The 57,671-nt window shown below is 41.3% G+C and carries 39 protein-coding genes (2 of these 39 running past the window's edge); 13 read left to right on the forward strand and 26 right to left on the reverse strand.

All coding sequences use genetic code 11. From position 1 onward, the window contains the following. Nucleotides 1–736: the 3' portion of a glycosyl hydrolase family 28-related protein gene (locus tag G0Q07_RS13375; protein WP_163346829.1), read on the forward strand. 2,219 nt of this gene lie to the left of the window's left edge; only the last 736 of its 2,955 coding nucleotides appear in the window; the start codon falls outside the window, past its left edge; it ends in the stop codon at nucleotides 734–736. 34 nt (nucleotides 737–770) lie between these two features. Further along, nucleotides 771–1,346, forward strand: coding sequence for a YdeI/OmpD-associated family protein (locus tag G0Q07_RS13380; RefSeq protein WP_163346831.1), 576 nt, complete (start codon nucleotides 771–773; stop codon nucleotides 1,344–1,346). A 412-nt stretch (nucleotides 1,347–1,758) separates the two neighbouring features. Here the strand turns inward: G0Q07_RS13380 and G0Q07_RS13385 are convergent, their stop codons facing one another. From G0Q07_RS13385 to G0Q07_RS13395, 3 genes are all read right to left on the reverse strand, one after another. Beyond that, nucleotides 1,759–3,015 carry a hypothetical protein gene (locus G0Q07_RS13385; protein WP_163346833.1) on the reverse strand — a complete coding sequence of 419 codons (1,257 nt, stop codon included), beginning with the start codon at nucleotides 3,013–3,015 and terminating at the stop codon, nucleotides 1,759–1,761. Between the two features lie 81 nt (nucleotides 3,016–3,096). Further along, entirely contained in the window at nucleotides 3,097–3,417 is a 321-nt protein-coding gene (locus tag G0Q07_RS13390) for a hypothetical protein (RefSeq protein WP_163346836.1), read from the reverse strand. 437 nt (nucleotides 3,418–3,854) lie between these two features. Continuing rightward, nucleotides 3,855–6,581 carry a glycoside hydrolase family 78 protein gene (locus tag G0Q07_RS13395; protein ID WP_163346846.1) on the reverse strand — a complete coding sequence of 909 codons (2,727 nt, stop codon included), beginning with the start codon at nucleotides 6,579–6,581 and terminating at the stop codon, nucleotides 3,855–3,857. Nucleotides 6,582–6,888: 307 nt separating this feature from the next. On the opposite strand from G0Q07_RS13395, the gene G0Q07_RS13400 reads away from it, so the two are divergent. Then, on the forward strand, nucleotides 6,889–8,736 hold the full coding sequence (locus tag G0Q07_RS13400) for a M14 family metallopeptidase (RefSeq protein ID WP_163346848.1): 1,848 nt from the start codon (nucleotides 6,889–6,891) through the stop codon (nucleotides 8,734–8,736). Nucleotides 8,737–8,738: 2 nt separating this feature from the next. Beyond that, complete coding sequence (locus G0Q07_RS13405) at nucleotides 8,739–10,463, forward strand: M14 family metallopeptidase (RefSeq protein WP_163346850.1); 1,725 nt, start codon at nucleotides 8,739–8,741, stop codon at nucleotides 10,461–10,463. Nucleotides 10,464–11,162: 699 nt separating this feature from the next. Here the strand turns inward: G0Q07_RS13405 and G0Q07_RS13410 are convergent. From G0Q07_RS13410 to G0Q07_RS13445, 8 genes are all read right to left on the reverse strand, one after another. Then, nucleotides 11,163–11,621 carry a magnesium-dependent phosphatase-1 gene (locus G0Q07_RS13410; RefSeq protein WP_163346852.1) on the reverse strand — a complete coding sequence of 153 codons (459 nt, stop codon included), beginning with the start codon at nucleotides 11,619–11,621 and terminating at the stop codon, nucleotides 11,163–11,165. Between the two features lie 81 nt (nucleotides 11,622–11,702). After that, nucleotides 11,703–13,166, reverse strand: coding sequence for a TRAP transporter large permease (locus tag G0Q07_RS13415; RefSeq protein ID WP_163346854.1), 1,464 nt, complete (start codon nucleotides 13,164–13,166; stop codon nucleotides 11,703–11,705). Next, entirely contained in the window at nucleotides 13,166–13,636 is a 471-nt protein-coding gene (locus G0Q07_RS13420) for a TRAP transporter small permease (protein WP_203532539.1), read from the reverse strand. Before G0Q07_RS13420 ends, G0Q07_RS13415 begins: the two co-directional genes overlap by 1 nt. Before the next feature lie 20 nt (nucleotides 13,637–13,656). Continuing rightward, complete coding sequence (locus G0Q07_RS13425) at nucleotides 13,657–14,640, reverse strand: TRAP transporter substrate-binding protein (protein WP_163346856.1); 984 nt, start codon at nucleotides 14,638–14,640, stop codon at nucleotides 13,657–13,659. Between the two features lie 44 nt (nucleotides 14,641–14,684). Next, complete coding sequence (locus G0Q07_RS13430; RefSeq protein WP_163346859.1) at nucleotides 14,685–15,356, reverse strand: bifunctional 4-hydroxy-2-oxoglutarate aldolase/2-dehydro-3-deoxy-phosphogluconate aldolase; 672 nt, start codon at nucleotides 15,354–15,356, stop codon at nucleotides 14,685–14,687. Nucleotides 15,357–15,737: 381 nt separating this feature from the next. Next, nucleotides 15,738–16,838, reverse strand: coding sequence for a sugar kinase (locus G0Q07_RS13435; protein ID WP_163346861.1), 1,101 nt, complete (start codon nucleotides 16,836–16,838; stop codon nucleotides 15,738–15,740). 90 nt (nucleotides 16,839–16,928) lie between these two features. Beyond that, entirely contained in the window at nucleotides 16,929–18,317 is a 1,389-nt protein-coding gene (gene uxaC, locus G0Q07_RS13440; RefSeq protein WP_246222902.1) for a glucuronate isomerase, read from the reverse strand. A gap of 59 nt (nucleotides 18,318–18,376) precedes the next feature. Next, a complete protein-coding gene (locus G0Q07_RS13445) occupies nucleotides 18,377–19,624 on the reverse strand; it encodes a tagaturonate epimerase family protein (RefSeq protein ID WP_163346874.1) in 1,248 nt (415 codons plus the stop codon). A 322-nt stretch (nucleotides 19,625–19,946) separates the two neighbouring features. On the opposite strand from G0Q07_RS13445, the gene G0Q07_RS13450 reads away from it, so the two are divergent. From G0Q07_RS13450 to G0Q07_RS13470, 5 genes are all read left to right on the forward strand, one after another. Then, nucleotides 19,947–23,126 (forward strand): glycoside hydrolase family 2 TIM barrel-domain containing protein, encoded by a 3,180-nt coding sequence (locus G0Q07_RS13450; protein WP_163346877.1) that lies wholly within the window; start codon nucleotides 19,947–19,949, stop codon nucleotides 23,124–23,126. Nucleotides 23,127–23,498: 372 nt separating this feature from the next. Continuing rightward, entirely contained in the window at nucleotides 23,499–25,910 is a 2,412-nt protein-coding gene (locus tag G0Q07_RS13455; protein ID WP_163346879.1) for an alpha-ketoacid dehydrogenase subunit alpha/beta, read from the forward strand. 126 nt (nucleotides 25,911–26,036) lie between these two features. Further along, nucleotides 26,037–28,253 carry a GH92 family glycosyl hydrolase gene (locus tag G0Q07_RS13460; protein ID WP_163346882.1) on the forward strand — a complete coding sequence of 739 codons (2,217 nt, stop codon included), beginning with the start codon at nucleotides 26,037–26,039 and terminating at the stop codon, nucleotides 28,251–28,253. A gap of 75 nt (nucleotides 28,254–28,328) precedes the next feature. Continuing rightward, on the forward strand, nucleotides 28,329–30,626 hold the full coding sequence (locus G0Q07_RS13465; RefSeq protein ID WP_163346884.1) for a GH92 family glycosyl hydrolase: 2,298 nt from the start codon (nucleotides 28,329–28,331) through the stop codon (nucleotides 30,624–30,626). A 205-nt stretch (nucleotides 30,627–30,831) separates the two neighbouring features. Further along, entirely contained in the window at nucleotides 30,832–31,215 is a 384-nt protein-coding gene (locus G0Q07_RS13470) for a VOC family protein (RefSeq protein ID WP_163346886.1), read from the forward strand. Nucleotides 31,216–31,370: 155 nt separating this feature from the next. On the opposite strand, the gene tilS is transcribed toward G0Q07_RS13470, so the two are convergent. The 4 genes from tilS to proS all read right to left on the reverse strand — a co-directional run bounded on the left by tilS (nucleotide 31,371) and on the right by proS (nucleotide 36,520). Beyond that, nucleotides 31,371–32,690, reverse strand: a complete 1,320-nt coding sequence (gene tilS / locus G0Q07_RS13475; protein WP_163346895.1) for a tRNA lysidine(34) synthetase TilS — start codon at nucleotides 32,688–32,690, stop codon at nucleotides 31,371–31,373. A gap of 186 nt (nucleotides 32,691–32,876) precedes the next feature. Then, a complete protein-coding gene (pepT, locus tag G0Q07_RS13480) occupies nucleotides 32,877–34,103 on the reverse strand; it encodes a peptidase T (protein WP_163346905.1) in 1,227 nt (408 codons plus the stop codon). Between the two features lie 84 nt (nucleotides 34,104–34,187). Then, complete coding sequence (locus G0Q07_RS13485; RefSeq protein ID WP_163346907.1) at nucleotides 34,188–34,874, reverse strand: hypothetical protein; 687 nt, start codon at nucleotides 34,872–34,874, stop codon at nucleotides 34,188–34,190. Nucleotides 34,875–35,044: 170 nt separating this feature from the next. Next, nucleotides 35,045–36,520, reverse strand: coding sequence for a proline--tRNA ligase (gene proS / locus G0Q07_RS13490; protein ID WP_163346909.1), 1,476 nt, complete (start codon nucleotides 36,518–36,520; stop codon nucleotides 35,045–35,047). A 98-nt stretch (nucleotides 36,521–36,618) separates the two neighbouring features. Between proS and G0Q07_RS13495 the strand changes: the two genes are divergently transcribed. Both G0Q07_RS13495 and G0Q07_RS13500 read left to right on the forward strand, forming a co-directional pair. Further along, nucleotides 36,619–38,025: a hypothetical protein gene (locus G0Q07_RS13495; protein ID WP_163346911.1), complete on the forward strand. Its 1,407-nt coding sequence runs from the start codon at nucleotides 36,619–36,621 to the stop codon at nucleotides 38,023–38,025. A 34-nt stretch (nucleotides 38,026–38,059) separates the two neighbouring features. Next, entirely contained in the window at nucleotides 38,060–39,592 is a 1,533-nt protein-coding gene (locus tag G0Q07_RS13500; protein WP_163346914.1) for an OmpP1/FadL family transporter, read from the forward strand. A 138-nt stretch (nucleotides 39,593–39,730) separates the two neighbouring features. Here G0Q07_RS13500 and G0Q07_RS13505 read toward each other — a convergent pair whose 3' ends face one another. The 5 genes from G0Q07_RS13505 to omp85 form a co-directional block, all read right to left on the reverse strand. After that, nucleotides 39,731–39,973 (reverse strand): LytR/AlgR family response regulator transcription factor, encoded by a 243-nt coding sequence (locus G0Q07_RS13505; protein WP_163346916.1) that lies wholly within the window; start codon nucleotides 39,971–39,973, stop codon nucleotides 39,731–39,733. A 5-nt stretch (nucleotides 39,974–39,978) separates the two neighbouring features. Further along, on the reverse strand, nucleotides 39,979–40,425 hold the full coding sequence (locus tag G0Q07_RS13510) for a LytR/AlgR family response regulator transcription factor (RefSeq protein ID WP_163346919.1): 447 nt from the start codon (nucleotides 40,423–40,425) through the stop codon (nucleotides 39,979–39,981). A 6-nt stretch (nucleotides 40,426–40,431) separates the two neighbouring features. Beyond that, nucleotides 40,432–41,463, reverse strand: coding sequence for a sensor histidine kinase (locus tag G0Q07_RS13515; RefSeq protein WP_163346921.1), 1,032 nt, complete (start codon nucleotides 41,461–41,463; stop codon nucleotides 40,432–40,434). Continuing rightward, a complete protein-coding gene (locus tag G0Q07_RS13520) occupies nucleotides 41,460–42,095 on the reverse strand; it encodes a hypothetical protein (protein WP_163346923.1) in 636 nt (211 codons plus the stop codon). The genes G0Q07_RS13515 and G0Q07_RS13520 overlap by 4 nt, the downstream gene beginning before the upstream one ends. A 135-nt stretch (nucleotides 42,096–42,230) precedes the next feature. Further along, nucleotides 42,231–43,577 carry an Omp85 family outer membrane protein gene (omp85, locus tag G0Q07_RS13525; RefSeq protein WP_163346931.1) on the reverse strand — a complete coding sequence of 449 codons (1,347 nt, stop codon included), beginning with the start codon at nucleotides 43,575–43,577 and terminating at the stop codon, nucleotides 42,231–42,233. 198 nt (nucleotides 43,578–43,775) lie between these two features. Here omp85 and G0Q07_RS20805 point away from each other — a divergent pair, with 198 nt between their 5' ends. Further along, on the forward strand, nucleotides 43,776–45,260 hold the full coding sequence (locus tag G0Q07_RS20805; RefSeq protein WP_246222903.1) for a Gfo/Idh/MocA family protein: 1,485 nt from the start codon (nucleotides 43,776–43,778) through the stop codon (nucleotides 45,258–45,260). Nucleotides 45,261–45,580: 320 nt separating this feature from the next. On the opposite strand, the gene G0Q07_RS13535 is transcribed toward G0Q07_RS20805, so the two are convergent. From G0Q07_RS13535 to G0Q07_RS13545, 3 genes are read right to left on the reverse strand one after another with little or no spacing between them, the layout of a single operon-like run. Beyond that, complete coding sequence (locus G0Q07_RS13535) at nucleotides 45,581–47,245, reverse strand: SusD/RagB family nutrient-binding outer membrane lipoprotein (protein ID WP_246222904.1); 1,665 nt, start codon at nucleotides 47,243–47,245, stop codon at nucleotides 45,581–45,583. A 41-nt stretch (nucleotides 47,246–47,286) separates the two neighbouring features. Next, entirely contained in the window at nucleotides 47,287–50,355 is a 3,069-nt protein-coding gene (locus G0Q07_RS13540; protein WP_163346944.1) for a SusC/RagA family TonB-linked outer membrane protein, read from the reverse strand. Nucleotides 50,356–50,398: 43 nt separating this feature from the next. Beyond that, a complete protein-coding gene (locus G0Q07_RS13545; RefSeq protein ID WP_163346946.1) occupies nucleotides 50,399–51,625 on the reverse strand; it encodes an ROK family transcriptional regulator in 1,227 nt (408 codons plus the stop codon). A 286-nt stretch (nucleotides 51,626–51,911) separates the two neighbouring features. On the opposite strand from G0Q07_RS13545, the gene G0Q07_RS13550 reads away from it, so the two are divergent. Beyond that, nucleotides 51,912–53,759, forward strand: coding sequence for a BamA/TamA family outer membrane protein (locus G0Q07_RS13550; protein WP_163346948.1), 1,848 nt, complete (start codon nucleotides 51,912–51,914; stop codon nucleotides 53,757–53,759). A gap of 33 nt (nucleotides 53,760–53,792) precedes the next feature. Here the strand turns inward: G0Q07_RS13550 and G0Q07_RS13555 are convergent, their stop codons facing one another. From G0Q07_RS13555 to G0Q07_RS13565, 3 genes are all read right to left on the reverse strand, one after another. Then, nucleotides 53,793–55,481 carry an MBOAT family O-acyltransferase gene (locus tag G0Q07_RS13555; RefSeq protein ID WP_203532540.1) on the reverse strand — a complete coding sequence of 563 codons (1,689 nt, stop codon included), beginning with the start codon at nucleotides 55,479–55,481 and terminating at the stop codon, nucleotides 53,793–53,795. 18 nt (nucleotides 55,482–55,499) lie between these two features. Continuing rightward, a complete protein-coding gene (locus G0Q07_RS13560; RefSeq protein WP_163346950.1) occupies nucleotides 55,500–56,807 on the reverse strand; it encodes a GDSL-type esterase/lipase family protein in 1,308 nt (435 codons plus the stop codon). 209 nt (nucleotides 56,808–57,016) lie between these two features. Continuing rightward, nucleotides 57,017–57,671, reverse strand: the final stretch of a protein-coding gene (locus tag G0Q07_RS13565; protein WP_163346952.1) for a GDSL-type esterase/lipase family protein. The gene runs 812 nt beyond the window's last position; only the last 655 of its 1,467 coding nucleotides appear in the window; its start codon lies off the right edge, out of view; the stop codon is at nucleotides 57,017–57,019.

Below are 57,671 nucleotides of genomic sequence, written 5' to 3' on the forward strand. Positions count from 1 at the left end.
CACAATATCAATCTATGCTGATTACCCTTACAAGCCTTTTTCGCTGGCCGTTGACACCGAGGATAATTTGATTGTAATCTGCCGTTACAATCCTCAACCAGGATTTGTTGATGATAATCAGCCAAAAACAATAGAGACGCTGCCCGACAATAATCCCTATTACAGTGGTTGGGGCAATGGAGGCTGGGCAAGTCTGGCCTATGCCATAAATCCTGACCATGTGGATGACATGCAGCCACTACAACTTGTAAAAACAAATCAGGTGAAAAATGTAGAACGTGTAATCCACCCTACCCACCGGTGGAGAGAAAATTTTAAGGAGGTAGCCACAGGCATGGCCGAAACAAGCTTTGTTGCACCCGATGGTGTTACTATTATTCCCAACACTTTTGATCTTGGTCGCTCGGTGCAGCTTATGGCAGTTTCGCCAAAGCAAATCGAAGCTGTTTATGTAACTCATGAAGATCCTAAAATCACTTACCGTTTTCAGGTAGATGACAAGGGTATGCTCACAAATAGGAGCGAATTTGTAAAAAGAGGTGAGTACAGCAATGTGGTCGACAGCCGAGGTAATTTGTATTTAGCCGAAGGGGAAATATTAGTTTTTAATAATGACGGAAATGAAATTAAACGAATCAGTCTGGATGAACGTGTACATTCAATGACCTGGGGAGGTAAGAATAAAGATGAGCTATTCGTAACCACAAGCACCGCATTTTACAGGATCAAATTGTAAAAATTTAAACCATTAAACTAGCCAACTATCAAGAATGAAAAATGCAGAAGACTATTGTCCTGAAGACAAAAAAGACTGGAGAAATTGGCTTGAATTGAACCACAACAAAAAAGAGGGAGTCTGGCTCATTTTTTATCGGAAAAATTCTCCTAACTATAATCTAAGCTGGAGTGAGTCAGTAGATGAAGCGCTATGTTTTGGTTGGATCGATAGCACAAAAAGGACAATAGACAATAGGAAATACAAACAGTACTTCTGTAAACGAAAAGCAAAAAGCAATTGGTCTAAGATCAACAAGGAAAAAGTAACGATCTTAATTGACCAGGGATTGATGGAAGAAGAAGGATACAAAAGCATTGAAATTGCGAAAGAGAATGGTTCCTGGACAATTTTAGATGAAGTTGAGGCACTTGTAATTCCTGAGGATTTAAAAGCAGAATTTACGAATTACAAAGGCTCAATGGAATATTTTGAAAGCCGAAGCAAGTCGGTTAAAAAGATTTTATTGCACTGGATTGTTTCTGCCAAAAGAAAGGAAACAAGACGAAAGAGGATTTTAGAAATCGTAGAAAATGCGAGTAAAAATATGAAACCAAAACAATTTAGATAGAATAAAAACGGGGCACTACAAAACCTATACAATGCCCATCGGGATACTTCGCATAGCCAAACCATACCAACCCCTTACTCCAACTATCCAATCCCAAACCCCTATAACCCCAAAACCCCAATAGAATCAGTAGCTACAGTCGAAATAGCTTAAGATGTGATGACGATATCCAAAAATAGAATGTCGCCAGCCCACTTTTTAAGACAATATCCCGGGATATAGTGTCGATAGCCCTGGATATGGTGTTGCCAGCTTGGGATATTGTGTTCATATCCTTGTTTTTTGAGGCTATATCTTAAGATATGTATTACATATCCCTGGTTTTCGGGGCAAAAAACAGGGCTACGGGTTTGCCCGCCTTGGATATAGTGTTGCTATCCCTGATTATTGTGTTTAAAATCAGGGCTGGCGTTTAAGCGTTTTGCAACAGGGCTTCAAATTCCTGCTTTTGCACTTTGGCTGCATTCTTTCCGCGCTCGAGATAGTGTATCAGTCCATCGAGATTGGCTTCCTGCATAAGCTCCACATCAAAATCCTTATCTTTTAACTGAAAGATATCGGATAGGCCAGAATGCTTAAACAATTTAGTAAGGGCAAGGTATTTAGTAGTGTCGAGGCTTACAAAAGTACTCAGGCGGTCGATCTTCCAATAGCTGATATCCTCCTTGCCAAGACCCGAGATACTGCGTAAAGTATCGCCTTCAGGTGTACAATTATGAGTGATAAACAGAAAGGTTTTAAACAAGAGCACATCGTCGACCACATCGGCCACGAGATAGCCAATTTTAATGTCGTAAATTTTTACCGGCAGCAGCAAATTTCCACGATGTATCGTTAACTCGCTTATGGTGTTGGTATTCTGCCATAATATGTAATTGATTGCAGGTCGCTTCAACAAATCGAGCCGCTGACATAAACGTTTTATAGCGTGCGATTGGATATAAACATCGAGTTCGTTTTTTGTTCCATTGTAATTTTCACCAAAAACATTTTTCTCTACCTTAATCCACAAAAAATAAGGCTTTTCTGCATTTGGTTTACCAAGCCGAAAAGCAGGCCTTACCTGGTTATTGATGGTAAACTTTTTTACTTCGGCAGGTATACCATATATTTCAGGAACAATGCCAAAAGACGGATTATCTTTATATAAAGCAAGACTCCGCATATTCAAACCAAAGTACTTGTACTCAGGATTACTTAACTGCGTAATGATTTTATAAAAATGAGTGATTATGTAACTATACGCTAAGTTGAAAAAGCGGGATTGAGCCGACTTTAACATCTCAATATCAGGATCATTCTTATCCTCGAATGAATCAGCCAGAGCCTTTTGCAGTGCTCTGGTATAATCCTGAAGTAAAGAACACTGGTAGGCTGATACTATAGTATTCTCTTTAATCTCAATATTTCGTACACGGTAATATTCCTTTACTTTTTGTGTAATTCTTTTTAACTCAGCACCAGAGACATAACCATCAACTACTTCAGGATTCGAGATTCGTAAACGTCCCTCATATAAGCGGTGTTTATTGGTATTGGAAAGAACACGTGCGTCGGTTCTTAATCCAAGAATTTTAGCTGCTTCGATAACATCCCGAATGTAATTCTTATAACCACCGTTTGTTTGATGGGCAGGTTTTTTCTTTCGATTATTCTTTTTGCGGGCCATATGGAGTGATCTATGGAAAGGAAACCGTGCTGCCAAACACAACACGGTTTCAGCTTGTTTTACAAATACGAGTCAATTAATCTATTTTCGCAATTGTTTTAGTTTACGCACCAGGCTGTTGTCTTTTCCGAGCAAACCTTCTATGAGGCTAACAAAGGCCGATGCATCGTCGTACATTTCTTTTAATGCGGCGTTTGAAGCTTTTGTGGCATCGAGAGCAGCTGCCTGTGCTTCTTTTTGCCTGCCCTCAGCATCTTCGGCACTAGTAATTTTAGTGCGTAAACCACCTACGCGTTTAGCAGGATCGAAACCGGCATCGATAAGCGGTTGTGCATTTTGTTCAGTAATCACCGCTACCTGCGTAGCAAAATCACGTTTTTCTTTTTCATTTAGTGTTGTCATAATTTTTCTAAATTTAGACTGTTAATAATTTGTGTTATTAATACTGCCACCTGTATTGCTTACCATGGCGCAGGTGGTTTTTATTGTCTATTATGGAAACACATTGAGCTTGGCCGGGCTATCTTACAATTTTATTGAATAAATGGTGCTCTCAGGTATTTCGTCTACAAATTACAGCTTTATGTTCAGAATGTCAAGGCATATGTTCAATAACAACTTTTTTGGGAGGTATGTATAATTGAATCAAGAGACTATTCTTGCAGTAATACACGATGCTCGCTCCCGGTTTTGCACCGTCCTTCAGGGCGGTAATAAGTGAGAAAATATAAAAGGCTTTAGCGTTAAATCAATAAGATTAATGGCTAAAGCCTTTTTATCTGTGCTATTTCTGGTCACCGGGCTGAAACCACGGTGCAAAAAGTCAAAAATACTTAGGACTAATCCGCTATTGGATAACCAAACGAGTAAGTCCCTGACCCTACTGAAACGGTTACTTTCGTTCCGGTTTGTTTGGCCGCCGATTTTAAATCATCGGTCATAGTTATTTCTGCTACCTTCGCTTTTGGCAGTACAATCTCTGCAAAAGTATTTGCAGGAACAACAACGCTGTAATTCATTTCACCATTGCTGATTTCCCAGTCGGAAACGATCTTTCCATACATCGAATCGAAAGTTGCTTTTACATGGCTTAAACCACCACCCGGGTTTGGTGCCAGCAAGAATTTCTTATACCCTGGATTGTTTTCATCTACCTGAATACCGGCCACGTGGCTGTATAACCACTCGCCAATGGCACCATAAGCATAATGGTTAAAGCTGTTCATCCCTACATCCTGAAACGATCCATCGGGCTTTTGTCCGTCCCAACGCTCCCAAATAGTAGTGGCGCCCTGTGTAACGGGGTACAACCACGATGGGTATTCTGTACGGTTCAGCAGCATAAATGCCAGATCATCGCGGCCAATTGCCGAAAGCGTCGGGCACAAAATTGGCGTTCCCAAAAATCCGGTTGTCAGGTGTTTGAATTTCTCCACATCTTTTGCCAGGTAATCAGCCGCTTCATCAACCATGCTTTCCGGTAAAATCCCGAATGCAAGTGCAATAACATAAGCCGTTTGGGTATGCGAAACCAGGCGGCCGTTAGGTGTTACAAATTCATTGTTAAAAGCTTCCTTTATGTTTGTCGCCAGTTGATTGTACTTTTTAGCATCTTGTGGTTTGCCAATAATCGCTGCAATTTTAGCGGTCAAAGTGGTGGTATAATAAAAGTAAGCCGTTGCCAGCAGGTCTTTTTCGGTGGTAGCCCCGGGATAATCGGATTGTGTGGTGGCATAGGCCAGCCAGTCGCCAAAATGCGTATCTCCTGTCCACAGGAAATCATCGCCAGCGCGTTCGTTCATATAACCTACCCACTTGGTAATGGCCGGGTAGTTTTCTTCCAGAATACGTGTGTCGTCATAAATTTTGTACACCGACCATGGAATAATCGCCACCGCATCGGCCCATCCGGTAGCGCCGCCCTGACCGTTTAGTACATCGGGAATAACGTGTGGTACAACACCATTGTCCAGCTGATCGGCAGCTACATCTTTCATCCATTTTGTGTAGAAAGCAGCCACGTCAAAATTGTACCCGGCAGTCATACTAAACACCTGTGCATCGCCGGTCCATCCCAAACGCTCGTCGCGCTGCGGACAGTCAGTCGGCACATCCAGAAAATTGCCTTTTTGTCCCCACTGAATATTGTGCTGAAGCTGATTGATCATTTCATCGTTACAGGCAAATGTGCCGGTTGGCTCCATATCCGAATATATCACTACACCTGTAATGTCTTCCTTTGATGGTATTTCATCAAAACCAATTAATTGCAAATAGCGAAATCCGTGGAAAGTAAAAGTCGGCTCATAAGTAATTTCACCATCTTCAGCAAAAATATAGGTATCGGTACATTCAGCACCCCGCAAGTTGGCGGTATAGAAATTACCCTCTTTATCCAGTACTTCTGCAAATTTCAGCTGTACTTTTTGCCCCGCTTTACCTTTCATTTTAATACGCACCCAGCCCACCATATTCTGGCCCATGTCGTAAACTATTTCTCCTTTTGGAGTAGTAATAAATGCAATTGGTTTTAGTTCTTCAACAGCCTTTACCGGAACGCCTTGAGGAGCCACTAACAAATCTTTCGGCTCATCAATTTCCTTCACACTTTTCCAACCAGTCTCTGTATATCCGGTTTCGGTCCATCCATCCAATTCCAAACGGGCATCGTAAGTTTCGCCATTGTAGATATCAGATTTCCGAATCGGGCCGTTACTTACCTTCCAATTCTTATCGCTTACAATCCACTCGTTGCTTCCGTCGGTATAATCAATTTTTAGCTGAAATAAAAGCGCCAGTGTATCTCCATAGTAACCATTGGCACTTACCCAACCAATATTTCCGCGGTACCAGCCATCGCCCAAAACAACACCAACTGCATTCTCATTCTGCAACATATTGGTTACATCGTAGGTCTGGTATTGCAAACGTTTATTATAACTCGTCCAGCCCGGAGTAAATAACTGGTCTCCCACCTTTTCACCATTCAGAAAAAGTTCATAAAGCCCATGCGAAGTGACATAAACCCGTGCCGACTTTATATTTTTTGAGGTCGAAAATTCACTGCGGTAATACTGCGCCGGTTTCGAGTCTTCTGTCTCCGGTTCGTTAGACAAGGTAATCCACGAAGCGTTCCATTGTTCGGGCTCCAAAATCCCCATTTCCCAGTAAGTAGGATTACTCCACTTGCTGGCTTTTCCATTATTATCCCATATCCGAACCTGCCAGTAAAAGCGCTGCATCGATTCAGGTGCTGGTCCTCCATAAATCACATTCACCGACTGATCGGATTCGACCTTCCCCGAATTCCAGATTTGCTCCCCTTTTTTCGATAAATCCGATGCTGATTCGGCCACTCTGATTTCGTAAGCCGATTGTTTAACATTTTGTGCATCGGAAACAAGCTGCCAGCTTAAACGCGGTTTCAACACATCAATACCCAACGGATTTGTATGGTATTCGCAAACAAGTTTGCTAACTTCTGTTTGGGCCAAAACCCCAAAAGAGAATGCCGAAAAGGTAAAAACAAAAATTAGTGAATGGAGTAAAGAAACTAATTGCTTCATTTTATTTGATTTATTGGTTTAGAAAAGTAATGCTTGTAAAGTTATGTTTATTGAACAGGAATAACAATACCAACTTCAACTGTTTTTATGATTTCTGTCCGAATGTTAGCAGGGTTCTTCTGTGACACTTGTCACCCAAACGAATAACAATACCAGATTTTGTCAAGGAAACAGAACTTTTTTAATAAAAAAGTGTAATTTTCACCAAAGATTCAGAACAGATTTCTAATAATCTGGGAAAAACAAAAATCAAAGAACAAATTAGAATTTTTACTACATAATACATTTAAAGAAAAACACATTTATTATGGTCAAAAAACTACTCTATTTGTGCTTTTCCGGAATGCTTGTTTTTATAAGCTCCGGCATTAAAGCGCAGTCTGACACCGGGTTTGGAAAGTACCACACCAACCAGGAAATTCAGCAACTATTAAAAGAATTTTCTTCGGAAAATGCCAAATTACACACCATTGCCGAAAGTCCGGGAGGCGAACCTGTTACAGTACTGGAAATCGGTGCCAATTTAAAAGACGTTCCGGCAATTTTTGTAGGTGCCAATTTTGAAGGCAATGTACCACTGGCATCGGAAGGAGCCTTGTACCTGGCGCAACTATTGCTCGATTCAACCGCTTACACCAAAGATGTAAAATGGTATATCATGCCGCAGCCAAATCCTGATGCTGCTGCCGATTATTTCTCGGAATTAAAAACCGGAAAGACTACCAACCTTTTTAAGGTAAACAACGATGGCGACGAGGCAGTAGGCGAAGATGGTCCCGACGACCTCAACGACGACGGACTGATCACCAAAATGCGGATTAAAAGCATTGAAGGCAAGTATATCGTATCGGATAAGGATGCCAGGCTGATGAAAAAAGCCGACAAACAAAAAGGAGAAAGAGGCGAATACAAAGTACTTACTGAAGGATTTGACAACGACAAAGACGGGAAATACAATGAAGATGCTACCGGCGGAATTAATGTTGGTATTGCTTTCCCACACCTTTTCCCATACGAAAATAAGGAGGCCGGTTTATTTGCCGGACAAACACCTGAGGTATATGGAATAATGCGTTTTATTTACGATCACCCCGAAATTTCGATGGTCTATACACTGGGTTCCTCAAACTTCTGCCTGGTACCGCCAAAAGGAGGGCGGAAAGGCGATGCCAACCTGGAGCGGATTAAAATACCACGACGCTATGCCAGCATGCTTAACGCCGATGCCAGCAAAACCTACACCATGGACGAAGCAATAGAACTGTTTAAAACGGTTGTTCCTGAGGGGACTGAAGTAACTTCAGCGCTGGTTGCAGGTTATCTTAGCCTGGGACCGGCATTAAATCCTTTGGAAGACGATCTTGTTTTTTACAAAAAATATGCTGCCGACTATAAAAAATATTTGAAAGCAAAAGATTTCAGCACCGAAACGCTTGACCCAACTCCGGCCCAAAATGGTTCGTTTGAATTGTGGGCTTATTATCATCTGGGAGTACCATCATTTAGTATGCGATTATTCTCTGTTCCGAAAGTAAAAGAAGAGAAAAAGGATGATGATAACGACGACTCTGATGACAAGAAAAAGAAAGAAGAAAAGCCGGAGGAGAAAGATGAATTAAGCGAAAAAGACAAAGCACTGCTGGCCTATTCAGACAATGAACTGGATGGAGCAGGATTTGTAGCGTGGACTAAAGTGGATCATCCCGACTTTGATGAAGTTGAAGTTGGAGGCTATGCTCCCTACCTTGAGACGACTCCAAAAGCAGAAAAAATTGAATCGTTAGCAGCAACTCAGTTGCCTTGGTTGCTTAAATTGTCGACAGAACTTCCGGAGTTTGCGATTGCCGACAAAAAAATGACCGACATGGGTGGAGGTATTTATAAACTGGAATTGTATGTGGCCAACTACGGCGCACTTCCCTACCCCATTTCTATGGGACAGCGAAATGGTCAGCCCGCTCCTGTAATTCTTACGCTCGATGGCGATATGGAATTATTGGAAGGAAAACTGCGCACACCGCTTGGAGCAATTGGTGCCAACCAGGTAAAAAAATATACCTGGCTGCTGAAAGCAAGTAAAAACAAAAGTATTACTGCCGGCATTGAATCGGCCGTTTTTACCGATGTAGTTGAACAAATTAAAATTGGAGGTTAATCATGATACGCAAGATATTTTCATTATTAGCAATATTCTCGTTGGCTGTTACTGTATTTGCCGCCGACGAACCAAAGATAGAAGTACCGCTCCGTTTCGACCGTTATTACGATTACGAAGAAGTGGTTGAAGCGCTTGAAGTACTAAACCAGGCCTATCCTGAATTGACCAGTCTTGAATCAATTGGAGAAAGTGAAGAAGGATTAAAGATCTACGCGCTTACGATCAACAACAAAAAAACCGGTGCAGAACACGATAAACCGGGTGTTTGGCTTGACGGGAATATTCACGGCAACGAAATTCAGGCCGGCGAAGTGTGCCTGTATTACGCCAATATGTTGTTGACCAAATATGGCGAAAACGAACAGGTAACAAAAGCGGTTGACAGCAATGTGCACTACATTATTCCTGTAGTGAATGTTGATGGTCGTAACCACTTTTTTAAAGATGCACATACGCCAAGTTCTAGCCGAAGTATACGTGTACCGAAGGATGATGATGGCGATGGTTTATTCGATGAAGATGCCCCTGATGATCTGGATGGCGACGGCAGCATTTGCCAGATGCGTATAAAAGATCCGAACGGAAATTATAAACCCGATCCGGAAGATCCACGAATTATGGTTCGTGTAAAACCCGGGGAGAAAGGTGAATACACCATTTTGGGCTCGGAAGGCATTGATAACGATGGCGACGGAAGATTTAATGAAGATGCTGAAGGTTATCTCGATCCCAACCGGAACTGGGGTTACCACTGGCAGCCTCCATACGTTCAGCGAGGAGCCGGCAACTTTCCGTTTTCCGGCGTTGGAATAAAAGCTGTTGATGAGTTTGCAGCCAAACATCCGAACATTATCGTTAACTTTTCATTCCATAACACAGGCGGTATGTGGCTGCGTGTTCCTGCTGATGATAAGACATCCGTTCCCGCTTCGGATATTGCTGCTTACGATGTTATTGGTAAAGAAGCGATAAAGATTACTCCTGGTTATGTTTATATGGCATCGTACGAGCTTTACCCCACTTACGGCGACTCCGACGGACAAATGTTCTATGTGCATGGTTCGTATACTTTTGTGGGGGAACTTTTTATGCGCGAACAGGAAACTTATAAAGAAAAAAGCGACAAACCTGCTGCAAGCACAAATAGCAGTCGTACCGAACGTAACCGCGAACAATTGAAATTTAACGATAATGTGGCACAGGGCGAATTGTACAAGGAATGGAAAAGCTACGACCACCCCGTTTACGGCGAAATTGAAATCGGTGGTTGGGTAAAAATGAGCTCTCGTTTGCCGCATCCATTTATGTTACCCGATTTGGTTCACCGCAACGCTTCAGTAGTTTTGTTGGCTGCTAACGAAACGCCAAAAGTGGAAATGGAAGTTTTTGAAGTAAAAGAGATTGGTAACAACCTGAAACGAATTCGGGTTCGCTTAAAAAATAAAAACGGTCTATCAACTATGACTGCGCAAGCTGTTAAAGATAAATTGTATACCATCGACCACCTGAAAGTTTCGGGCGCCAAAGTTATTGCCGGTGGAAAAATTAATGATTACCGTCTTGATCAGGTAGCTTACAAAGACCACAAACCTGAAGTTCAGTTTTTTGCTATACCGGGTCATGGAACAGCCGAATACGAATTTATTGTTCAAGGTAAAGGAGATGTAAAGTTAGAATACATCTCACAAAAGGCAGGAAATACAAGTACTTCGGTTACTTTGTAAAGAAGAGATTTGATGATATTAAAAGAGTGCTCGCGTCCGTGAGCACTCTTTTTTTTTTACAGAATTTTAGTCACCTGAACTAATAAAAAAATCCCGGCGTCCACTCCGGGATTTTTTATCCAGTTTATTAACAACTAAATGAATTTTTATTAATTCAACTCCTCTATTTCTAGCGGGGTTTGTATGGTACAAACATAGTTATGTAAAAACAATATATACCGGATGAGATACTTAAAACAGATAGTCAAAATGCTGAAATCTGACTGCCGAAATACTGATGCCCTAACTGGTTGAAATATTATGTGATTGATTTAATTAAGGATATTACCAATTACTTGCACTATCAGGGGTCGGATATACACTGAAATCACACGGATTAATTTGTAGCTGAAACCAAGGCGATAAAAAGGTATACACTTCCGTGAATCGGTTCAGCCTGTTCGAGGTACAACTTACATTAAAAAGAAGTCTGGCAACTTCAAACAAAAAAAATCCCGGCGTCCATTCCAGGATTTTTGTTTTATCACAATATAACAGGGTTTGTATAAATTCTAACTAAACTATCTATTGAGTTTGTATAGTACAAATATATGTGCATTTGATAAAACTGCAGTTATTTTTCTGCTGAAACAACACAAGATTAAACTGATATTTACGGGTTTAAAACACTTACCTCCAAAGGTGTAATTCCTGATCATATTATTTCAAATACCGAAACACCTGCTCTTTCCGAAGTCCGTCGTCAACCCAAACAGCTTCAACGCCCAGTTCCACAACTTCGTGAATGTTCCGGTGTTCATCGTCAAAGAAAACCATATCTCCGTAGTTGAGGCCAAAATGTTTTTTGATTTTTGAAAAATGCTGAATTTTACTGCTTGGGTATATTTCTTTCAGATCGAAATACTTGTCAATATCAAAAAGGTGAAGTAAATCCTGCGCCCACCCGGGTTCAAAAGTTCGTGAGGCTGCAGCGATTTTCTGGTTGTTCCTTTTGAGTTCCTCCAATAAAGGAATCACATCAGGATATAATTCTATTTCGCTGTTCGACTGATCAAGTAAGGCTCCGTTGCTCCAGTAATAAGGCGGATTGGTGGCATCGCACCAGGTTCCTCCGGCATCCCAAAGAGTAAAATCCAAATCAAAAACGAATAACTTCATGGGGGCGAAAATAGAGAAAGTATTGAGATTTGTGTTTTATATCAACTCCTTAGAGCCAATATAAAACACAAATTTAAGTCTTTAAAATCCCAGGCTTACGGGAAGCCACATTGAGATTTCAGGAATATAAGTTACCAGCAACAAACAAACGATCATTGCTATAAACATCGGAATAAGCGGTCTGATCACTGTTTCAATTTTTACCTGGCTAACGCTGCAACCAATGAATAATAGCGATCCAACCGGAGGCGTTCCTAAACCAACACTCAGGTTCAGTACCATAATAATTCCGAAGTGAACAGGATCCAATCCTAAATTAGTAACGATTGGTAAAAATATTGGTGTAAAAATCAACACTGCCGGAGTCATATCCATAAACACTCCCACAAACAGCAAGATCATATTTATAATCAACAGAATGACAAATTTATTATCGCTTAATGCCAACAGCGCTTCACTAACGTTTTGCGGTATATTTTCGTAGGCCATAATCCACGATAAACCGATACAGGTAGCTACCAGCAACAATACAAATGCGGTGGTTTTTACTGAACGTAAAATTACGTCAGGAAGATCTTTCAAAGTCAATTCGCGATAAATAAATGCCAATACCAGCGCATACAAAACAGCCACCGCCGATGCTTCGGTAGCGGTAAAGAAACCGCCCACAATACCACCGATAACAATTACCAACATCAGCAGACTCGGGAAAGCCCGCCAAAAAGTATGTAAGGCATTTAAAGCACCTTTCTTATGTTTGCTTCCGTAATAGCCAATTCCTCCTAAAAACAAGACAGCAAGTCCTCCATAGATAGCCGTTGCAACGCCCGCAGAAAATGCGCCGTTTACTTTAATCAGTCCAACAACTACTAAGGCTAATGATGCAATTACAGCAAAGAATTTACCGAGGTTTCGAACCATTCCTTTAAATCCAAAATGCTTGTACGAAAACATACCCATCGCAACAGCCATAATCGCTAAACCAGTTAAAATACCCGGTGCATAACCGGCAAGGAAAAGCGCGGTAATAGAAACACCACCACTGGCCAGTGAGTATACAATAAGGATATTACTCGGTGGAATAGACAAACCCGTTGTTGCCGAAGTAATATTTACTGCGGCACTAAAGTTTTTGTCGTAACCTTCTTTGTTCATTTCGGGCATCATAATACTACCAATTGCCGAAGCAGATGCGGCAGCAGAACCGGAAATAGCACCAAAAAGCATGTTGGCAAAAACATTTACAAAAGCCAGTCCGGCAGGCCAGCGACCAACCAAAACACGCGCAAAGGCAATAAGCCTCATAGCTATCCCGCCCTTGTTCATTATATTCCCTGCCAGTATAAAGAACGGAATGGCTAATAGTGCAAAACTATCCAGCCCCGTTGCCATACGCTGTGCAAATGTTGTTGCTGCAGCCAGGGGCATAATGGAAACCAGCATCGTTAAAATCCCTGAAATTCCAATACTAATAGCAATGGGAACTCCAATTACAAGTAAAATAATAAAGCTTACAACCAGTACGATTACTCCTAGAAATTCCATTACTCTTCAATATTTTGGTTCAGTGAATTATCAATAGCATAATAAATAATAAGCAGTCCGCTAAACGGAACAATAAGGTAAACATAACCCAGTGGCAAGGCCAGTGCTGCCGACTTTACATTCAGATAAAAACGTGTGTAAACCAACCACGAGCCGCCAAATACCATCACAAACAAGGCAAATAAGCCCACCAACGTATAAATAAAAGTTTGCAGTCGTCGTCTTTTTACTCCTTTCATTTTCTGAAGCATCAGGTCGATGGCCAGGTGTTCGTTTTTACCGGCCACATAAGCAGCCCCCAACATACCTACCCAAATTAAAAGAAACCCGGCCAGCTCGTCGGTAAACGAACTTGGTGCGGCCAACACATAGCGGCTAAAAACCTGCCAGAGCACATCAATAACCAATATGCTCATAATCGAAACCAATGTGATCTCGATTACTTTATCTACTTTTTCTCTGATAGTCATAATCTGTTTCTTATTGATTTCTACTTAACAGCTTCGATACGACGCAATATGTCACCCAAAACTTCGTCTTCTCTGTATTTATCTAACAAGTCAGAAACCTGCTCAGCAAATTTTGCTTTGTCGGGATGATGAATTGTAACACCATTCTCCTGAACAATGCGTAAGGATTCTTCAACCGATTCGGCCCAGTATTTCCGTTCCACAGGCACTGATTCATCGGCTGCTTCCTGCAACCATTTTTGTTCCTGCTCAGTTAAGGTATTCCACACTTTTGTACTGATGATCAGTACATCGGGAACACAGGTGTGTTCGTCTAATGAGTAATGTTTACAAACTTCGTAGTGATGCGATGTATATAAACTTGGCTCGTTATTTTCCGCACCGTCAACCACTCCACTTTGCAGCGCAGTGTATAATTCGCCCCACGAAATTGGTGTTGGTGAACCACCTAAAGCACGCACCATTTCCATGGCAGTTTGGCTTTTCATCACCCTGATTTTCAGACCTTTTAAATCGTCGGGAGTCATAATGGGTTTATCGATGGTATAAAAACTACGGAATCCGGCATCATAAAAACACAAACCACGAATCCAGTATTCTTCGGTCCCCAGCAGTAACTCTTTACCTATTTCTCCATCAAAAACTTTAAATGAATGTTCTTTCGAGCGAAAAACATACGGTAGTCCCAGTGCCTTAAACTTTGGTGTAAAACTCTCCATTACCGCAGCGGAAACTTTCGTAATTGCCAAACTCCCGATCTGCAACAATTCAACACATTGCTGCTCGGAGCCCAACTGCCCGCTGGGGTAAATATCGATGATTAGTTTTCCTCCTGATTTTTCAGCTAAACGTTCGGCCATAAACTCCATTCCCTTATGTACCGGATGCGTAGGATCGAGACCATGAGCCAGTTTTAGCACTTTATGTTCTTTGACTTCGGCACATCCCAGAAGAAATACCACAACAAAAACCAAAGAAAAAGTTTTAAAGATTTTAGTTCTCATTAGATAAAATTGATTTAGTGTATCGCCATTTCAGACGTACGATTTTATGTTGTCAGGTCACTGATAATTTTCAACGCCCCGGCACATTTTTCGGTAATATATGCATAATTTTTTTCGGCCAAAACTTCTTTTGGGAACAACTGCGATCCCATTCCAACACAAGTTACTCCGGCATCGAACCATTGTTTCAGGTTCTCTTTATCCGGAGATACACCTCCGGTTGGCATTATGCTGGCGTAAGGCATTGGTCCTTTTACTGCTTTTACAAAGCTTGGTCCTCCCACCTGCGATCCGGGGAAAATTTTCACCACCTCGGCACCCAATTCGTGTGCACGGCCAATTTCTGTTACCGAACCACACCCCGGACTCCAGGCTATTTTGCGTTTATTACAAACTTTTGCAGTAGCTTCGTCAATTAGCGGAGCAACAACAAAGTTGGTTCCCATAGCAATATACATGGCAGCTGTTGCCTCATCAACGATAGAGCCAACGCCCATTATCATTTCAGGGCATTCTTTTATCGTCCACTTATTCAATTCTGCAAATACATCAATAGCAAAATCGCCACGGTTGGTGAATTCGAACAAACGCACACCGCCATCGTAGCAGGCTTTTACTACGGCTTTGCAAACCTCAATATCCTGATGATAGAACACCGGCACCATTCCGGTTTCTTTCATTTTTAATGCTACTTCTATTCTTGAAAATCTTGCCATCTTATTCTTGATTCATTTATTTTTCAATTCAACCACTTCGTTAACTGGTAACGTTTGTCCCCCACAAAGGGGGGCAAGATTTTTCAATTTACTTGAAAAATCAGGGGGTACAAATTCTACCCCAAAATATTATTAGAACGATTATTTAATTAACGTTCATCTATTACGGCGCATGTAGCAGTTCATTTTCAATCCGCTTTTCAGGATGCGCCGTCTTCTGCTATCTTCTTTTTATCCCCGCCCTGGGCTACCAATATTTCATCCCTACGGGATTAAAGAACGTTTAGCAAATGTGCCGTTTCCCTTTTCTTCTTTTCAATCCCGCGCTAAAGCACGGGGTTATTTATATTGAACTCCGATGCAGTTCTACTTTTGCCTCGGCTATCGATCAACACGAGCACTTCCGCCGCCGATTATTTTTTCTACTTCCGATAATGTCGCCATAGTTGTGTCACCCGGAGTAGTCATTGCCAATGCACCGTGTGCTGCTCCATATTCCACGGCTTTTGCACCGTCGTTAAACTCAAGGAAACCATAAATTAAACCGGATGCAAAACTATCTCCACCGCCAACACGATCCATAATTTCAAGATCTTCGCGGTGCTCTGCTTCATGAATTACACCATCAGCATAACAGATAGCGCCCCATGAATTTACCGTTGCCGTTTTAACGGTGCGCAATGTTGTAGCTATTACCTTGAAGTTTGGAAATTCTTTGATTGCATTTTCAATCATACCTTTATAACCGGCAAGATCCAGCTCTTTCAGATTCTCTTCGTTACCTTCTACTTCAAGCCCTAAACACGCCGTAAAATCTTCTTCATTACCGATCATTACATCCACGTATTTGGCAATTTCACGGTTCACTTCCTGCGCTTTGGCTTCTCCACCAATAGCTTTCCAAAGCGATGGACGGTAATTCAAATCGTACGAAACAATAGTGCCGTACTTCTTCGCAATTTTCACGGCTTCGATAACCGTTTCTGCAGCAGTCTCCGAAAGTGCGGCAAAAATACCACCGGTGTGGATCCAGCGTACGCCCAGTGTTCCAAAAATATATTCCCAATCGATATCACCGGGTTTTAATTGCGACGCTGCTGTATTTCCGCGGTCGGAAACACCTTTCGCACCACGAATTCCAAATCCTCTTTCAGTAAAGTTTAATCCGTTACGAACGGTACGACCACAACCATCATAATCTACCCATTTAACGAATTGCGTGTCCAACCCACCCTGAAGCATAAAGTCTTCAATCAGGGCACCAACTTCATTATCCGCAAGTGCAGTTATAATCGCTGTTTTCTTTCCAAAACACCTTCTCAACCCACGTGAAACGTTATATTCTCCACCGCCTTCCCAAGCGCGAAACTGACGTGTTGTTCTTATTCTGCCTTCTCCGGGATCCAGTCTTAACATTACTTCACCAAGAGAGATACAGTCGTATGTACATTCGGATTTTGATTTAATTTCCAATTTTGCCATGATTTAGTTTACTATTAAATGCAATCGATTGCAAAAATACTATTCTTCTATACAAATTTGCATGATTGCCTTAAAATCAATGTGTTTTTACTAAAAATTAAAATAAGCTTTCGCATTATTGAAACTGATATTTTCAACCATGCTTCCCAACAGTTCCATATCGTATGGAATCTCACCATTCTCAACATCGTTACCCAGCAAATTACATAAAGTACGACGGAAATATTCGTGACGGGTATACGACAGATAACTGCGCGAATCAGTTAGCATTCCTACAAAACGACTCAACAAACCAAGGTTCGACAAGGCCTGCATTTGACTTTCCATGCCGTCTTTCTGATCGAGGAACCACCAGCCAGAGCCGTATTGCATTTTCCCGGGAACAGAACCGTCCTGGAAGTTTCCGATCATTGTTGCAATCAGCTCATTGTCGCGGGGATTCAGGTTGTATAATATAGTTTTCGATAATTTATTCTCCATATCCAGTCGGTCCAGCAGTCTTGACAGTGGTCGTGCAATATCAAAATCGCCGATCGAATCAAACCCTACGTCGGCTCCAATTTTGTTGAACAATCGGGTATTGTTGTTTCGTAAAGCGCCAATATGAAATTGCTGCGTCCACCCCCGCGAGTGATCCATAATTCCGAATTCGTATAACATGCACGACTGAAATTTCACCACTTCTTCTTTCGTAAGCGTACCGCCTTTCCGAACTTTGCTGAATATCTTTTCAACTTCTGCTTCGGTGTAATCTTCAGCCAAAACTGTTTCAACACCATGGTCGCTCAAACGACATCCGTTCTGGTGGAAAAATTCGTGACGATTATCCAGCGCGTCCATTAAATCTCCAAAGGTGTAAATATTTAGGTTCGCAGCTTCTTCCAACTTACTTAAATAAGCATTGTAGGAAGTTGTATTCTCCACTGCCATGGCTTTATCGGGGCGCCATGCCGGAAGTACAGCGGTTTCAAAACCATCGGCTTTAATGGCACGGTGATACTCGAGCGAATCCACAGGATCGTCGGTAGTACAAATGGTATGCACATTGGCCATTTTTATAATTCCGCGGCATGAATATTCAGGAGTTTGCAATTTGGCATTACATTCTTCCCAAATCTCTTTTGCAGTTGCCGGACTCAAAACTTTATCGATTCCAAAGAATTTTTTTAGTTCCAGGTGTGTCCAGTGAAACAGTGGGTTACGCAAAGTGTGTGGCACCGTTTCGGCCCACTTTTCAAACTTCTCCCAGTCGCTGGCATTTCCGGTACAGTATTTCTCGGCAACACCGTTGGTACGCATGCCGCGCCATTTGTAATGATCGCCATACAACCAAAGTTGGGTAATATTATCATACTTTCTATCCTCGGCAATCTCCTGCGGATTAATATGACAGTGGTAATCAAAAATCGGCATTTTTGCCGCATGATTGTGATATAATTCCTTTGCAACATCGGTTTGCAAAAGGAAATCTTTGTCCATAAAAGTTTTCATAATGAATGAAAAAGTCGGAAGTCGGAAGCCCGAAGTCCGGAGTTATTTTATAAGTCGAATAATCTTTTTAAGTGTCTGTCGTAGATATTTTCTTCCACACAAGCGCCAACCACATCGGCGTATTTTTCCAGCAATCCGGTGTAGCGCTGGCCCATTTCGACAGCAACTTTATAACCAACGTGAATTAACTGGCGGAAGTTCGGATTGTAATCAGCATGACCGGGAATATGGCGCAAGGTGTTTCCAAATTTTTCGCCCGACCAGCTTTCCACTTCTTCTGATGAAGGAAGCTTTAAACCATCGATATCTATAACATCAGCATACGGGGCACAAAGTTCTTCTTTTCTTTCCAGTGCTTTGGTATAAATTTCTTTGGCTGCAGCCAAACCTTCGTCACCCGAAATAGCCAATCCAATCACTTCTTCCAACCAGGTTGTTCCTGCTGTTTTTACATGAATTCCCTTGTCGTACTTTTTTATAATCTCAGCCATTACCGGGTAAATGGTAAATTTATCAGATCCCGAGTGAACGCTGAGTTTCAGATCGTCTGGTAATCCAAATTCTTTTACAGCATAATCAATCACCAACACATCCTGCTCAAATTCTTTGGCAAACTGCTCCACATCGCCTACATAATCAACCCCTTTATTAAAACGCCCCGTAAATTTAGGAGCAATGGTTTGTGCCGGAATATTTTCGTTGGCAATCATTTTCAAAATGAAAAACATGTCCACCGGAGTTTGCGGAGCCTCAACTTCGTCCATTGAAACCTCGGTAACAAAGTTGCCTTTTCCTTTTACAGCCTCAATATGCCGGTAAATCTTACCCGCCTCTTTAATTGCAGCCAGATATTTCGAAGTAACCTCTTCTAAAAGTTCATTTGAAATCTCGATTGATTCATTAATTCCGGGAATGTTAACCTTCTCTCCCAGCAACTTGCACGTTTCTTTAAAAGCTGCCACGTCTTCAACCGACGACTCGTTACCAATATACATAGCTACATCGAGCGTAAAAAAATTACTTGGCGCTATAAAGCGGTCTACGTTTCCCATATTGATATGATCGGCATCCACAAAATAGGGATTTTCCCAGTTCAGTGCTTTTACTGCGGCATCGGCTTCAATACGCGTGCCCGCTGGCTCGGAATGCACGATATCGTGTTCACGGTTTGATTTATTCCAGACCGGTGTAACAGCAATTCCTTTTTGATTTGCTTTCATCAGGGCGCGTAATTGTGCCACGCCTTCATGATTGAAGCGGTCGCCCACTCCAAAACTATATTTTCCAATTTCCATGGTACGAGTTATGTTTTAAAATTTTCAGAAAAAAATACTCCGTGTACGTGCACGAAAGTAGAATTATAATTTAAATTTCGCAAATAAATCATGCTGTTTAAAATCATTCCACCAATCTCTCACCACCACCTTAAACACTGTATATCTACTACTTACCAAGCCCACAGAAACACAAATAAAATTTAAACAATTGTAAAACCAGGAAAAGCACACACACGAATGAGTAATTTCAAAAAATTCTGATGATTATGTGTGTTCAAAAATTCTATCTTTGGAATTTATTAATCTAGTCCAATACGACTTTGTAATTTTTTTCATATCTATGCGTAAATTTAGTGTACTAATCAGTCTGTTTTTCTTCACGTATTGCCTGATTGCCCAAAACCAACCAGCCGATTGGGAGAACCCAGCCGTTTTCGACATCAACAAAGAAAAACCGCATGCCAGCCTTATGCCGTTTGGTTCGCTTGATGATGCTTTAAAACAAAAACCGCATCAATCTGCCTTTTATAAAACCTTAAGCGGAACATGGAAATTTAACTGGGTAAGAAAACCTGCCGACAGGCCTGTTGATTTTTACAAACCCGATTACGATGTTTCCGACTGGAACGACATCCCCGTTCCGGCAACTTGGGAACTGGAAGGTTATGGCGTACCAATATATGTTAATCATCAATATGAATTTTCGGATTACAAACATCCCGTTTCACCTGAAATGAAATTTGTGGATGACATTTATCCCGCTAATCCCGGGCAAGTGCCACACGATTATAATCCGGTTGGTTCATACCGAAGGACATTCAACATTCCTGAAAGTTGGGACGGCCGACAGGTTTTTATTCAGTTTGGAGCCGTGAAATCGGCCTTCTATTTATGGATTAACGGCGAAAAAGTAGGTTACTCGCAAGGAAGTAAAACACCTGTTGAATGGGACATCACAAAATATTTAAAGAAAAGCGAAAACATAGTAGCCGCTGAGGTTTACCGCTGGTCAGACGGCTCCTACCTCGAGGCACAGGATTTTTGGCGGATAAGTGGTATTGAACGCGATGTGTATCTTTATTCTACTCCCAGAGTTCGTATCCGTGATTTTTTTGCAAAACCGGACCTGGATGCAGAATATAAAAACGGATTGTTTAGTCTGGATGTTGATTTGAGCAACCACACATCAAAACTAAAATCAGGAAACTACACCGTTAAGTACAATATTTTTGATGAAGGAGGATATTCTTTATCAAGCCGCGAGGAATCAGTAAAAATTAATAAAAAGGGAAGTGCCACGGTTCATTTTTCCGGAGGATATATAAATAATGTAAGAAAATGGACTGCCGAAACACCCAATTTATATTCGCTGGTAATTAGTTTGATTGATAGTGATGGCCAAACAGTTGAGGCCGTAAGTTCAAAAATTGGTTTCCGTAAAATTGAGCTAATTAATGCAGTGTTTCATATTAACGGTGTTCCGGTTACTATTAAAGGCGTAAACCGCCATGAGCACGACCAATACAAAGGTCATGTGGTAAGCGAAGAGGCAATGATAAAGGAAATTGCACTGATGAAACAGTTCAACATTAATGCCGTGCGCACCAGCCACTACCCCAACGATGAACGTTTTTACGATCTGTGCGACAAATACGGTTTATATGTGACGAACGAAGCCAACATCGAGTCGCATGGAATGTACTACGGAGAGCATTCGTTGGCTAAAAAACCGGAATGGACACCGGCGCATGTCGATCGAAATATGCGCATGGTTGAACGCGATAAAAACCACCCTTGTGTAATTGTTTGGTCGATGGGAAATGAAGCCGGCGACGGTGAAGTGTTTACCGCAGTTTACAAAGCCATTAAAGAACGTGACCCATCGCGCCCCGTTCAATACGAACGTGCTATTATGGGCGACAATACCGATATTTTTTGCCCACAATACCCTAGTGTTCAGGCATTGGAAAATTACGGATCAAAACATCAGACGAAACCATACATTTCAAGCGAATATTCGCACGCCATGGGAAACAGCAACGGTAACCTGGTTGATTTGTGGGAAGTGTTTAACCGCGACCGGAACGACCAGTTACAGGGCGGGTACATTTGGGACTGGATAGATCAGGCGCTGGTAAAAAAAGCTGACGACGGCACTAAATTCTGGGCGTACGGTGGCGATTACGGCGAAGATATGCCAACCGACTATAACTTTGTTTGTAACGGAATTATCTCGGCTGATTATACTCCACATCCGGCTATGTGGGAAGTTAAATATGCTTACCAGTATGTAAAAATTGAACAACTCGATAATAGCAAATACCGCATAACCAATATGCACGATTTTATTGATCTGAGCGACTACGAAATCAGCTGGACATGTACCCGCGATGGGAAATACTGGAGTTCCGGCGTTTTGGAAAACATTAACCTTAAACCGGGCGAATCAACCAATGTTGATATTGATTCAAACATTAAAATTAATTTTGATGATCCTGAATCACATCTCTTTTATATTGATTTTTCAGCTAAACTGAAAAAAGATAAACCTTTCAGAAAAGCAGGATTTGAAGTCGCTCATGAGCAATTCTCTCCCGGAATGAATGTAATCGTTCAAAATCATGATGATCAGAAAGCTAATTCGCCGGTATTAAAACTGGTAGAATCGACAAATGAATTTATTATGAAAGGTCAACAATTCATGATTGCTTTTGACAAAGAAACAGGTACAATTTCTTCGTATAAAATGAACGGAACTGAGTTAATTCAAAAAGGGCCGCAGGTGAATTTCTGGCGACCAGCCAACGATAACGACAAAGGCAGCAACATGCTAAACCGACTGGGAATTTGGCGCGAAGTTTCCAGAAATTTAAAACCGGAAAGTGTTTCAGCTGTACAAACCGATGACAGTAAGATTCACCTTACAACAAAATACAATATTGAAGAGTTGGAAGCATCGCAGTCGGTCGTTCAGGTTATTGACGGAAACGGCAAAATTGAGGTAACCAGTACTTTTGAAACTTCGAATACCGAGCTACCCAACATCCCTAGAATTGGAATGCGCTGGGAAATGCCGATGAATTTTGACAACCTGAAATATTTTGGTCGCGGGCCACACGAAAATTATATCGACCGCAACCGCAGTGCTTTTGTTGGTATTTACGAAAGTAAAGTGGCCGATCAGTATTTTAACTATGTGCGTCCGCAGGAAAACGGTTACAAAACTGATGTTCGTTGGTTTGAGTTGAGGAACAAAAATGGCATCGGATTAAAAATATCGGGCGATCCTGTTGTTGGATTCTCCACCCTTCTTAATCCAATCGAGGATTTTGATATGGAAGACATGAACGATTATCGCCACACCAACGACATAGTTAAAAAAGACGGAATATTTATATGTACTGATCTTAAACAAATGGGCGTTGCAGGCGACAATTCCTGGGGAGCACAACCAATGACGAAATACCAAATTCCAGCTAAAGATTATCAGTATAGTTTTACGATAGAACCTGTATTTTAGCAAAATAATAGTGAAAAAGTGACAGCTTGACTTTGAGTCAGGCTATCACTTTTATCATGATGAAATTATTGTACAGTAAAATATATAAAGGGCACGAATTCAGATCATTCCTTTTATATCTATCTCGTTAAGTTCAATTAAACCTAAACATCTTCTTTAACTAATATGTAAAAAATTTTATAAGTCTTTCTGCCGAAATAAAATCAAAAAACAAGTTACTCATTCCTTCCATTTTCAATTAGATACTTTTTAGTCCTGTTATACAAAAATCGCTAATTTCATGCACCTTTTAGTGCATTCTAAATTAGCTTCTTAGCTAAACATTTCTAAGCCATATTCGTTCTATTTGCGACAGATTAACAAGAATCGTTTATGTATTTAGAAAAAGAAAAACCGGAAACAAAGAACCAGATATCTGCAAAAGAAGCACTACAAGATTATTATATCGCGCGATTAAGCCGCCAGTTAAGTATAATGGGGCGCCGCGAGGTGCATAACGGCCGCGCACATTTTGGTATTTTTGGCGATGGAAAAGAAGTGGCTCAAATTGCTTATGCCAAAACTTTTAAGAAAGGCGACTGGCGCTCGGGTTATTACCGCGATCAGACCTTTATGCTGGCGCTGGGGTTACTGGAACCGATAGAGTTTTTTGCCATGATTTACGGCGATACCGACGATGAGATTAATCCATCCACCGGCGGACGCAATTTCAATAATCACTTTAGCACAAAAAACATAACCGATTCGGGAAAGATAAAAAACCTTGCTGATCAGTACAATTCGGCTTCTGATATTTCATCTACCGGAGGACAAATGCCACGTTTACTGGGGCTGGCACAAGCTTCGAAAATGGTTCGGCAACAACCGGAATTAAAAAAGCATTTAAACAACAATGTTACGGGTAACGAGGTGGCATTTGGAAGTATTGGCGATGCCAGCACTTCTGAAGGAATTTTCTTTGAAACGATAAACGCAGCCGGAGTGCTTCAAGTTCCCATGGCTGTAGCGATTTACGATGATGGTTTTGGAATAAGCGTACCCATTGAATTGCAGACTACAAAATCAAGTATTTCGGAAGCGCTGAAAGGTTTTGAAAAAGAAAAAGGCAGCAACGGTGTAGACATTTATAAATGTAAAGGCTGGAGTTATCCTGATTTGGTTAAAACCTTCAAAAAGGGAATTGATAATTGCCGGAAAAATCAGTCGCCGGTGGTTTTTCACATAAACGAAGTTACACAGCCACAGGGCCATTCTACTTCGGGCTCGCACGAACGATACAAAACAAAGGAGCGTCTGGCCTGGGAAAAAGAGTACGATGGTGTTAACCAAATGCGTAAATGGCTGCTCGATTCTGGTATTGCCGATGAGGACATGTTGAATGAGATTGATAAATCGGCACAAAAAAGAGCAAAAGAAGCCCGAAAAAAAGCATGGAATAATTATACCGAAGGGTACCAAAAAGAACGGACAGAATTGATCTCGATTCTAAAAAAGATTGACAAACACAGTGAGCTACAAAGTTTACGTCGATTTGAAAAGGTAACTGATAAAATTTTTCCAACACGACGATCGCACCTTAGTTTTGCCAAAAGGCTAAAGCTCGAACTTCATAGCATGCCCGAGCTTGAAAAAGAACGCGACATTTTAAAAGATTGGATTAGTCGTTTTGAAGAACGTACCACCGGATTTTACAACGGAGAATTGCACCGAACCGGACCGGACGCTGCGCTAAGGGTTAAAGAAGTTGCGGTAGAATATGAAGAAAACGCTACTGACGTAAACGGATCGGTGGTTGTAAATAAAAACTTTAATGCCCTGTTTAACAAATACCCCAACCTGGTAACTTTTGGCGAAGACACCGGGAAACTGGGCGATGTAAACCAGGGAATGAAAGGCATGCAGGAGAAATACGGCAAAGTTCGTGTTGACGATGCCGGTATTCGCGAGGCCACAATTATTGGCCAGGGAATTGGACTGGCAATGCGTGGCTTCCGCCCCATTGCAGAAATTCAATATCTCGACTATCTGATTTATGCACAGTCGCAATTAAGCGACGATCTGGCATCGCTTCAATACCGCACCAAAGGGCGGCAGGCAGCACCGTTAATTGTACGCACACGTGGTCACCAATTACAGGGAATATGGCATGCCGGATCGCCTATGCAGATGCTTTTGGGGTCGATACGAGGCGTGTACCTCTGTGTCCCCCGAAACCTGACGCAAGCCGCAGGCTTTTACAATACCTTACTGGAAGGCAACGATCCGGCACTGGTAATTGAGCCATTGAAAGGTTATAATGTTAAAGAAAAACTTCCGGCCAATCACGGCGAATACAAAGTACCACTTGGTGTTCCGGAAATCATGCAAGAAGGTACAGATGTTACCGTTGTAACTTATGCATGGAACGTTCATCATGCGGTAAAAGCAGCAAAACTTTTGCAGGACTTTAAAGGCATTTCCATTGAAGTTATCGATGTGCAAACGTTAATGCCTTTTGATGTGAACCACACTATTTTGGAATCTATCAAAAAAACAGGAAAAGTAATTTTTATGGACGAAGATGTGCCAGGTGGCGGAACAGCTTACATGATGCAAAAAGTAGTCGAAGAACAAAAAGCATTTGATTATCTGGACACTGCACCACGAACACTTTCGGCACAAGAACACCGTCCTGCATACGGAATCGATGGTGAATATTTTTCGAAGCCAAACGTGGAGTTACTTTTCAAGAATGTTTATGAAATGATGCGAGAAGTGGAACCTGATCGCTTCCCTGAGTTATAGTTTTTAACTCGTACTTTCTTAAATAGGCTGTAAATTACTCGCACGTCTTTTTTATTTCAAATGTTCTGTGCACAAGGTTTGCGTTTCCTGCAATATTCACTATAATTGCATACCTAATTCAACAAAATGAACCGTATATTATTTTCTGCAATTATTTTTGCATTCCTTGCATTTTCATGTAAACAAGAAACAACAACTGAAGATTTTTCAGCTTATGTAGATCCGTATATCGGCAGTGATTATCATGGCCATGTTTTTGTTGGTGCCAACGTTCCCTTTGGTGCCGTACAGCTCGGACCAAACAATGCGCAGGAAACCTGGGACTGGTGCTCAGGCTATCATTATTCCGATTCGGTTCTGATAGGTTTTGCACACACACATTTAAGCGGAACAGGTATTGGCGATCTTGGCGATTTGCTTTTTATGCCCGTTTCCGATGAATTTAACTACGAACAAGCATCAAACGAAGCTTACCCGTGGAGTGCACTTTATTCGCACAACGACGAGCAAGTTAGTCCGGGGTATTATTCCATTAACATCAACGAATACAATGTTCAGGCAGAACTGACCGCCACCGAACGTGTAGGTTTTCAGAAATACAATTTTAATGCTCCCGGAAACTCTAAATTGATTATCGATCTGGCCTACGGTACAGGCTGGGACAACCTTACCAAGGCTGACCTTCAACAGGAAGGAGACCACAGCATTAGCGGATTTCGTTATTCATCGGGATGGGCAAAAGACCAAAAGGTTTATTTTCATACTGAGTTTTCGAAAGCAATTAAAACACTTAAAATATTACGCCAGAACGACAAAGGGATTAACACTGTTCAGCTTGAATTTGAAGGTAATGGCGAGTTGCTTGTTAAAACGGCAATTTCACCGGTTAGTACCAATGGTGCAAAAAACAACCTAAGCACCGAACTTACTGATTGGAATTTTGCAGCTACAAAACAAACAGCGCGCGAAAAATGGAATACCGAGTTGGGCAAAATAAAAATTGAAACGACTTCTCCTTCTAATAAAACAACATTTTATACCGCCTTGTATCACACCATGATTGCACCATCGTTGTTCGACGATGTTAACGGCGATTACCGTGGTGCAGATGGTAAAAATTACACAAATCCGGGTTACGATACTTACACCACATTTTCGCTGTGGGATACTTACCGTGCAGCACACCCGCTGTTTACGCTGGTTCAGCCCGAACGTGTAAACGACATGGTAAACACGATGTTGAGCATTTACGATCAACAAGGCAAACTTCCGGTATGGCATTTACACGGCAACGAAACCAACACCATGGTCGGCAACCACGCCATTCCGGTAATAGCCGATGCTTACTTAAAAGGCTTTACCGGTTTTGATGCAGAAAAAGCTTTTGAAGCCGTAAAATCGACCATGTTGATGAACGAGCGCGGCCTGAACTTTATAAAAGAAAAAGGTTATATACCGGCTGATTCAACAGTTGAATCGGTGGCAATGGCGCTTGAATATGCTATCGACGACTGGTGTGTGGCAGCGATGGCGAAAAAATTGGGAAAAACAGAAGATTTTGAATTATTTGCCAAACGAGCAAAATACTACGAGAACTATTTCAATAAAGAAACCGGCTTTATGCGTGGACGAATGGCCGATGGTAGCTGGCGCACACCTTTTAATCCTGTGCATTCGGAGCATCGTGCCGACGATTACTGCGAAGGAAACGCCTGGCAATATACCTGGCTGGTTCCCCACGACATTAATGGATTGATTGATCTTTTCGACAATGAAACGGCTTTTGCCAAAAAACTCGACGAGCTTTTTATCACTGAAGAAACATTAAACGAAGGTGCATCAAACGACATTTCGGGATTGATTGGAATGTATGCCCACGGAAACGAGCCGGGGCACCACGTGCCATACATGTTTGCTTTTGCCGGCCAGCAATGGAAAGCTGCCAAACGCGTTAACTTCATTCTGAATGAAATGTACACCGACCAACCCGACGGACTTTGTGGCAACGAGGACTGCGGACAAATGTCGGCGTGGTATGTCTTTTCTTCGCTGGGCTTTTATCCTGTAAATCCGGCTAACGGTGTTTATGTTTTTGGCAGTCCGCTTTTTGAATCGGCAAGCATTGAATTAGCTAACGACAAAACTTTTCAGATAACAGCCAAAGATCTGAGTAAAACAAATATTTATATTGACTCCGTTACGCTAAACGGGAAAACTTACACAAAAAGCTACATCACACATTCTGATTTGCTTAAAGGTGGTATACTGGAATTTACCATGACCGCTGAACCCAACAAAGATTTTGGCCAAGCAGAAGACTGTCGTCCAAAATCGGGCTACTAATAGCTGGTTTGCCCAAAATAATTCTATTTTTGCGCCTGATTTATACCTATACAACAACTTAATAGACTCATTACAATGAAGCATTTTTTATTGATTTGCCTTGGCGCAATCTTGTTTAGCTGCACATCCAAAGTCAGCACGCAATCAACAACAACGCCCACAAAACTGGTGGACATGGTAAACCCGTTAATGGGTACCGATTCAGAATTCAAACTATCGAACGGAAACACCTATCCGGCCATTGCTCGTCCGTGGGGAATGAATTTTTGGACACCCCAAACCGGAAAAATGGGCGACGGCTGGGGTTATACCTATGATTCGTATAAAATTCAAGGGTTTAAACAAACACATCAGCCCAGCCCGTGGATTAACGATTATGCGGCGTTTTCGCTGATGCCGGTTACCGGAGAACTTAAATTTAAAGGCGCAGAACGTGCCTCGTGGTTTTCGCACAAAGCAGAAGTGGCCCAACCGCACTACTACAAAGTATACCTGGCCGACTACGATGTAACAACAGAGTTCACGCCAACCGACCGCGCTGTGTCATTCCGTTTTACTTTTCCGGAGAACGACAATTCGTATATTCTTTTGGATGCATTCGATGGCGGATCGATGGTGAAGATAATTCCTGAAGAACGTAAAATTGTTGGTTACTGCCAGAACAATCACGGCGGTGTACCTGCCAATTTCAAGAATTATTTTGTAGCCATTTTCGATAAAGATTTTGAGGTGGTAAAAACCTGGAAAGATGAAAACCTGCAGGAAACTACCGAAGCCCAAAGTTTCCATGTGGGTGGTATTGTTGGTTTTAAAACAAAAAAAGGTGAAGAAGTAAATGTAAAACTTGCCTCATCATTTATCAGTGCCGAACAAGCCGAATTGAATCTGAGCAGAGAGATTGGCGACAAATCGTTTGAAACGATTAAAGCTGAAGGCGAGCAAATCTGGGAAAAAGAACTGGGCCGGATTAAAGTGGAAGGCGGCAGCGAAGCCGAACAAAAAACATTTTACTCGTGTCTTTACCGCACTTTGCTTTTCCCGCGTAAATTTTATGAATTTGACGCCGACAACAATATTGTACACTACAGTCCTTACAACGGCGAAGTTCTGCCAGGCTACATGTTTACCGACAATGGTTTCTGGGACACATTCCGTGCGGTATTCCCGTTCTTTACGCTGATGTATCCTGACCTCAACAGCCAGATTATGGAGGGACTGGTAAATACTTACAAAGAAAGTGGCTGGCTGCCGGAATGGGCAAGCCCGGGGCACCGCGGATGTATGATTGGTTCCAACTCAGCATCGTTGATTGCCGATTCGTATTTAAAAGGAATCCGCGATTATGATATTGAAACACTGTACGAAGCTATGATAAAAAATACCAAAGGGCACATGGAAACCGTTGAATCGGTTGGGCGTTTTGGTGCAGAGTATTACAACAAACTGGGTTATGTGCCATACAACGTTGGCATTAACGAAAATACAGCCCGCACATTGGAATATGCTTATGCCGATTACTGTATCTGGAAACTGGCAGAGGAGCTGGGTAAACCTCAGGAAGAGATTGACCTGTTTAAACAACGTGCCCGCAATTTCCACAATGTTTACGATCCGGAAAGCAAACTGATGCGTGGTAAAAACGAAGATGGTACTTTCCAGTCGCCATTTAGTCCGTACAAATGGGGCGATGCTTTTACCGAAGGAAACAGCTGGCATTACACCTGGAGTGTATTCCAGGATATTGAAGGCTTGAAACAACTGATGGGCGGCAACGATGATTTTGTGGCTATGCTCGACTCTGTTTTTGTTGTTCCTCCAATTTTCGACGATTCTTATTACGGGGGGACTATTCACGAAATTCGTGAAATGCAGATTGCCGGAATGGGCAACTATGCACATGGCAACCAGCCTATTCAGCATATGATTTATTTGTACAATTATTCCGATCAACCGTGGAAGACACAAGCGCACGTTCGCGAAGTGCTTACAAAATTATACTCGTACCAGGCTGACGGTTATTGTGGCGACGAAGACAACGGTCAGACATCAGCATGGTATGTTTTTAGCGCGATGGGATTTTATCCTGTTAGCCCGGGAACTGACGAGTACGTGCTCGGATCGCCACTGTTCAACAAAATCACGGTTACCCTCGAAAACGGTAATGAGTTTGTGATCGACGCAACAAATAACTCGAAAGAAAACGTTTATGTAAACGATGTTGTACTGAACGGCGAGACGTACAACAAGAACTTCCTGAAACATGCTACCATTCAAAATGGAGGAGAGCTAGTTTTTGATATGGCTAGCCAGCCAAATAAAACACGCGGAACGGAAACAAGTAGTTTCCCTTACTCGATGACTTTTGAAGAATAAAAGTACAAAGGCACTTTCCTGCAATGTGAGTTTTAATCCTGCATGGCGGAAAGTGCTTTTCTTTTGATCCCCTCTCAAAAAAATCTGCTCCTCCTTATAAAAACAACATTTTTCAGTTCATTACAAGAGCTTAAAATTCGACAAGTTGTAAAACCTTGTGCCCAAAATTTGTGTTCTATCGGTATAAACTTTTAATGAAACGATTATGCAAAGTAATGCAGTAGGCTGGTTTGAAGTGCCGGTTACCGACATGAACCGGCCCATGAAATTTTACGAAACCGTTTTAGATGTAAAACTAGACCGCAACCAAATGGGACCACTGGATATGGCATGGTTCCCAATGACTGATGAAAGCTACGGCTCAACTGGATCACTCGTTTGCCACCCCAAGTTTTATAAGCCTTCAACTGAGGGAATTATAATTTATTTTACGGCCCAATCCGGCGACCTAAATAACGAACTATCGCGCATTGAAGATGCCGGCGGTAAAGTATTACAGCCTAAAACAAGAATTTCGGATGAATATGGATTTATGGCGTTGATTATCGACAGCGAAGGCAACCGCGTGGCCTTGCATTCAAGGGGATAGTAGCTTGCCAAAGCTAAGAATAACTCCGTGGCGAATAAAAAGACCAACATCTCAATCGTTATCCTCGATATTTTTCAGGAAATTATTACAGATGGATTTAGAAAAGACAGCAAGCAGTTTAAGAAAAATATTTTCGAGGTTTTCCCTTGTAGCTTCTACTCTATCTCAATTTTCAGCACCTGTTTTGTTGAAGAAGTTACTTTAAAACGGTTATCCAGTCGGTGCCCCATAATCCACACGATTTTTTTACCACTGCACAGCAGCCAGGTATTTTCTTTTTCGTGCAGTGGAATTTTTTGGTCGATAAAAAAATCGCTCACCTTTTTAAAACCGGTCATTCCCAGTGGCTGGAAATAATCGCCTTGTTGCCATTTACGCATAAGCAGCGGAAATTCTACTTCATCCAGATCTACACAAGCAATATTCCGGTCTTTTATAATCACAAAGTCCTTAACATCTAATCGTTCAATTGAAATACCGAAAGGCGCAAACAATTCCATATCTTCCTTTTCGATATAGTAAAAGCGATCCTCATCGTTTTTTAGTTCAGATAAAAACAGGGCATCACGATCTTTTACCAGGCGGTGTGTTTTTGAGAAGAACTGTTTCCCTGAAACGTTGTTCAAACTTTGACAAACAGCATCCACCACACTGGCATTAAAACCGTACCCCGACAAGATCTCGAGTAATACTGTTTTGGAATGAACCGATTGTTGCAAGGCAGAAATAGAAATTAACAACTGGTCTTTTTCTTCCGTCAAAATCTCATTGATTTCGCTTCCAACAGCCGCCGCATAAACATCGTAGGCAGCTTTCAGATTCTCAACGCTGGCCATGAAGTTTTTATTGAACGCCGGATTCAACTCCGAAAATAATGGTAGGATTTTATGTCTCAAAAAATTACGCTGATAAACCACTTCATTATTCGACGAATCCTCGCGGTAAGCAATGTAGTTTTGGGTAGCGTATTTTTCAATGTCTTGGCGACTGGCAAATAACAGCGGACGTATCAATTTCCCTTTTTTTTCTTTTATTCCGGTAAGGCCTTTTATTCCCGTTTTCCGCGAAAGGTTCAGAAAAAATGTCTCAATCAGATCATCCTGATGATGAGCCGTTACAATCAGGTCGTATTCATACTGCTTACGAATGCGCTCAAAAAACTCATAACGCAATTCGCGCGCTGCCATTTCTATAGAAATTCCTTTAAGATTTGCATAGTCCGTGGTATCAAAAGTTTCGAAATATGCCGGCGTTCCATGCTGTTCCACTTTTTCGTGCACAAAAGCCTCATCATCATCCGACTCAGCTCCACGCAAGCTAAAGTTACAATGGGCTATGCCGTATTCAAACTCCGAATGTTCGAATAAATGCAACATGACCATACTGTCAATTCCGCCACTAACAGCCAGCAAAACTTTTTGTCCAGGCTTAATAAGTTGCTTCTCCTTTATATTTTTTATGAACTGATCGAACATGGATTGTTTTGCTATTTATTTCCTCTCTTTCTGAAAATTATAGTACTGAAGCGAATAAGCGCTAAGCGGTTAGAATCGCTAAGCGCGTTGTTGTAACTGATTCTGTCATTTCGAAGGAGGAACGACTGAGAAAACTCTTCCTTGAAGAACAGATTTCTCCTCATTCTTCGTCGAAATGACAAGCAACTACTTCTTTATTTTACCCACCGCCTGCGCTATGTTCAAAATCACTTCAACCGATTTAAGCATCGAAGGAATGGGAACAAACTCAAATGGCCCATGAAAATTATGGCCCCCGGCAAAAATATTAGGGCAAGGCAACCCGTCGTATGATAAACGTGCGCCGTCGGTTCCTCCGCGAATAGCTTTGATTATCGGTTCAACACCGGCATCCAACATGGCTTTTTCGGCTATGTCGATAATATATTTTACCGGCTCCACTTTTTCGCGCATGTTGTAGTATTGATCAGTAATTTCCAACTCAACAATTTCTTTTCCATATTCCATATTAATCAGTTTAACTACCTCTGTCAGTAACTGCTTTTTATCTTCAAATTTGCTTTTGTCGTGGTCGCGGATCAGGTAAAACAACTCAGCTTCTTCAACTCCGCCATTCATCGAAAGCAGATGGAAAAACCCTTCGTATTTTTCGGTATGTTCCGGACGTTGAGTTGACGGTAACATGCCAATCAATTTGTGCGCAACTAAGAGTGCGTTAATCATTTTATTTTTGGCCGCTCCGGGATGTACGCTCAATCCTTTAATTTTAATCGTGGCACCGGCTGCATTAAAGTTTTCAAACTCCAGCTCTCCAACCTGCCCGCCATCCAGGGTGTAGGCAAAATCGGCTCCAAATTTCTTCACATCAAAATAATCGGTTCCTTTACCAATTTCCTCATCGGGCGTAAAAGCGATGCGAATTTTTCCGTGCTGGATATCTTTTGCGTGTAGCAAAGTTTCGGCAGCAGTTACAATTTCCGCCACTCCTGCTTTATCGTCGGCTCCCAACAGCGTTGTACCATCGGCAGTAATAATATCTTGTCCTTTGTAGTTTAATAGCTCAGGAAACTGCTTTGGATCGATACAAACCTTGTTCTTCAGAAAAATCGTACAACCATCATAATTCTCAATGATCTGCGGTGCTACACTTTCACCCGAAAAATCAGGGCTGGTATCCACATGGGCAATAAAACCCACCACAGGACTATCGCTAACTCCTTTTGCCGGAATAGTTGCCGTAACATAGCCGTAATCATCCATTTCCACCTCACCTAATCCAATCGCTTTTAACTCTTCAACCAGTTTTTTCATAAAAACCAACTGCCGATCGGTACTCGGATAAGTTTTACATTTTGGATCGGAAGTGGTGTATTGTTTCGCGTAATTGATAAATCGTTCTACTACTTTTTCCATTCTGTTATTCTGTCTTTTTAATATTCTATATTTTGTTATATGCAAATTTATACTTTTTGTTCACTATAAAAACTGATGCTTGTTCTATACATCATCGGAATTAAAGGTAAATCCCAAACGTTTGCCGGTTACCATTTTCGAATGACTCATTTTTTGCCGCATCTGATCGACCGTGGCCACTTTTACCTGATCGTAAACCGGCATCAGCAAATCGAACTCAATACTGTACTGAATAGCTGTTTCAACAATTTGTCGAACAAATCCGGGAGAAATGGTATCGTTGGCAAAATCTTTCACTACCTCGTCGGATTGTCGTTTCCCTTCAACAAAAAAATGTTTGTCTTTGTTGATGAAAATGCGCGCAACGAGGTAGCCCAAATCATTAACACGATTGTATTTAAACGAGTCGGCCAGAAAATTATAAATATTGATAACGCCACAATAAGCACGCATAGCGTCATCTTTAATGTATTTTGTTTTCCACACCGGGTGTTTATCATCGAATTCGAACACATTAGAGTGCATACTAAAAATCAGCAGATCGCCACCCACTTTAAACTCAACTTCAAAAGGTCCTCTGTCGCTGTAATGCGGTAAAGCCACATCCGGCACCTTGCCTTTTACAGCTTTCAAATAATCTATTTCAAGCTGATTTAGAACTTTTTTCAGGATAGTAAATGTTTGCCGGGTATTCTCGTAAATCTGTTGTTTTACCGTTGATTTGATAACCAGTGCTTCAAGAAACGAAGCCCGAACTTCTTTATCTGACATAGCGTACAATTATTAACGTTTAAATGTACGTATTTACTGAAAAAAAAGAAAGCAGCCCAGTTGAGCTGCTTTTAATATTTTTTCTCTTACGTCATGCTGAATTTATTTCAGCATCTTATTTTGTACAATTGAGACTCCGATCCGTCAACTGACGGACGGAATGACGGCAATTAATAGGCCAGTGCAAATAAAACTCTGCGTTTTGAAGGTTTACCTGAGTATATACAAACACCTTCTTCCTCTTCGTATTCCAGCGGCATACAACGAATGGTTGCCTTGGTTTCGTTTTTAATAGCTTCTTCGGTTTCAGAAGTGCCATCCCAGTGTGCCGAAATAAAACCTCCGGAAGTTTTCAACACCTCTTTAAACGCTTCCCAGGTATCCACTTTTCGCGTATTTTCGGCCCTGTAATCATAGGCTTTCTGGTAAATATTTTGCTGAATATCTTCCAGCAATTTTTCTACGTATTCTTCGATATTTTCAAGTGGCGTAACTTCTTTTGTCAGGTTGTCACGACGGGCAACTTCCACCGTCCCGTTTTCCAGGTCGCGTGGTCCAATAGCCAAACGCACAGGAACACCTTTTAATTCATGTTCTGCAAATTTATAACCCGGTTTGCGTGTATCGCGGTCGTCGTATTTAACGGAAATACCTCTTGCTTTCAATTTAGCAACAATTCCATCCACCTTTTCGGTAATAGTTGCAAGTTGCTCCTCTTTACGATAAATAGGAACTATAACCACCTGGAAAGGCGCCAGTTTTGGAGGAAGCACCAATCCATTATCGTCAGAATGCGCCATAATTAACGCTCCCATCAAGCGGGTTGAAACCCCCCATGATGTTGCCCAAACGTAATCTTCTTTGCCCTCTTTATTTGCAAATTTAACATCAAAAGCTTTGGCAAAATTCTGCCCCAGAAAATGCGAAGTTCCCGATTGTAATGCTTTCCCATCCTGCATTAAAGCTTCAATAGAGTAAGTTTCCAAAGCACCGGCAAAACGCTCGTTGGCCGATTTTAAACCTTTTATAACCGGAACAGCCATAAAATTCTCGGCAAAATTGGCATAAAGGTTAATTATCGTTTCAGTTTCCTCAATTGCCTCCGCCTTTGTAGCATGGGCAGTGTGACCTTCCTGCCACAAAAACTCGGTAGTACGCAAAAACAGGCGGGTACGCATTTCCCAACGCACCACATTTGCCCACTGGTTACAAAGAATTGGCAAGTCGCGGTACGACTGAATCCAGTTTTTATACGTATTCCAAATTATGGTTTCAGAAGTAGGTCGTACAATCAATTCCTCTTCCAGTTTTGCATCCGGATCAACGATCACTCCTCCATTTTCCTCGTCGTTTTTTAAACGATAGTGAGTTACTACGGCACACTCTTTTGCAAATCCTTCAACGTGAGCAGCTTCTTTACTAAAAAAAGATTTTGGTATAAATAGCGGGAAGTATGCATTAACGTGTCCGGTTTCTTTAAACATACGGTCTAATTCGGCCTGCATTTTCTCCCAAATGGCATAGCCGTAAGGCTTTATAACCATACACCCCCTTACCGCTGAGTTCTCGGCAAGGTCTGCTTTAATGACCAAATCCTGGTACCATTGTGAATAATTCTCGCTGCGCGAAGTCAATTCTTTAGCCATAATCTAATATTTGGTATAGATTTTGTTTTTAATTGTATAAATTTTGAGCTTACAAAGAAAGTAATTATTATTGACATTAAATAAACGGAGGATACCTTATGAAATCAAGATTAACATTATTAGGATTACTGGCTATCATACTTGGTGCCTGTACCACGGGAGGATATGTGTCTGGTACTTATTCCGACGACATCTATTTTAATCCGGGTGAAGTTCCTCCTCCAATAGCAGTTGAAGAAGTTGCTGAAGAGCCGGTAGAAAAATCGGCCAACGCGATGATCATCAGCAATATTGAAAGAGAGGAAGATGGTTCTAACACCATGAACAACTACATCTTTGAAGGATCAGAAGAAGATGCCGATGTGTTGCGCTACAACATGGACCAAATGGAAATGGAAGCCAGCGACACGACTGTATATTACAACGACGACGAGATGAAATACGTAATAAACAATTATTACGATGGAGATGAACTGGATTACGCTTACCGTATCCGCCGTTTCCACCGTCCGTCTTTCTACGATCCGTTTTACTGGGATAGCTGGAGTTATTACGACCCATTCTACTACGATCCTTATTATTATTCATCAATGTACTCACCTCGCTGGTCGCTTGGCTGGTCGTTGGGTTGGGGTGGATTTTATTCTGGTTGGGGTTGGAATTCTCCATACTATGGCTGGGGCCACGGATATTACTCACCTTATTATGGTGGAAGATATTATGGTAGTTATTATGGTGGCTGGTACGGTAAAGGAAGCTATTATGGCGGAGGTTATAGTGGAGGCTACTACAATAACGGAAGAGATTATGCGTATGGCCAACGCCGATCTTCAGGAACGAACGTTTACCGTGGTGATTCAGGTCGTCGATCAACATCTGCAGTATCGGCCAGAAACGACCGAAGTGGAACAGATAATGTTAATAAATCGGCAACTCGCGACAGAAGTACAACGACTTCAACACGAACAAGAGTAGCAAACGACCGGACAGCGACAAATAATGCAAGAATTTTGACCGAAAAAAGGAGAACTACGAGTACCACTACTCGTCCGGCTACCTCAAAATCGGCTACAACACGTACACAAAATTATACTCGTTCGGGTTCGGCAACAACAAACCGAACTTATACCCGACCAAGTAGTAATGCGCGTACAAACTATACAAAACCGAGGGTAGTTACTTCTACAAATAATCGATCGGGTTCAAGTTACACTGCTCCAAAATCAACGTCAACTTATAACAGATCGTACCGTTCAAGTTCGACTTACAATCGTAGTTCGAGCAAAAGTAGTTCTTCAAGAACATACCGTGCACCGTCTTCAACCAAATCGGGCAGCAGCTACAGAAGCAGCACTCCAACACGAAGTAGCGGCGGCAGTAGCGTAAGAAGTAGTGGAAGTAGCATAAGAAGCAGTGGCGGTTCGTCAGGCGGATCAAGAAGCTCTGGTAGTTCATCAAGAAGTTCAGGTGGTTCATCTCGCGGTGGAGGCGGCGGAAGAAGATAGATTTCAGAAACATAAACGACAAAAACTATTTGCCATGAAAAAAAAAATTAGCATACTTTTTTTAGTCCTTTTTATGCCCTTTTTTATGCAGGCACAAGACTTGCTCGATGCACTTCGCTATTCCAACATCCAGGTATCAGGGACAGCACGTGCCGGAGCAATGGGTAATGCCTTTGGAGCTTTGGGCGGCGATTTTACTTCTATCAGTATTAATCCTGCCGGTCTGGGAGTTTACCGCTCGTCGGAACTTACCCTTACGCCAAAATTTACATACGGCAGAATGGAAGCGAATTACATGAATACGTTGATGGAAGATAACAAATACAACGTGGCCTTAAATAATTTGAGCTATGTAACTGTTATTCCAACAGCTTCGCGTAGCGATGTTGGCCTTATTAGCGTTAATCTTGGAATTGGCTATAACCGCCTGAAAGATTTTAACAGCAACTCGCTCATGGGAGCCTCTGGTGTAACAAGTTCTTTTCTGGATGCGTGGATTGAAAACACAAACGGTGAAAACCCATATGTAGATCCAACGACATATGAATTTTATGATGATTTGGCCATTGCCGAATATGGTGGTACCGATTTAATATATAAAGAAGAAAATTCAGATATTTGGAAAAGTGATATTCAAATAAATCCGTATGACCAGAATATAGAAAATGATCCGGTAGCACAACGCAAAAGTATATCACGTTCTGGTTCTATTGACGAATATAACTTTGCAGTTGGTTTAAATTTTAACCACAAAGTTTATTTAGGGGGAACATTGGGCGTTACCGATATTTATTACCGCGAATCGAGCACTTATGAAGAATGGGATGATCAGAATATAATTCCAAATTTTGAAAGTTTACAATTTGATGAATACCTGAGAACAACAGGAACAGGATACAATTTTAAATTTGGGATAATCTATAAACCGACAAACGAAATACGTTTGGGAGCATCAATCCACACACCAACTTTCTACGACTTGCACGATTTTTACCATACCGAAATGTATGCAACGATTAATTATACTGACGGCACACAAAACCAAGAGGCATTATCACCTTTAAGTAATTTCGACTATCGTTTAAATACACCTCTTCGTGCAACATTTAGTGGGGCTTTTGTTATTGCCAAAAAAGGATTGATCAGTGTTGATTATGAATATGTTGATTATTCTTCAGCCAAACTCAGAAACGGAGATTTCTCTACTGCTAATCAAGAAATTAAGGATGCCTATAAATCGGTAGGAAACATACGGGTAGGTGGCGAATTGCGTGCAACTAATAATTTAAGTTTGCGTGCCGGTTACGAATATTATCCGACTGCATATAAATCAACAGCATTTGGAAATGACCAATTTAAAGCCGACGATAAACTAAACATCTATTCAGCAGGATTGGGTTATCGTTTTAGCAGCTTTACCTTTGATATTGCTTACCGCTTAACCGATATTATGGAATATGAACTTCCTTACAGTTCTCCCGTTTCAGGTATTTACCCTGTACCTGAAGCAGCCGGTTTTGATGGTTTAACACATGATGTAATGTTTACCTTGGGATTTAAATTCTAGTAAACCAAAAGATATTTTTCAGAAAGACACATTCCTTTTGGGTTGTGTCTTTTTTTGTGCTTTTAAATAGTGATGCTCTCACTCTGAGTGAGGGTATCACTAAAGGGAGGAGACACCATCTCTTTTGCATTTAGTTTATTATGCATTTAGTTTTGTTATAAAAGCCTCTTTAAAACTCAAACTAACCGGCAATTTTACATCGCCGAGTTTTACGCTGTTCCCTTCTAAATAAACCACCTTAACAAGCGAAACCACAAATGATTTATGGATGCGGGCGAATCGGTTCTCCGGTAGCTGGGCAATAAAATCTTTAAACCTCCCGTGCACCATCAACGATTGATTTTCGGTAACAAAACGCACATAATCACCCTGTGCTTCCATGTAGATTATTTCGTTGAAATTAAGCCGGTAATCCTTTTATTGGCACGCACCATTAAATGTTGCCCGGTGCTTTCTGTGCTTGAGGAAAATCGTTCGAGTGCCCGGTTAACCGCCGTTCGAAACCTTTCGAATGAAACAGGTTTGAGCAAATAGTCCACCGCATCAACCTCAAAACCTTGCAGTGCAAATTCGGGATAGGCGGTAACCAAAATAAACAGCGGCGGTTCTTTTAAACTTTTCACAAAACCAATTCCGCTTAATTTGGGCATGTTTATATCTAAAAACAGCAAGTCGATGTCTTTTTGTTTTAACAACTGACCGGCTTCCAAAGCATCATTACAAACTCCGATGAGCTCCAGTTCAGGACAGGTCTCAACAAAATCGCGGATTACATCCTGCGATAAAGGCTCGTCGTCAATAATAATACAGTTTAACATTTTTGTTTTGGCCATGCCCAATTAATTCAATTGCACCTGTAAAAGTACTTTAAATGTTTCTTTGTTATCCGAAATCCTCAACTTGTGTTGATTGGGATAGATCATTTCCAGACGCCTTTTTACGTTTTCAATTCCAATGCCGTGGTATTTAGCCGAGAGCGGATCGTTAGCCTTCCCTTTGCTATTTTCAACCTCGAAATGTAAAACCTTACCCGCAACTTCAACTTTAATGTTCACGAAGGCGTCATTCGCACCACCTTTCATTCCGTGTTTAAAGCTGTTCTCAACAAAAGGAAGAAATAATAAAGGCGCTATCTTCCTACCTTTTATATCGCCAATGGTATTGATTTCAATTTTGTTTTTCCCCGACCGGAGATTCTGCATATCGATATAATTCTGCAGCATTTCCACTTCTTTTTCCAAGGCGATAAAATCGACATCCGACTCGTAAATAATATGACGCATTAAATCGCTGAGCTGAACAATTTTTTCAGGAACTTCCTTCGATTCTTTTCTTGCAAGGCTATAAATGCTGTTCAATGAATTGAATAAAAAATGTGGATTGATCTGCGATTTCAAAGCTTTTAACTCGGCCTGCGACTTTTCCTTTTCCAGTTCTTCGGCACGGAAATATCCTCGCGCCAGGTGCAATAAACTGGATATAAACAGGTAAATGGCAAAAAATAACGAAATGTCCCAAAAGCTGTAGTAGGCAATAAAGTAATAGCCTGTGAAAATGTAATCGATAAGGCTATCGAATAACAACAGATAAAAACCAGCCCCAAAAGCAATCGCCACAATTATGGCGACAGCGTAGTTAAAATAATTGCCACGCTCCCAAAGAAGAGGAAATAGCAATTTCAAATTAAGGTAAACCACACATACAATAGGCAGGTGAAATACAGCCGTGTAAATAAGGTCGATCTGTTTAACTTCGGCCGACACTTTTAACACATTCATCAGAATTAAAAACGATAAACACCAAAACAGGATATGTTGTAACACCCTGTTTTTAATTAGCCGGCCTAGTGTAGTTTTTAAGTAGCTGTTCATTTTTTTCGAAATAACTCTACGGCCAATCCGTCTTCAAACGCCTCTTCCGAATCCACATATTTACTTACAAATTTTTGTAATTCTTTTGGTTTGGCTGTGAGCAAAATAAAATCACCGTTATCCTCGTGATGAACCCTGATCTTGTTTTCCTTAATCAAATCTTCCAGCCATTCCGGATCGAACCATCGGATTTCGAGTTTGTCATCAAATACAGTTAATTTGGCAAAAGTGTGTACCGGGACCAGGTGCAGGTCAGCTAAGGTAATGTTATCGTCATCACCGTAATCTTCGATGTAAAAATCCAGGAAATATTCATCTGCCAACTTAATTACGTGTACTTCAAATTTCGATTCTTTCACTATGTCATTCTCGTTTGAAGTAAGGCTAAGTACGTATCGTTTTTTGTTGCGTATTCCATCGTTTTTATCACCCACAAACGGATGGGTGAAATTCCACGAATCATCAGAACCACTAAAAACAACATCCTGGTTATCGTCTTCAAACCATTCGCCCAATAGCAAATCGTTTTCAAACAGATCACTTTCAGTATATAAAGGGTAAAAGGAGTAAACAACACACCCCGACAACAGAAGTGTAATTATTGCAATAAGCAGAATATTACGTGTTTTCATTTTGATTGTTTTTTAATTTCTACTCAAATTTACAGGACTTTGGTTGCCCAAAAGAATTTTTTCGTTGAGATATGGCTTTTTGTCGTTGAGATAAAAAACACCAATCAGGAGCAAAATGAAAACAGCCTAAAACGATTAAAATAAGTAATTAAGTCCGATGTAAATACCGGAATCGCCATCGCGTTCATCTACGGCCATACCGTAATCGCAGCGAATTATAAAGTTTTCGTTCATCGCTACGCGAAAGCCTAAACCAAATGAATAGTGCATTTCTTCCGCTCCTTTATCAAAATAATCCTGGTTTCTACCTGCATCTGGTAAATTTTCCAGGGTTGTAAAAAAGTTTTCCTTTGTGACGTCAATTTTATCGGTAACACGACCAAAATCAGCAAAAGCATTCAACCCCAAATAAAAGTTGTTATTGATAAACTGAAAGCGTGCAAATTTCCAGCGAGCCTCCACATTTCCCATAAAAACGGCATCGCCAACTACCCGGTTTCTTAGTATTCCACGTAATGAATTGGCACCACCCAAACCTTCCGAGGTAGCACTTTTCATTACCGATGTAATTAATTGTGTTTGATAATAAAACGGTGCGTTTCCGGTAAGCGTTGTCTGGTACGCCAAGCGGTAAGCAAAAGATAAATCGTTAGGTACAATTGTAAAATACTGACGGTGAATTAAGCTCAATTTGGTAAAACTGTGCTCGCCACCCAAAAACTCGGGTGATGCAAGCAAAACTGCTTCAGTCCACACACCTTTCATCGGGTTAGGACGATTATCACGTGTGTCGTAAACAACACCGGCTTTTACAGTTGGCACAAAACCACCATTGGCATCCTCATCCGAAATAATTCCCCACTCCCTATATTTCTCGTATAGTCCGGGTTCTTCACTATGAGGAGGCAACAGATCATCATCGTCCTTATTTTTATTTAGTTTATCAATATCAACGTAATCCAGTTTAAAGTTCAGGAGGTTGAATCCACCAATCCAGTCTATTTTTTCGCCGGCAAGGTCTCCTCGCAAATCAACCTTAAAACGAAACAACTTCCGATCGTATTTGTAAAACATGCGTGTTCTGTAAGCGGCAGCTTCATCGTCATACCAGTCTTTGTTTACAACTGCATCGTAACCATTGAATCCATAAAAATCGTACGCTCTGTCGCTTAGGTAACTAATATCAACCGAAGTTCGGAGTCCATCAATCAGTTTATCCGAATCGTAGTTAAAACGGTTTATGCCACTTCCCTTGGTAAACCTCGACACCTCCAGATAAATGCTATGATCGTACTTAGGATATCGGCTTCCATCACCATAATCAAACAGGTTAATTAAACCTCCGTACTGAAATCCCAGGTCGGTATCGAAAGTTACGGCCGGCAATGCCCCAAAACTCCAACCTTGTTTGGTTACACCTTCTTGCGCTCCCGACAGTAAACAAACCGATAAAAATGTCCATAAAAACAGAAAACGTTTCATGTTATTTGAATTTAGTTAGATTGAGAAAAAAATTCATGTAGCAACATGCTGAATGATTTGTAAACGAATATATAAAATTAAACCGAATTCGATAATCCCCTTCTTTTTGATTATTCTCCTTGCCATTCGTCATTATTTTATTTTCTTTTACAATGCTTTATTAATTTTTTCAAAACTCATTATTAAGTCTGGACCAAAATGAAAACAAATCGCAGAGGCTTTTTTAAGATTTCCGGAGCTGCCGGAGCAGGAATGGTAGCCGGTGGGCTGTCATCGTGTAATCAGCCACAACAGGAAGAATCAGCCTTGCAGTACATTAAAGATGCGGCTGTAAACACCACTCCGCAACAGTTTAACATGTGTGGCTATGCCGCACCAAAGCTTGATAAAGTGCGTGTTGGTTTCGTGGGTATTGGCGACCGCGGATCGGGTGCTGTAAAACGTATGACCTACATTGATGGTGTTGAAATTACAGCATTGTGCGATATTCGGCAGGCTGCCGTTGATGGGGCTCAAAAAATTCTCAACGATGCCGGCTTGCCAAAAGCAAAAGAATTTGTTGGCGACGAAAATGAGTTTAAAAAACTTTGCGACAGCGGTCTTTGCGACCTGGTTTACACTGCCACTCCATGGGAATGGCATGTGCCGGTTGGGCTTGCGGCAATGGAAGGTGGCGCACATGCGGCACTTGAAGTTTCGGCAGCTAAAACAATGGACGAGTGCTGGCAAATGGTTGAAACATCGGAGCGTACAAAAAAACATTGTGTGATTCTTGAAAACTGCTGCTACGATTTTTTTGAGTTACTCACGCTGAACATGGTTCGTCAGGGGGTTTTTGGCGATTTAATTCACGGCGAAGGAGCTTATATCCACAATCTGGATTACTGGCATTTTAATAAGCCACAAGATGAGAAAATGACTGACGGCGCCTACACAAAAATGTGGCGTTTGTACGAAAATCAGCGAAAAGCCAATGTTTATCCAACACATGGTTTAGGACCAATTTGTCAGGCAATGAATATTAACCGCGGCGATAAAATGGATTACCTGACTGCAATGATTTCGGAAGATTTTACGCTAAAAAAGCGTATTGAAGAAAAAGCAAAGGAAGATCCGTTTTTTGAAAAATTTGTAGGAATGGATATGCGCGGCAATATGGATATGCAAATGATTCGTACCAACAAAGGCCGCACAATTCTTATTCAGCATGATATTTCTTCTCCCCGGCCCTATTCGCGTATTCACATGCTGAGCGGAACCAAGTGTTTTGCACAAAAATGGCCCTTGCAACACATTGCTTTTGGCCATGAAGTGGTTGACGAAGCCGGTATGGAAGAACTGCGCGAAAAATACGAACCGGAAATTATTAAACGAGTTGGCGAAATGGCGAAACAAGTTGGTGGCCACGGAGGGATGGACTTTATAATGGACTGGCGCCTGATTGATTGCCTACGCAACGGACTACCCGTTGATATGGATGTATACGACGCAGCAGCATGGAGCTCGATTACACCTTTAAGTGAGTGGTCGATAGCCAACGGTTCGAAACCCATTGAAGTGCCTGATTTTACACGTGGTGCATGGAAGACCAACAATCCGCTGGAACTGACATTGGCAGGAGGTGGAACAACCAAAGTTCGTAACCTTGCAGATGCAAATGCCGAGGGACAATTAAATATCTAATCAATTCGCACAAAAACTTTTGAAAGGGCAGTAATTACTGCCCTTTCTTTTTACTCACTCTATTACCCGGGGTAATAGAATTACACGTTTCTTGTCTTGATATTGTTTTCTGATGTTTTGAATAGGAAAACCGCCGATAATATACCGGCGGTTTTATTCTAACCAAATTATCTATTTATGAAAAAAATCAGCCCTCTTTAGTTTATAGGACAACTATGTTTACAAATACCCTTTATCTTTTATAAAAAAACCGCCGTTCAAATAAATGAACGGCGGTTTAACCTAACCAAACTAATTAATCGGTTAAAACAGTATTATTACTATTTTGCCCACCATAGTTTTGTGTCTTGTACATCAGGTCCCTGAATGGCAACTGCTGCATTATAATTATCGCCATTAGTATTAATAACGCCATTACCATAGCGCATTCGCTGTGGGTAATTTCCGTTAATATCACCAAGTCCAAATATATCTCCATCCTCAACACCGGCTGCAAGCTCGGCAGGATATCCCATATCGCGAACGATTGCCCATGCTTCAAAACCATCAGTAAATGCAGCAATCCAGCGTTGTGTTGCAATTTTCTCCAGGTTTTCTTCTTCTGTTCCGTTTAACATTGCCATATCTTCCGTAGCTAAATACGTATCAATATCGGCATCGCTAACATCCCAAAGTTTCATCGCCAAACGAATACCTTCCTGGTATAAGTCTTGTGCGCTTCCTGTACCAATACCGCGAACAGCAGCCTCGGCCTGCAGGAAATACGCTTCGGCAGAAGACATAATTAATTCCGGACGGATTTCGCCATTGTTCTTTTTATTGATAACTACCTCAGCTGGTTTCGAGAAGAAATTGTAACGGGCAAAAGAACTCATTTTCCCGTTTAGGCGGGTTGGTTGTCCCACATAGTACATATTTTCAGGCATGGTAACCTCAACGCTACCATCTTCAAGTGTTACATCTGTGTAATCAACACCTGCATCCTCCAATATACCCAAAATATATTCTACGCGCATTTCGAAATTCTCCACTTCAGCGCCTTCTGTAGGCTTTTCAAGTTTATGAGTTCCGCCTACTGCAGGCTGAGCATAAATAGCCAAACGAGGATCGTTATTGTCGCGTAACAAGTCGATCATGGTTTTACTCATTGTCCAGTCTGAACCGGCACCAAAGTTATACCAAACATCTCCGTAACAGGCACTTCCCCACTGCGAGATCTCTTCGTCTTTTTGCATTAGCACGTTATCGCTTTCGCCATCAAGTAATTCAGCATTTAATGCCGACGAAACTGCAGTTTGAGCGAAATCGGCACCTGGTGCACCGTAAGCTCTCATTCCAATGCGAAGTTTTAAGGTGTTTGCCAAACGTTTCCACTTTTGCAAGTCGCCACCACAATAAATATCATTATCGCCAACATCGTCAACCGCTACACCGGTGGCAGTAGCATCGCCAATAGTAGCAATGGCTTCATCCAACTCTGTAATAATTCCCTGGTAAATTGCTCTTTGTTCATCAAACTTAGGAAGTACAATATCAGGATTTGTTGCTTCCGAGTATGGAATCATTCCAAAAACATCGGAAAACATCTGAAAGTACAAACCTTTGGTAATTTGACCAATAGCGTACATGTATTCATTTTCAAACTCACCACCTGGTGCAGTAAGTTTCATAAAATTATCAAGGCTACCAACGTAACCCGACAACCAGTCCCAGGCTGCATCAGTGTAACCACTGTTGTAGGCATATCCCAACTCATCCGACCACCAGCTGCTGCTGTGTCCGAAACATATCTGACCTGAATAACGGTCGGTATGTATTATGTGTGCACGCCAGTAAGGATAACGGTCGGGCGCATATAAACGATACTGAGGAGTCGTTAAAAAGTATTTCGCACTCACCTCATCAACCGTAAATGAATCCGGTTTTGTATTGATTTCGTTGAAATCATCGGTACAATTGCTCAGCAAAAATACCGCTATAAACATTACGAATATTTTTAATATATTTTTCATTTTGCCGGTCCTCCTTAAAATTTAATGTTTACGTTGAATCCGATACTTCTTGCAGTTGGTAAGTTGTACGACAAAATACCCTGTCCGTTGTTACCTGTTCCAAGGCTCGATTCCGGATCAACATGAGGAATGTCCTTATAGATAAAGAACAAGTTACGTCCAACCAAACCTATAGTAGCCCCCTGAATAAAGGTATCTCGAATTAACGACTGTGGCACTTTGTACGACAGTACCAATTCGCGCAAACGAACGTTGGTTTGATCGAACAAATATTCTGAAGCAATTCCTGAAACCGACGACCAGTAATCCTGGGCGCTAATTTCAGTAGTGTTCTGTGTATAAGAACCATCGTCTTGAAGTACTACTCCGTCAACAAGAATACCTTCTTCACGATATTGAAGTGTTTCTTCTACCACACCACTGCTAACCAGCGCTGCATTGGTTTGTGAATAAATCTTTCCACCAATACGTGCATCAATCAGGAAGCGCAATGAAACGTCTTTATAAGTAAAGGTATTAGTAAAACCGGCAGTCCAGTCGGGCTGCGAGTTACCAAGATATACCTTATCGGTTGAAGCCTGCGGACGACCATTGGCATCTACCACAATCTGTCCGGCGTCATTAGTTCTCCAGGTAGTTCCGTATAAATCACCGTAACCTCCACCTACAGTTGCCTGTAAACGAATATTTCCTGAGTTTGACTCATTGAAAACATAGCTATCAAGATCTTCAGTAAGCTCAACGAGTTTATTGTTGTTTTTAGAGAAGTTGAAACTTGTTTCCCAGCTAAAATCACCTGTTTTTACAGGAATACCTCCTACAAGTAATTCAACACCTTTATTGCTTGTTTCACCAATGTTTTCAAGGAAGTAAGAATAACCTGTTGAAGAAGGAACCGGCACATTAAAAATCTGGTCGGTAGTTTTTATATTATACCACGAGAAATCGAAGAATAAGCGATTATTGAACATACTTGCTTCCATACCAATTTCGAACGAAGCAATATTCTCAGGTAATAAATCCTCATTTGGTTTTGTTGAAGGACGCGACAACTGAGTTAATCCCAGGTAACCATCGTTAGCCAGGTTATAATAAGGATACAACTGATAAGGACTTGTATCGTTACCTACATTTGCCCAGCTTGAACGTACTTTTAGTAAATTAAATATCTCTTCATCAGGATCGATAAAATCATTCAGCAATAATGAACCAGTTACTGATGGATAGAAGTACGAGCGATTGTCTTCAGGTAAAGTCGACGACCAGTCGTTTCGACCGGTAACGTCCAGGTAAGCAAAGTCGCGATATGATACCGATGCCTGGAAGTACAATGAGTTAACCTCTTTCTCCCTTAACGGAGTATAGCTTGGTGTTTGAGTTACCGCATTAGCAACTGTTGCACGACTTGGTATTTTAAAATCTTCACCATAAATACTTTGGTATTCGTATGTACGATACGAGTGGTTACCACCGGCATTTACCGACAGATTGAAGTCAGGAGTAAGATCTTTGTTAAACATCAGCAGGAAGTCGGCATTTGTTTCCGTTACCCGTGTATTGCTGAATGTTAAACGACCACTTGTATAAAAATGGTGACCCGGCTGATTAACAGATTCTGATTTCATGATCGTTACATCGGTTCCCACTCTTGCAAAAGCCGATAACCATGGAGCAATCTCGTAATTTAATTTACCAAATCCGAGAACACGCTCTCTTCTGTCATTTCTCATATCGTTATACAGCATCCAGTAAGGATTGGCTCCCAATGCACCGTATGAGATTGAGTTCAACGACTCTTCAGGATTTTGATAGGTTTTCAGATCTTCAATATCCACGTTACGAGGCATATCGTATACATATGCCAAAATACCTTCCGATCCCTGGTTTGCTGCATTGTTAAGTTCTTGCCAGAAATAAGTTGCCTTAGCATCAAGCGTTAATTTATCATTTAAATCAACTACTCCACGCAGGTTAAAGTTGTGGCTTTTTAGATCTGAATTCGGGATCATCGACTCCGTTTTGTTATTGGTGTACGAAAAACGAATTGAATGACTCTCGCCGGCACCGGCAATCGCAACCGAATTAATGTATTTTGCACCTGTCTGGAAGAAATCTTCAACATTATTTGGCATCGCCGAATAAGGTCGTTCTACGCCGGTGTAATACATCTGGCTGCTGCCGTCAAGTCGTTGTCCCCACGAGCCGGTTGAGTTTTTCAAATCTTCAACATTACCGGGTACGTTGCCCTGGCTACCCTGACCGTACTCGTTCTGATAGTCGGGAAGTAACATTGGGTTGTCGAAGGTAATGTTCGAGTTTACAGAGATTCCCAAACCTTTTCCTTTTGTACCCTTTTTAGTAGTAATTAAAAGTACACCGTTACCTGCACGCGAACCATACAATGCCGCTGCGTTTGGTCCTTTCAGTACCGAGATCGACTCAATGTCGTCGGGGTTGATATCGGTTATACCACCGCCGGTTACCGTACTGCTATAAACGCTACCACCACTATTCGATCCGGTTGCATCAATAGGAACACCATCAACAACAATTAATGGCTGGTTGTTACCTGTAATCGAGTTGTTACCCCTGATGATTACACGCGAACCACTACCCGGGCTACCTGAACCTTGTGTTACAACAACACCGGCCACTTTACCCACTAATGAGTTGGCAGGGTTATGGTCTTTAACAACAGAAATGTCGTCGCCACCAACTTCGGTTACTGCATAACCCAACGATTTCTTTTCTTTGGAAATACCCAAAGCGGTAACAACAACTTCTTCCAGGCCAATTTGGCTCTGGGCCATTATTACGTCAATTGTTGAGCGGCCGTTAACGGCTTCTTCCACCTTTTGCATTCCTACAAAAGAAAATTCGATGGTTGCATCGTCAGCAACAGAAATAGTATACACACCATCAATATCGGTGATTGTACCATTAGATGTTCCCGATTCAATTACTGAGACTCCGGGAATCCCGAGGCCATCATCTCCGGTAACTGTCCCAGTCACCGTTTGCTGCGCGTATGCACTACCTAGTAATGCAAAGCACATTCCTAAAATCAAAAAAATCTTTCGCATAGATTTTGAATTTAAATGAACTAGAAATAGATTAATACTTAAATTATTTATACATATCGCTAAAAAGTTTTTGAAAAAGTTTTGCTGTAATTCCCAACAACCCGGACTGTTCCCAATTATCGGAAATAACAATTTCAATATTGCCTGATATTTGTTCCAAACAGTGCTGATTAATTGCTTGCTGAATAGGTGTAAGAATGTATTGGTTGGCACGCGATACAATTCCTCCTATAACAATTATGTCAGGATTTAATAACTGAATGGTATTTGATAATGCTTTTCCCAAAGCCTGGCCAATGTCGTTTAAAAGTTCTATGGCCAGTTCATCTCCGAGCTTTGCTGCGTCGATAACATCTTCGGGTTGAAGTTCTTCTATTTTATGCTGAAACCGATTGGTTAGTTGTGATATTTTTCCTTCTTTAATGGCTTCTTTGGCGCGCTTAATTAATACACTTGCAGAAACCACTGTCTCTAAACAACCTCGTTTACCACAAATACACAGGTCGCCATCTTCGTTATACTTGGTGTGCGAAAGCTCCCCTGCAAAACCGGTTGAACCGTTATACAGTTTACCACCTAAAATAAGCCCGATTCCCAGGCCCCAGTTCCAATTTATAATAACGGCATCGTTATGGTCTTTGGCAGCTCCAAAAACAAACTCACCGTAAGCTTCCATGCGGGCATCGTTATTCACATAAACCATTTTACCGAATCTCATTGTTAAACGTTCGGCAACATTTCTAAAAGCTTCCTCTTTTATCGTAAAGTTTATTCCGTTTATTGAATCTACCAAACCCGGCATGGCCATTCCCACTGCAAATACTCTATTATAATCAATGTCATTATCGACCAGTATTTGGCGGGCTTCAGCGTATAGTTTGTCAACAAGATTTACATCATCAATGGAAGTTCCAACAACGGTAACCGGTGCAACAAGTTCGTTATGCGAATTATAAACACCTATTTTTCCTTTAAAACGTCCCAATTCACACGAAATAACAAAAATACTATCGCGCTTTAAACCAAATAAGGTGGGACGTCTTCCTCCTTTCGACTCGCCACTTCCCCGAACTTCAACAAGCTTGCTCCCTCCAAGATCTTTTAATAAAGAAATGGCTGTTGGTAAACTAACTCCTATTTGTTTTGAAAGATAGGTTGCTGAAAGCGTATCATTCTCATATAAAAGACTTAAAATCTTCTTTTTCCGACGATAATTTTTCAAGGCATTGCCGGTAAGTTTCTTATCTTTTATATTTTCAAGAAGGATCATTTTAAAATAGTCTAGTTAAGTAATTCTAATGCAATTTAAAGAAATTTTTAAATCAAAAACAAATGTTTGTTAATTATTTTAATAAGTCGGTGCTGATTACAAAAATTGTTCGCACTATAACATCAATAAATAAAGTATTCAAGTATATTGTACAATAAGGTGCCGCTAAAACAGGGACCGTCTGTTTGTGTTTAACGTTAATTAACAGTACCAATTAAAAACAATAAATAATAAAATCATTACTTTCAGAAAACTTATTTATTTGCACAAGTATAAAAGGGATACATTGAAGTTGAAGGCGCTTTTAAAAAATATTTTATTATTGTTGCTTCTGATGACGGGCACAACGGTGAGCGCACAGATACCACCACTCGACACCTCGATAGTTATCCAAACACCCAATCTTCAACAGGAACAATTTTATGATACTTTGGAAAACCGAGCCAATCGACGTAAACTTACCGGCTGGCTGTACGATGCAATAATTACACCTCCCCGCCCCTATGTTGACAAGAAGGCACTGGCACTTGATTATTTTAAGAACTATGAAGGAAAGATTATTGCCGAAATAAAGATTAATGCACTTGATGTTTTTGGGCCAACTTGCACCGACACAACAAAAAAAGCCGATCATTGGGCTGAGCGTGCTGCCAATAAAATCCACACAAAATCGAATTTAAAAACCATTCGCAAACTATTGCTCTTTAAAATTGGCGATAGGCTCAATCCGGAGTTGATGTATGAAAACGAAAGGATTATCAGGGATTTGTCTTATATAAAAGATGTTCGGATTTATTTAGAACAGGATCCAATCTATCCGGGTTTGGTTAATGTATTGGTTTTAACTAAAGATCGTTTTTCTTTTGGGGTTTCCGGTGGAGTAAATGGCACCCGTTCAGGAGACATCGAAATTTATAACCGCAATATTTTTGGTGTTGGCCACGAAGTTTCGGTAAAGTTTGTTGGCCATGTTGAAAAGGAACCATACCTGGGTGTTGAAACCTTTTATACCATTAAAAACATTGCCGGCCGGTTTCTTGATATTCGCCTTGGGTATTTGAATACTTATCGGCGAGAGGGCTTTGCCATTGATTTTAACAAACCCTTTTTAACACAAAATATAAAGTGGGGTTATGGTGGTTATTCGGCACGCATGTTTCGAACAGACCGGATTACAAATAACGATCCGGTTAAAGTGGACGACCCGATGGATCTTTCGGCGAATTACATTTGGGGTGGACGAAGTTTTAATATTAGTCCACGACACGAAAATGCTACGGAGCTGGTTGTATCAACAGGCATTAACAACTGGAACTTCTTTGAAAGACCTGCAGTGGCTCCTGAAAATAGTCACTTCTTTTCCAACCATACGCTTTATATGATGGGGCTAACCATATCTCAGCGCCGCTATATTCAGGATCAGCTGATATATAGTTACGGAATTACCGAGGATATTCCTGAAGGTTTTAAAAACGAGTTGATTTATGGCTACGATGCCAATGAATTCGGCGACCGCCACTACCTGCATTTTTTTACTTCCAACGGTAATTTATTGCTGAGCCGAAATGGCTATTTATTTACAACCGCAGGAGTTGGAGGTTATTTAAAAGAAGGCCATTTTGAAGAAGGGATGATTTATGGCGATGTCAACTTTATTTCAAAATTACATACTGCTGGCAGGAAGCGCGTAAGAACATTTGTCGACCTAAACTATACACTTGGCATTCGTCGTTTCGATATTGAAAACCTGTCACTTGAGGTAAACGATCATATTCGTGGTTTCGACAGCGATATTGCTGTTGGCAAACAACGTTTAAACTTAAAGCTGGAGCATGTGGTTTTTCTGCCCAGGCAGTTTTACAAATTCAATATCGCACTATTTGGCTTTGCCGATGTTGGGGCAATTGGCTCAAATAGCGAACTAATTTTTAAACAGGATTATTACACCGGGCTAGGTCTTGGCATTCGTTTACACAACGAGAACCTTGTTTTTGAAACGTTCAGGCTACGATTGGCATTCTATCCTTTCCACCCGGATGATGAGAGCTTTATAGGATTTGCTCTCGACGAGCAATCGAAACAACGATTTATTTCGTTTGAACCCACCGGACCCGAACCTGTGCGTTTTGAATAGATTTGTTGAAGAAATTAAAATAAAACACCAAGCCTAAAACTGGAAATAGATAAAGGGTTGCATTTCGGCTGATATCGATTGGTAAACAACAATAACGACAACAGCAGAAATTATGGCTTTTACCCACATTGGTGATGCGATAAACCAGTTTTTTGCCCGGTCTTTTAAATCGTAACTTAGCCAGTGTGTAACAAAACCAAATAACATCATCAGGAACACCCATTTGTAGGCAACAAGCACCTCGGGTATCATTGAGAGTTTAAGGTCGGTAGCAATTTGATGCAGCATTCCGCGCACAACCTCCATCGACTCGGAGCGGAAGAAAACTCGGGTAAATGTGATAAAACTAAAGGTTACAGCTATTTTCCAAATGTTTACAAATCGGTTATTCAGTTTTTCCCACGGACTTATTTTCCGCCAAAATTTGTATATGACTAATCCTACTCCATTTAATCCTCCCCAAATAATAAACTGCCACGATGCACCATGCCAAAGTCCGCCGAGCAACATGGTTAGCATTAGGTTAATATTGGTATCGATATGGCGTTTTATATTAGGGAAGAAATTTGCCAACAAAGCAAATAGCAGCACTAACGCTGCAAATATCGGCACTAAGATCAGCTTCCCAGCCAAAAGCACAATAATGGCAAGAATAATTCCGAGGCTCATATAGCTAAACACCGATCCTTCGCGGTTTCCGCCAATGGGAATATATAAATAATCTTTCAGCCACGATGAAAGCGACATGTGCCAGCGTTTCCAAAAATCAGCAACACTTTTGGCTTTATAGGGCGAATTAAAATTTTGCGGCAACCGGTAGCCCATCAACAGCGCAACACCAATGGCAATATCGGTATAGCCCGAAAAATCGACGTATACCTGCAATGAGTAGCCAAATAATGCCATCAGGTTTTCGAATCCTGAGTGGGTAATCGGATCAGAAAAAACCCGATCGACAAAATTTACAGCAATGTAATCACCAATAAATATTTTCTTTATTAATCCTTTCAGAATGATAAAAATTGCCCATCCAAACTCTGTTTTTGTGAGGCGGTAATCTTCATAAATCTGTTTTACAAATCCCGATGCACGAACAATTGGACCGGCAACCAACTGCGGAAAAAACGACACATAAAAGCCAAAGTCGACCAAATTGTTTACCGGTTTAGTTTCGCCACGGTACACATCAACCGAGTAGCTTATGGTTTGAAATGTAAAAAACGAAATACCAACAGGTAACAATATCTGGTTCACCTCGAAATGGGTTCCTGTAGCCTGATTAGCCCACAATGCCAGGTGGTTTATCACCTGCAAATCGCCTCCAAACATTGCATTTATACTATCAACAAAGAAATAGGCATATTTAAAATAGGCCAGCAAACCAAGGTTTATGATCACACTGGCGGCAATGAGTAGTTTCCGGATTAACTCATTCTTCGATTTGTAAATTCCTTTCCCAATAAAAAAGTCGGTTAGCGTGCTGAACAATAGTATAAAGAAGAAAAAACCACTTGATTTGTAATAGAAAAACAAACTCACCAGGAATAGATATCCGGCACGAACACTGCGGTTCTTATTCTTATACACCAGCGAATACCCGGCCAATACAAAAGCAAAAAATGCCCAGAAGAAAAAGCGCGTAAAAATAAGCGGCGCCGATTTGTCGTACAGAAAAATATTCCGTAACAGTTCTTTAATTTCTATTTGTTGTAGTAAATCCAAGTAGTTCTAGTTATCATGTCATTTCGAAGTCTGCCTGCCGGTAGGTCGGGAGTCAAGCGACTGAGAAATCTGCCTGTTTAAGCTCCGTTCTCTTCCTTCTTCCTCGAAATGACTATTTATTGTGAGTTCTTTTTTATCAATCAAAAAGTTTTCAAAATCCTTCATCAGCGCACCAAAAAACAAATCAGCAATCATTAAGTAACCTTCGCGGGTAAAATGAATTTTATCGCTCCGTGCCAGTCCGTTATTCTGCCACAGCACAACAGAGTTTAATCCTCCCATTACAGAAAACATATCCCACACGCCGGCATCATACTTCTTCGCCATTTTAAACATACTGTCTTTTACCTTTTCACCATTTTTATTTACGTATCGACGATACAGATAGCTGTCGTTGTTGGTGGTAAAAACAATAAGCGAGTTGGGTGCAGCCGCTTTTATTTTATCAATTAATTGTCCGTAATGATCTTCAAATCGACTTGTGGAAAACCTACGGCCATAGGCATCGTTTATTCCAAGACCAAGAATTACAAGGTCAGGTTTTAATTCTATCAGTTGCTCAGTAAAAAGCTGACAGCGCAAAAATGCCGGAACGTGAGCACCATTCACTCCAATGCTGTGATACATTATACCGTTTGGATTCGATTCGGTGGTCATTCCCAGCAAAGTAAAATTACCTTGCGAGCCATAATCTTTTTCGAAAGTTATCTTCAAACTATCTACCCATTCATTCAATTCAAAATCGGTGTACCCGTCGGCTTCAACCTTTATTTTCACCAAATCAGTATCAATATTTATGGTGTAGTTTTTTGCTGTATTCTCGTAATATACTCTCAGCTTGTTAAAGCTGTAATCCAATTCATTCTCTTCTTCCAGCAAAATCGTAAGCTCAGCTTTTGGCGACGATGTTGTTGCCGAAATCCCTCCTACTCCAAGTGTTCCGCTTTTGCGGCGCTCAACATTTCGGAATGTTTTCCAGTAGCCGTTATAACGGATGTAATACCCAAAAGGCGAGTTGGTACGTGCAATTCGGTATGGAAACATAAATCCCCAACCGGCATTCATTTCGCCATTTATCTGCTGAAAACGGTTACGCATTTGCCCCGAAAACGAACCGGCCTGAATGTGTGAACCGCCAATTTGCACAATGTTTACACGTCCTTCGCCGGTGGTTACCAGTTGTTCCAGTTTCGAATAAAATCGTTCAGCATTTGCGCGATCCCCCGGGTAATGCATTTCATTGCGGTCGTAACGTACAAAGTTGTACTGGTTAACGTGGTAGAAGTAGCTGTTTTCCTGCGCTGAAACGGATGTGGAGAGTAGCATGACGAAGCTAAGAAACAGCAAAGACAAGCCTCGAACCTTTACAGATTGCACGAAGATTGATGGAGATTGAGCGACAAAACGTAGTACGTTCTCGTAACTTGCAACTTGTAACTTGAAGCTTCGTTGAAACAGATTTCTCACAGCGTTCGAAATGACAGCTGTATTGGAACTCTGACCCCTGAACGTTGAACGTTGAACTTTCTTCCCCATTACATCTCCTCCTCCAAATAATTGTTATACTCCAGAATTAATGCATTGTAAAACATGTTGGCTACCACTCGCGCTCCACGTGCAGAGAAATGGACATAATCGGGCCGTGCCAATTCGGGTTGGGCATTTACCCACGACGGCATACTGTTGTAACCCCCCATTGCCTGGTACATATCCCAATAGGCACAGTTATTCTCCAGCGCCACCTGTTTTAGTGTTTCTACCACGCTGGGCAAATGTTTATAGGTAACGTAATTGTCCTTTTTCTTTGTCGACATATCACTTGGTCCGATAACAAGAATGGCCGCGTCGGGGCACAAAGAATTAATTCGTTTTATCTGGCTGTCAAACCAGCGGCCGTAGCGCTCAATTGCTTTCTTATCTTTTATGTATGGAATTACATTCCCACCAAATTGCAGAATAAAGAATTTTGGATTCAGGTCGTTATACATTTTCAGACTATGTTGGTAATCTGCCTTTGTAAAAATTGTTCCGGAACTTCCGCGAAGAGCGATATTATCAACAATGACTCCTTGCTTCGAAGCCAGTTCAATTCCATAAACATCCGGACCATCATAACCCGAGAATTTCAAGGTTACACTTGATGTTGAATCGGGCAATTCACATTCCAGCACCGCGTAAGTTGTATCTGGT

The organism is Draconibacterium halophilum (genome assembly GCF_010448835.1).
Lineage (GTDB): Bacteria > Bacteroidota > Bacteroidia > Bacteroidales > Prolixibacteraceae > Draconibacterium > Draconibacterium halophilum.

Excerpts from the sequence above, each read along its gene's own strand:
- G0Q07_RS13380 (WP_163346831.1), top strand. The coding sequence starts at position 771 with ATGAAAAATGCAGAAGACTATTGTCCTGAAGACAAAAAAGACTGGAGA.
- G0Q07_RS13385 (WP_163346833.1), bottom strand. The coding sequence starts at position 3,015 with ATGGCCCGCAAAAAGAATAATCGAAAGAAAAAACCTGCCCATCAAACA.
- G0Q07_RS13390 (WP_163346836.1), bottom strand. The coding sequence starts at position 3,417 with ATGACAACACTAAATGAAAAAGAAAAACGTGATTTTGCTACGCAGGTA.
- G0Q07_RS13395 (WP_163346846.1), bottom strand. The coding sequence starts at position 6,581 with ATGAAGCAATTAGTTTCTTTACTCCATTCACTAATTTTTGTTTTTACC.
- G0Q07_RS13400 (WP_163346848.1), top strand. The coding sequence starts at position 6,889 with ATGGTCAAAAAACTACTCTATTTGTGCTTTTCCGGAATGCTTGTTTTT.
- G0Q07_RS13405 (WP_163346850.1), top strand. The coding sequence starts at position 8,739 with ATGATACGCAAGATATTTTCATTATTAGCAATATTCTCGTTGGCTGTT.
- G0Q07_RS13410 (WP_163346852.1), bottom strand. The coding sequence starts at position 11,621 with ATGAAGTTATTCGTTTTTGATTTGGATTTTACTCTTTGGGATGCCGGA.
- G0Q07_RS13415 (WP_163346854.1), bottom strand. The coding sequence starts at position 13,166 with ATGGAATTTCTAGGAGTAATCGTACTGGTTGTAAGCTTTATTATTTTA.
- G0Q07_RS13420 (WP_203532539.1), bottom strand. The coding sequence starts at position 13,636 with ATGACTATCAGAGAAAAAGTAGATAAAGTAATCGAGATCACATTGGTT.
- G0Q07_RS13425 (WP_163346856.1), bottom strand. The coding sequence starts at position 14,640 with ATGAGAACTAAAATCTTTAAAACTTTTTCTTTGGTTTTTGTTGTGGTA.
- G0Q07_RS13430 (WP_163346859.1), bottom strand. The coding sequence starts at position 15,356 with ATGGCAAGATTTTCAAGAATAGAAGTAGCATTAAAAATGAAAGAAACC.
- G0Q07_RS13435 (WP_163346861.1), bottom strand. The coding sequence starts at position 16,838 with ATGGCAAAATTGGAAATTAAATCAAAATCCGAATGTACATACGACTGT.
- uxaC (WP_246222902.1), bottom strand. The coding sequence starts at position 18,317 with ATGGACAAAGATTTCCTTTTGCAAACCGATGTTGCAAAGGAATTATAT.
- G0Q07_RS13445 (WP_163346874.1), bottom strand. The coding sequence starts at position 19,624 with ATGGAAATTGGAAAATATAGTTTTGGAGTGGGCGACCGCTTCAATCAT.
- G0Q07_RS13450 (WP_163346877.1), top strand. The coding sequence starts at position 19,947 with ATGCGTAAATTTAGTGTACTAATCAGTCTGTTTTTCTTCACGTATTGC.
- G0Q07_RS13455 (WP_163346879.1), top strand. The coding sequence starts at position 23,499 with ATGTATTTAGAAAAAGAAAAACCGGAAACAAAGAACCAGATATCTGCA.
- G0Q07_RS13460 (WP_163346882.1), top strand. The coding sequence starts at position 26,037 with ATGAACCGTATATTATTTTCTGCAATTATTTTTGCATTCCTTGCATTT.
- G0Q07_RS13465 (WP_163346884.1), top strand. The coding sequence starts at position 28,329 with ATGAAGCATTTTTTATTGATTTGCCTTGGCGCAATCTTGTTTAGCTGC.
- G0Q07_RS13470 (WP_163346886.1), top strand. The coding sequence starts at position 30,832 with ATGCAAAGTAATGCAGTAGGCTGGTTTGAAGTGCCGGTTACCGACATG.
- tilS (WP_163346895.1), bottom strand. The coding sequence starts at position 32,690 with ATGTTCGATCAGTTCATAAAAAATATAAAGGAGAAGCAACTTATTAAG.
- pepT (WP_163346905.1), bottom strand. The coding sequence starts at position 34,103 with ATGGAAAAAGTAGTAGAACGATTTATCAATTACGCGAAACAATACACC.
- G0Q07_RS13485 (WP_163346907.1), bottom strand. The coding sequence starts at position 34,874 with ATGTCAGATAAAGAAGTTCGGGCTTCGTTTCTTGAAGCACTGGTTATC.
- proS (WP_163346909.1), bottom strand. The coding sequence starts at position 36,520 with ATGGCTAAAGAATTGACTTCGCGCAGCGAGAATTATTCACAATGGTAC.
- G0Q07_RS13495 (WP_163346911.1), top strand. The coding sequence starts at position 36,619 with ATGAAATCAAGATTAACATTATTAGGATTACTGGCTATCATACTTGGT.
- G0Q07_RS13500 (WP_163346914.1), top strand. The coding sequence starts at position 38,060 with ATGAAAAAAAAAATTAGCATACTTTTTTTAGTCCTTTTTATGCCCTTT.
- G0Q07_RS13505 (WP_163346916.1), bottom strand. The coding sequence starts at position 39,973 with ATGGAAGCACAGGGTGATTATGTGCGTTTTGTTACCGAAAATCAATCG.
- G0Q07_RS13510 (WP_163346919.1), bottom strand. The coding sequence starts at position 40,425 with ATGGCCAAAACAAAAATGTTAAACTGTATTATTATTGACGACGAGCCT.
- G0Q07_RS13515 (WP_163346921.1), bottom strand. The coding sequence starts at position 41,463 with ATGAACAGCTACTTAAAAACTACACTAGGCCGGCTAATTAAAAACAGG.
- G0Q07_RS13520 (WP_163346923.1), bottom strand. The coding sequence starts at position 42,095 with ATGAAAACACGTAATATTCTGCTTATTGCAATAATTACACTTCTGTTG.
- omp85 (WP_163346931.1), bottom strand. The coding sequence starts at position 43,577 with ATGAAACGTTTTCTGTTTTTATGGACATTTTTATCGGTTTGTTTACTG.
- G0Q07_RS20805 (WP_246222903.1), top strand. The coding sequence starts at position 43,776 with ATGAAAACAAATCGCAGAGGCTTTTTTAAGATTTCCGGAGCTGCCGGA.
- G0Q07_RS13535 (WP_246222904.1), bottom strand. The coding sequence starts at position 47,245 with ATGTTTATAGCGGTATTTTTGCTGAGCAATTGTACCGATGATTTCAAC.
- G0Q07_RS13540 (WP_163346944.1), bottom strand. The coding sequence starts at position 50,355 with ATGCGAAAGATTTTTTTGATTTTAGGAATGTGCTTTGCATTACTAGGT.
- G0Q07_RS13545 (WP_163346946.1), bottom strand. The coding sequence starts at position 51,625 with ATGATCCTTCTTGAAAATATAAAAGATAAGAAACTTACCGGCAATGCC.
- G0Q07_RS13560 (WP_163346950.1), bottom strand. The coding sequence starts at position 56,807 with ATGCTACTCTCCACATCCGTTTCAGCGCAGGAAAACAGCTACTTCTAC.